Origin of the sequence: Marivita sp. S6314 (assembly GCF_023015985.1) — a bacterium.
Taxonomy (GTDB): domain Bacteria; phylum Pseudomonadota; class Alphaproteobacteria; order Rhodobacterales; family Rhodobacteraceae; genus Marivita.
The window spans coordinates 341,974-397,663 of the sequence record NZ_JALKAO010000001.1; the positions used below are offsets into that span (position 1 = coordinate 341,974).

The window sequence follows — 55,690 nt, forward strand, 5'->3', positions numbered from 1 at the left end:
TCGATCTTCACTGATGTTCCGCCTTTTGCCGTTTTTCGGGATCAAACATCCCAAGACCTGCGTGTGATAGAACAAATTTCCTTATTTCCGCAAGGGACTGGCGGAATACCAGAACAAAATTCTATTTTAGAGGCAAGAAACGCGACCCAAAGGACACCCGATGCAGACGCCCCTTCAACAGCCATCCCTTCATCCGGTTGCATTTGTCGGCTCTGGCCCCGGTGATCCCGACCTTTTGACACTCAAGGCCCTGCGCGCGCTTCAAACCGCAGACGTGGTGATCCATGACCGTTTGGTCAGCGCAGAGATCCTGTCATTGGTCGGCCCGCAGACCCGTTTGCGCAACGCCGGGAAAGAAGGGTTCGGTCCCTCGGTCACGCAAGACATGATCAACACGATGATCATCGAAGAGGCGCGGCAAGGCGCGCGCGTTGTGCGTCTCAAATCCGGGGACCCCACCGTCTTTGGCCGTCTGGACGAAGAGCTTGACGCGCTGACGGATGCGGGTCTCGATTTCACCATCGTGCCCGGCCTGACCTCGGCCTCTGCGGCCGTGGCGGCACTGGGCCAATCGCTCACCAAACGCGGGCGCAACACGGCGGTGCGGTTTGTCACCGGTCACGACATGCAGGGCTATGCAGACCACGACTGGCGCGATCTGGCCGCAGCGGGCGAAGTGGCCGCGATCTACATGGGCAAGAAAGCCGCGCGCTTCATTCAGGGCCGACTGCTGATGCACGGCGCACAGCCCGGAACACCGGTTACAATCGTCGAAAACGCGTCACGCCCGGACCAGCGCATCGTCGAAGCCACGCTGGCAACCCTGCCCCAGCGCCTTGCCGGGGCCGACATCACGGGCCCTGCGCTTTTGATGTACGGCCTTGCGCCACGTTCTGCCGAAGCCGCCCTACCCGCCGCACAGGAGATGATCTGATGCCTGCGAAATTTACCCCGAAAGTTGTGACCGCGAACGCGCTTCTTGAAGGCGATGTTGTCTACCTGACCGCTAGGGATGAATGGTCACGCCGCCTGAGCGATGCCAAAGTCCTGACCGACGAAGCCGATGCGCAAATCCGCCTGATCGACGCCAGCGCGCGCGCGTCCGAAGTGGTCGGGGTCTACTTGGCCGATGTCGCCACCACCGATGCAGGCCCCAAGCCCACGCATTTCCGCGAGGATTTCCGCACGCGCGGCCCGTCCAACTATGCCCATGGCAAACAAGTGGAGGCGCTCTGATGTACCGCTACACCGATTTCGACACGGCCTTCGTCGCCGAACGCAACGCCCAATTCCGCGCGCAGGTCGAACGCCGCATCGACGGCAGCCTGACCGAGGACGAATTCAAGCCGCTGCGCCTGATGAACGGCCTCTATCTGCAACTGCACGCCTACATGCTGCGCGTCGCGGTTCCCTATGGCACGCTCAATAGTGCCCAGATGCGTCAGCTGGCGATGATCGCGGACCGCTGGGACAAGGGTTATGGCCACTTCACCACGCGCCAGAACATCCAGTTCAACTGGCCCAAACTGCGCGACGTGCCGGATATGCTTGATGCGCTGGCCGAGGTGCAGATGCACGCGATCCAGACCTCCGGCAACACGATCCGCAACGTGACGGCAGACCATTTCGCGGGCGCCGCAGCGGATGAAATTGCCGACCCACGCCCCGTGGCCGAGTTGATCCGGCAGTGGTCCACCGACCACCCCGAATTCCAATTCCTGCCGCGCAAGTTCAAGGTGGCCGTGACAGGCTCCCCCAATGACCGCGCGGTGACCAAGGCGCATGACATCGGACTGCGCATGGTGCGCAACGATGCGGGCGACGCTGGTTTCGAAGTCATCGTTGGCGGCGGCCTTGGCCGAACGCCGATGATTGGAAAGATTATCAATAGCTTCCTGCCCGAAGCTGATCTACTGCCTTATCTTGAAGCCATCGTCAGCGTCTGGAACCTGCTGGGCCGTCGCGACAACAAATATAAGAGCCGGATCAAGATCACGGTGCATGAACATGGGCTGGACGACATCCGCGCGCGGGTGGAAGAACGCTTTGCCCTTCTCAAATCGGCCTTCACCGGGATCGACCAGCAGCTTTACGCAGGCATCAAGGCCGACTTCGCACCACCCGCATTCTCTACCCGTGACACTGGCCCGTTCGATCTGTCCTACGCCAACGATCCCGTCTTCCGCGCCTGGGTCGACAGCAACGTCAACGCACATCGCGCCCCCGGCTATGCCATCGCGCAGATCAGCCTCAAGGCGCATGGCGCGACACCGGGCGATGCCACGTCGGACCAGATGCGCCTCATGGCGGACCTTGCCGCGCAATACGGCCATGACGAACTGCGCGTCAGCCACGAACAGAACATCGTCCTGCCGCATGTGCACAAGGCCGACCTGCCCGCCGTGCATGCCGCCCTGAAGACGCTGGGCCTCGCCACCGCCAATATCGGCAAGATCAGCGACATCATCGCCTGCCCCGGCATGGATTACTGCGCGCTGGCGACCGCCCGGTCGATCCCGGTGGCACAGGAAATCGCCACGCGGTATAATGAGTTGAAACTCGAAAACGACATTGGCGATCTCAAGATCAAGATCTCGGGCTGCATCAACGCCTGCGGGCACCACCATGTCGGCCATATCGGCATCCTTGGTCTCGACCGTGCAGGCGTGGAGAACTACCAGATCACGCTGGGTGGCGACCACACAGAGACCGCACAAGTGGGCCAGCGCACCGGGCCGGGCTTTGCCTATGACGAGATTGTCCCGGCGGTGGAACGGATCGTGGACACCTATCTGTCGGAACGCACCGACGCCGACGAAACCTTCATCGACACCTTCCGCCGTGTCGGCATGACCCCGTTCAAGACCGCGCTTTATGGCGAAGCCGAAAAACGCGCCAAGGCCGCGTGATGCTACAGCTTACGTCCAAAACCACGGCCACCGCGCCATCGCTGACCAAGCAGGAAGAGGCCCGCGGCCGCGTGGCGGCGCTCAATGCGCAGTTCCGCCATTTCGGCACGTCCTACTTTCTTGAGGCGGTGCTGACGCGCGGTATCTTTGATCGCATCGCGATGGTGTCCAGTTTTGGCGCGGACTCTGCCGTTTTGCTGCACCTGATCGCCCAGATCGACCGATCCGTTCCGGTGCTTTTCATCGACACGGCGCTCTTGTTTCCCGAAACGCTCCGCTACCAGCAAGAGCTTTCGGCGCATTTGGGCTTGAGCAATGTGCAGACGATCCGCGCCGCCCCCCGTACGGTTCAAGCGTACGATCCGTACGGCGCGCTGCGGTTTTCAGACCCCGACGCCTGCTGCACCTTGCGCAAGACCACCGTGCTGAACGCCGCGCTGGTCGGCTATGACGCCTGGATCACAGGCCGCAAACGGCATCAGGCCAAAACGCGCGAAGGGCTGCATTACTTCGACCTCGACGACGGCACAGCCCGCATCAAGATCAATCCGCTGATCGACTGGAAGCCGTCGCGCATCGCGGCGCATCTCGACACGCACGACTTGCCGCGCCATCCGCTGGTCGCCCAAGGATACCCGTCCATCGGCTGCGCGCCCTGCACATCGCCTGTCACCGCAGATGAAGACAGCCGCGCAGGCCGTTGGCGCGGCATGGAAAAAATCGAATGCGGATTGCACACAACACCCGTCACGAAAGGCGCACCGACATGACCCAACTGATCAATGACACAGGCTTTCTGACCGAAGACCCGGCGCAGTGGATCCCATCGGATCACATCATCGACCTCACATCGGACACTGATCCGGCCAAACTGTCCGACCTCTTGCACGGCATGGAACTGGTCCGCGTTGATTTCCCAAGTTTTGCCGATGGTCGCGGCTTTACCCTGGCCCGGTTGATCCGCCAGCACGGCTTTCAGGGCCATTTGCGCGCCAGGGGGCATGTGATCGCCGATCAATACGCCATGGCCCGCCGGTCGGGTTTTGACGATGTGGAAATCGACGATGTCCTTGCCGCGCGCCAACCCGAGGCCCAATGGCTGGCCCGCGCCAATTGGCAGGACCACGATTACCAATCCCGCCTGCGCGGCCTTGCGGCCTGACGCAGGTACACCGCAATCACCGCTGCGACACCGGGCCACTGACCGTTTCAAAGGCCCGGCTTTCGCATGATTCAAATCAAAGATAGATGTAAGGGACCGGTTTACACCAACCGGCAACGCAACATGACAGAGTTAAGCCCCGTGACCCAAGCGACCGCCACCAAAGCGCCCTCCGCACGCAAACTTGCCGTCCCGGACGCGCAAACCGTGACATCGGTCACACATTGGACCGACCGTTTGTTCAGCTTCCGTGTGACACGCCCGGCCTCTTTGCGGTTCCGGTCCGGTGAATTTGTCATGATTGGCCTGATGCAAACGGATGAAAAGACGGGCCGCGAAAAGCCGCTCCTGCGCGCCTATTCCATCGCGTCGCCAAGCTGGGACGAGGAACTGGAGTTCTATTCGATCAAGGTCCAGGACGGCCCGCTCACGTCGCGCCTGCAACATATCCAGCCGGGGGACGAGATCATCCTGCGCCCCAAACCCGTGGGCACGCTGGTGCATGACGCGCTGCTGCCCGGCAAACGGCTCTGGCTGTTTGCAACCGGCACCGGGATTGCGCCCTTCGCATCGCTCCTGCGCGACCCGCAAACCTACGAGGATTACGAGGAGGTCATCCTGACCCACACCTGCCGCGAAGTGGGGGAACTGCAATACGGCAAAGACCTGATCGACAACATCCGCACCGACGAATTGCTTGCGGAGCTGATGGGCGACGGCTTCCACGACAAGTTGCGCTACTATCCAACAACCACCCGCGAAGACAGCCCCAAGATGGGCCGCATCACCGATCTGATGCGCAGCGGAGAATGCTTCAAGGACCTCGGCGTGCCAGAGCTTTGCCCGGAAACAGACCGCGCCATGGTCTGCGGCAACCTCGCGTTCAACCTTGAAATCAAGGACATGCTCGAAGGGTATGGCCTCAATGAAGGTGCCAACTCAGACCCGCAGCAATACGTGGTGGAAAAAGCGTTCCTGGATTAAATAACCGTTATTTCAACAAAAAAAGGCCGCGCAGAATGATCTGCGCGGCCTTTGTTGTTTTATGTGACGGGTTATTCCAACCCAAGCTGACCGCGAAGCGTTTCAAGCACACCTTGCAGCACGTCCGGATTGTCGCGCGCTTGCTCCAGTGCTGCCTTGGTTGTGGTTTTCACAAGTGTCGACAGCTCTGAATTGTCGACATACTCGATGACCTTGTCGAAATCGAAACCGTCCACTGTCAGCAAATCGGTGATGTTGGCCGCTGCATCGGAGGCCGCATCACCGGTCGCCTCGGCTGCCTCGGTTGCCGTATCAGCCGCCTCGGCCGCCTTGTCTTCGGCGGCTTCGGTTGCTGTCTCTGCGGCTTCGGTCGCCGTGTCGGCTGCCTCAGTCGCGGTGTCCTCGATCGCGTCAGTAGCTTCCGTCGCAGTTTCTTCTGCCGCTTCGGTGACGTCAGATGCAGTGTCCTCGACGACGGTTGCGGCATCGCTCGCGGTCTCTTCCACCGCCTGAGCCGTGTCAGACGCGGCGTCTTCTGCCGCCTCGACCGCGTTTTCGCCCGCAGCGCTGGCCTCGTCCGCCGCGCCAGTGACGGTATCCACGGCATCGTTGACCGCATCCACCGCGGACTCGGCCGCTTCGTTCACCGCGTTTACCGCGTCTTCCACGGCTGTTTCGGCCTCTTCCGCCAGCGTGTTCGCGGCTTCGGTGGCGTTTTCGACCGCTGTATCAGCAGCTTCTGCGGCCTCGTTGACCGCGTCTTCGACCGCTTCGGTCACGCCTTCCACGGTTTCGGTGACGGCGTCTTCCGCCGTTTCTACGGCCGTTTCCGCCTCTTCCACAGCGTCTTCGACTGGCGCGTCAGCCGCCTCAGTCGCCTCTTCAATCGGCTCTGCCGTGGGTGCGACCACCGGTTCTGCCACCTCTGGTGTCGAATTTTGCGTAAACAGCCACACACCGATACCAATGGCGGCGACAACTGCCAGAATGATCAGGTTTTTCATTGGATCAAAGACCCCCTTGTTTTTCTTTTTCCCGCCCGTCCCGTACAGAGCGGGCGTCTATGCTGCATGTGCGAACTATTCTTCCGCGCATCAAGGGGGAAACCGCCACGTATCGGCCCCTTTCCGCCGAAAAGCTGCTTGAAGTGGGACGGTATGACGTCTACTTTACACCCCTGATTTGAATTGCATTAAAGGAGCAATCCCATAGCCCGCAGACCACATAACGCGCCTCCACAGCGCGACACCGGCCCCCGCGTCAACGACCGTATCCGGTCAGCCGAAATCCGCCTTATTGGTGCAGACGGTGAAAATGTCGGCGTCGTGACGCCTGAACGCGGCATGCAGCTTGCCGAAGAGGCCGGTCTTGATCTTGTTGAGATCTCGCCAAATGCCAATCCGCCGGTCGTGAAGATCATGGATTTTGGCAAGTTCAAATACGAACAGCAGAAACGTGAATCCGAAGCGCGCAAAAAGCAGAAGATCATTGAGGTCAAAGAGGTCAAGTTCAGACCGGGCACTGACACCCATGACTACGAAGTGAAAATGCGCAACGTTTTCAAGTTCCTGGAAAACGGCGACAAGGTGAAAGTGACCCTGCGGTTCCGGGGACGCGAGATGGCGCACCAAAATCTTGGTCGCGAGCTTCTGGAGCGGATCGCCGAGGATACCAAGGACCATGGCAAGGTCGAAAACATGCCGAAAATGGAAGGCCGCCAGATGGTCATGATGATCGGCCCGCTTCCCAAATAGGCATATGCCCTATTTGATTTCGACAAACGGCCCCGGTGTGGGCCGTTTTTTGTTGGCTGGACGCAAGCGATACCGTATCCGGGCAACGCGCGGCCTTTGGCCGGCATCGAGTTTGGTAGCTCCCACTGCGGAAACCCGCATGTTCTCTCACGAGAACCGAGAAGGATTTCTCAGTCAAAGCCGGATGCGGCTTTGAAACCATTCCTATGATCAGGACAGTCACATGACCACACATGACACCTTTCCCCCATCCCGGGCGGATCTTACCGCACTGCAAGCTATCGTTGATCACACCGGGCTTTTCCCGTCGGAATATCTGCCTGAGATGATGGAACCGTTCTGGAACAATGCCGACGGCCATCTTTGGATCGCCGCGCGGTCCGGTGATCGGCTTGCTGGTTTTGCCTTTGCCACACCCGAAGATCACGCAGACCGGACCTGGAACATGCGCGCGTTGGCGGTGCATCCAGATCACCAAAGATCCGGCGTCGCACGGTGCATCGTACAGGATCTTGAAACTGCCCTTCGGAAATCAGACCAGCGCTTGCTGATTGTGGACACGTCCGGAACTGACGCATTCACAATCGCCCGCGCGTTCTATGCGGCCTGCGGATATCAAGAAGAGGCCCGCATACGGGATTTCTGGGCCAAGGGCGACGACAAGATCACGTTTCGCAAAGCGCTCTGACATGGCCCGCCGCGCGGATCACCCTTCGCGCGGCGTTGGGCGGGACGGTGGTTCTTTCAATAGACCACCGACGCCCATGCGCATCACGTCATCAGACGTGACGGGAACAGAGCACAAGATCCGCTCCAACACCCAGTCCGCGCCGTTGATTGCGGGGGATCGGGCGCATCCGGGCAGGCCGATGACAGGCACCGTCCCCAGTTGCCCCCAAAAAAGAAGGTTGCCCGGATCGACCGGCATGCCGAAATGCGCCACCTGCCCGCCCGCCGCGCGCAGCGCTTCGGGCGCGACATCGTACAGGTCCGACGTGGCAGACCCGGTCAGCACACACAGAATATCGTAAGACCCACGAGCGGCGATCAACGCGTCTTTCAGCGCGGCAATGCGGTGCGGCACGATCGTCTGCGGGCCAAGCGCCACCCCCATGCGGTCAAAACGCATCGCCATGATCCGCTGGGCCTTGGTCCCGTCATCCCGGTCGCCCACGCTGGTTTGAATCAACAGCGCGCGCCTGTGTGTCACGGGTCTGAGTGCAAGGCCCTGCGCGCCTGCGCTACAGGCCTGTGCCAGCGCGTCACTGGGCGCGGCATAGGCGATGATCTTGACGGTCGCGACCATCCCGCGCGCGGCCATGCGGTGCCATTGCGGCACCGTCGCCACGGTGATCATTGGATGCACGGCATTCACCGCGTTGATCTTGTCGGCGTCCACCTCTGCGACACCGTTTTGCGTGGCATAGATGTTGACGCGCCCGGTGCTCGCGGACGCAACCCGCAACCCCACCGCATCCGGGTCTGGCACCAGCGCCTCTGCCAGTTGCGCCGCCGCAGCGTCTTCGTGCACGTCCCCGGCCTCTAGCTGTGCAACCGTCACATCAACGATCCCATTGGCCCGCAACGTCTCAAGCGCGGCGCGGTCCAGCGTCACGCCCTTGCGCAAACGCCCCTTGGGCAAGGCAACCGAATGCGCCAGGATGGCACCTTCTGCCGCGTCAACGGGAACGGGGCCGAATTTCATACGCCCTTCCGCAAGACATGTGTCATTTCCGACAGGATGGAGACGGCAATCTCTGCCGGACCTGCCGCACCAATATCCAAGCCGATTGGACCGTGGATCCGAGTAATCTCGGTCTCGGAAAACCCCGACGCTTGCAACCGTTCGACCCGTTTGGCGTGCGTCCGCTTGGACCCCAGCGCGCCGATATAGAAACACTCTGCCCGCAAAGCCTGTTCGAGCGCCGGGTCATCCAGTTTGGGATCATGGGTCAGCAGAACAAGCGCGGTCCGGGCATCCAGCCCAAGCTTTGCGATCGCCTCGTCCGGCCAATCGTGCAGAATGGTCTCCCCGGGAAAGCGACTGTCAGAGCCGAACGTCTCGCGCGGATCAATCAGCGTTGGATCATAGCCCGCGATCCGGGCCATCGGGATCAAGGCCTGGGCAATATGAACCGCCCCCACGACGATCAGGCGCAGCGGTGGATTGTGAATGGCCACGAACGTCCGGCTGTCATTGACAAACCCGGACCGATCCATCCGAAAGGCGATGTCATGTCCCTGCTCGGTCAAGGCGCGCGAGCCGGTGACCAAATCGGCCACATAGGCCACCCGCCGTCGCGCCCGGCGATGCGCCACCAGGTCCGCCAGCAAGGGCTCGGGCAGGACGGACCCAACCGGTTCCACCAGAACGCGGATCGTGCCGCCACAGGCCAGCCCAACGGCAAAGGCGTCGTCATCGCTGACACCAAATTCCAGTTCGCGCGCGCCGCCGTCTTCCAGGGCGTCCATCGCCTCGACGATCACCGCCCCCTCGACACAGCCGCCCGATACGGAGCCCACGATTTCGCCGCTGCCTGAAATCGCCAGTTGCGATCCGACACGGCGCGGCGCGCTGCCCCAGGTTTCGATCACCGTCGCCAGCACGGCCCCTTTGCCAGCGCGGTGCCAGTCGAGGGCCGTCTCCGGGCAGGTGTCAAAGCGCTCCATTTGGGTGATCTCCTCACAACGTTGCCGCAAGCCTATCACGCCGGGTGGCGAAGTCGCCCCCTGCGTTGGTTGTATGTCCGAGGTCTTGCGCCTAACCGCGCCGTTCGCGCGTGACGTCGTATCGGTAGAGCCAGTCAAACCGTCCCAGCATCCGCCCCGGCGCATAGGTGCTGAGCAAGCCAAGCGCCGTATGGGCGGCAAACCGGACAGGCCCCGGCGACAGGTGATAATTGCGCGCATTGCGGCTGGCCGCATTGATCACACGCCGCACCCGGCCCTTGCGTCGGATCTGATACGCCTCAAGCGCAGCATCCACCGTCACCGCATGCGCCAGCGAATCCGCCAGCACCCACGCATCCTCCAGCGCCATATTGGCCCCCTGCGCCAGAAACGGCAGCGTCGGGTGCGCCGCATCCCCCAAAAGCGCAACGCCCGGTGCAAACCATCGGTCGGCGACAGGATGTCGGAACAGACCCCAGACGCCCGGTGCCTTCGCCTGCGACAGGATCTGGTGCACCTCGGCGTCAAACCCTGCAAAAGCCGCGCGCAGGGTGTTTGGATCATCCGTCTGCGACCAGCCTTCGGCAGTCCAGTCGCGCCGTTCTTCCACAGCCACCACGTTCAGGGATGCGCCGTCGCGCAACGGATACGTCACCATATGTCGCCCCGGTCCCATGTGAACCCGCGCGTGTGGCGGATGACCGGTGGTGTTCGGCACGATGGCGCGCCACGCAACCTGGCCGGTGAAAAACGGGGCTTTCGTGCGCGTGACATGAGGCCGGACCACCGAATGCAATCCGTCTGCCCCGATCACCACATCCGCATCGCGGTGATCCCCATTGGCCATGTCGATCCGTGGACGGTCTCCGGGATGAACGCCGGTTGCCTTTTGCAGCAAGCGAATGCCAATGCCGCGCGCGCGGGCGGTTTTGGACAACAGGTCAATCAGATCGGCACGATGTACAAAGAGGTAGGATTGGTTTTCGCCCAGTCGGGTCAGATCCAGTCGCGCGACCTCGGCCCCGGTTTCACCATTGCGCAGCGACACCGCCTGCCCGCGCACCGATTGTGCCGCCAGCGCATCACGTAACCCCAAGGCGTCGATGACACGCAAGCCGTTGGGCGAAATCTGAAGTCCGGCCCCGACCTCGGTGATCTCTTCGGCCTGTTCCAGCACCGTCACGTCGGCCCCGTGCTGCCCCAAGGCCAGGGCACAGGCCAACCCGCCAATGCCACCGCCGATAATCGTCACGTTCAGTGAACTCAGATCCAAGATGCCACCCCCGAATGAAAAAGCGCGCCAGAGCTTTCGCCCCGACGCGCTTGGGAAATCATCACCACCCGCATGTCAGTCGTCGCGGTGCACTTTCTCGCGGCGCTCGTGCTTTTCCTGCGCCTCAAGGCTCAGGGTTGTGGTCGGACGGGCCACAAGACGCTTGAGCGAAATCGGCTCGCCAGTTGCCTGACAATACCCGAATTCGCCTTCGTCAATCCGGCGCAACGCGGCGTCAATCTTGGCCACCAGCTTGCGCTGGCGATCCCGGATCCGCAACTCAAGCGCGCGGTCGGTTTCCTCGGACGCGCGATCTGCCACATCCGGAATATTGCGTGTGCCATCCTGCAAACCGGCAATCGTGGATTTACTGTCGCTCAAAAGCTCGCTGCGTTGCTCAAGCAGTTCACGACGAAACCACTCTACCTGGCGGTCGTTCATGAATGGCTCATCCTCTGCGGGTTTATAGTCTTCGGGCAGGAAAGTTTCTGCTTTCATCTTGGTCCCCTTGTTGAAGCCAGCATCTGCCATGGAATTTCCTTTAGATATCTGGCACCCCTACGCGCACGACTTAACGGAAGGCCCCGGGGTTGTCACTAGAGAATAGCAGCACAAATCAGTGAAAACCTTGAGCCAGAACAAACCCAGGTGAGACCAGAAAAGATGCGATTCGAAGGAACCAAAAACTACGTTGCCACGGACGATCTCACCATTGCGGTCAATGCGGCGGTGACGCTGGAACGTCCGCTTCTGGTGAAAGGCGAACCCGGCACCGGCAAGACCGAACTGGCCCGCCAGATTGCCGAAGGCCTGGGTCTGCGGATGATCGTGTGGAACATCAAATCCACCACCAAAGCCCAGCAGGGCCTGTATGAATACGATGCCGTCAGCCGCCTGCGCGACAGTCAACTGGGCGACGAACGTGTCAACGATGTGTCCAACTATATCCGCAAGGGCAAGCTCTGGCAGGCCTTCGAGGCGGATGAAAAAGTTGTCCTGCTGATTGATGAGGTCGACAAGGCGGATATCGAGTTCCCGAACGACCTGCTGCAAGAGCTCGATAAGATGGCGTTCCACGTCTACGAAACCGGCGAAACGGTGACGGCACGGCACCGGCCGATTGTGATCATCACGTCAAACAACGAAAAGGAACTGCCGGACGCCTTCCTGCGGCGGTGTTTCTTTCACTATATCCGGTTCCCCGACCCCGACACGCTGCGCCAGATCGTCGAGGTGCATCACCCCGGTATCAAGGAAGCCCTTCTGACCACCGCCCTGACCCAGTTCTACGACCTGCGCGAACAGCCGGGGCTGAAGAAAAAGCCGTCGACCTCTGAAGTGCTGGATTGGCTGAAGCTGCTTCTGGCCGAAGACATGACGCCCGAGGACCTCAAGCGCGATGGCGCAAATGCGTTGCCCAAGCTGCATGGCGCGCTTTTGAAGAACGAACAGGACGTGCATATGTTCGAACGGCTGGCCTTCATGGCACGCCGTGAACGGCGCTAGGGGGCCGATGCGTGAACGCATCGGACCGTTTGCGTCGACGCAAACGCCTTCGGATCACAGCGGTCCGGTTTGAAACAACTGTACCTTCAACCCGCCATGCGGAATCGGGGCGCTGACACTGCGGAACTTCAAACCGGTTGCCCGGGCCAGGCCTTTGTCAGAGGTGACAATTCCGACGCGCCAGCCTTTGAACCGTTCGGCCATCACGGTGCCAAAGGTTCCATACAGCGCGAACAGCAATTTACGATTTCCGATCCGCGCTCCGTATGGCGGGTTGGTCAACACAAGTCCCGGAGGGCCGTCCGGCGGCTGCAAATCGGCAACGGCCTGATGCGCAAAACGGGTGATCGCCGACACCCCTGCCCGGTCCGCATTGGCCACCGCATTTGCAATCGCCCCCGCATCACGATCGAAGCCGTAACACCGCGTCTGCGTGCTCTGCGACGGCGGCACCTGATCCCGGACATCGGTCCAGCGCGCCGCATCAAAACTCGCAAGATGTTCGAACCCAAAGTCGCGCGCCCGACCGGGGGCCAGCCCCAACGCGCGTTCCGCGGCCTCGATGACAAATGTTCCGGAACCGCACATGGGGTCTACCAAGGGCTGCGTGCCGTCATACCCACAGGCCCGCAAGAACAAGGCGGCCAACGTTTCGCGCATCGGGGCTTTGCCAACCGCTTGCTTGTGGCCGCGCCGGTGCAACGGCGCACCGGATGTGTCCAGACTGATCTCGCACAAATCGTCTTCCAGACGGACCCGCACCACCAGCATGGCTTTTTCGGTAGGCGACCGGCCCAACGCATCCTCGATTGCGGTCTGCACCCGCTGCGCGGCGGCACCCGCATGATAAATCCGAGATTTCTTGCACGTGGCCTCGACCCGGTAAGGCACATCGGGGCGCAGAAGCTTGGTCCATGCCACCTTGCGCGACCGCTTGTCCAGCTGTGCCAGATGCATCGCCCGGAATCGCGCCACGCGTGCCAGCACCCGTCCCGGCCCGCGCAACACCAGATTGGCACGCCACACCTCGGCCCAATCGCCCGCAAGCGTCACGCCACCGGGCACAACCTGCGGGTTGCGAAACCCCTGCTCTTGCGCTTCGTCGCGCAGGAGCGGCTCTAGGCCGGGCGTGCCGGACAAAAAAATCTCGATCGGGTCAGATGCTGTCATGCCAACCCTTTACCGCGAATTGAAACAAGACGCGAACAGATCGCAATGCTGGGCGGACATGCTGTTGCCGCAACCGCGCCCCGTTCCCGACTGTTGCCCCTTTGCACACCTTAAACGTCTGAAACTTAACACTTTTACCGCAGATCGCCCATCGATTCGAAAAAATGATTCGCTCTGATTCGTTCGCACTAGGTTAACGCCGCGCTTTCGCCGTAAGTTGTCCTTACAGAGGACAAAAAAACCGCGGAGCATAAAGCATCCGCATCAAGCAGGCAGGCTTCATACGTGTCCCAAACCGACCTTAACGTGCGCTTTTTGCGCGCGACCGATTACGACTCGTGGTCCGCGTTGTGGCGCGGGTATCTGACATTCTATGAATCGTCAGTGCCCGATGCCGTTTACGAAAGCACCTTTGCCCGGCTGCTTGGGGATGATCCTCAGGACTTCACCGGCCTCGTGGCTGAAAAGGATGGCAGGCTCGTTGGGCTCACGCATTACCTGTTCCATCGCCATTGCTGGAAAATCGAAAACGTCTGTTACCTGCAAGACCTGTACGCGGCCGAAGACGCCCGCGGTCTGGGGGTTGGCCGTGCGCTGATCGAAGCCGTCTATGCCAACGCAGACGCGGCCGGCGCGCCGTCGGTTTACTGGCTGACACAGGATTTCAACGCCACCGCCCGCACACTATACGATCGCATCGCTGTCCTGACGCCTTTTATCAAGTACCAGCGGGGCTGAAGCATGCGTCGGTTACTGTTGCCTATTTATCTGTTTCTTGGTGCCTGCATGCCGCTGTCGCAGTCCGAACCCGCGACTCGCGCGGCTTTCGTGGACAACTCCCTGCCCCCGATGAAGATCTTTTCGGTGCCGCGCCCGCAACCGGTTCAGGCGTCGAACATTGATCTGGCACGTGATTTCATGGATCTGGCCATGGGGTTGGAATCCGGTCGGTCGCTGGATGTGTTCACCCGTTTCGAAGGCCCGATCACGGTACGGTTGATTGGCGACGCCCAAAGCTCCGTGCCCAGCGATTTGAACCGATTGCTGCACCGCCTGCGCACCGAGGCCGGGATCGACATCACCGCAACCACGGACAAAAGCGCCAATATCACGATCAACGCAGTCAGCCGGGCGGAAATCCAGCGCTTTCTGCCGCAGGCCGCCTGCTTCGTGGTGCCAAACGTGTCGACCTTGTCCGAATACCGCAAGATGCGGCGCTCCAACCGGGTGAACTGGGGCCGGATCACCGACCGCACCCGGCTGGCGATCTTCCTGCCGAATGATTCCAGCCCGCAAGAGGCGCGCGATTGCCTGCACGAAGAACTGGCGCAGGCGCTTGGCCCGCTCAACGATCTCTACCGCCTGCCGAATTCCGTGTTTAACGATGACAACGTGCACACGGTTCTGACCGGGTACGATATGCTGGTGCTGCGCGCCTATTATCACCCCGCGTTGCAAAACGGCATGTCCCGGGCACAGGTGATGGACCGCATTCCCGGCATTCTCGCCCAGCTCAATCCGGCTGGCGAAAATCGCCCGGCCCGCCGCGCCGCCCGTACGCCACGGCCTTGGATCGAGGCGATCCAGACCGCGCTTGGGCCCGGGGCGTCGTTTTCCGGCCGGCGCGCAGCCGCCTCGGAGGCGCTGAGCATCGCCAGCGCCATGGGTTGGCAGGATCACCGCAGGGGATTTACGCATTATGCCATGGGCCGCATCCTGCAAAGCTCCGACGCGATCGCCGCGCGGGAACACTTCCTGTTGGCTGACGCCTATTTCGCGCAGTCGCCGCAGACCGACCTTCACCGGGCTTACGTGGCGTCGCAACTGGCGGCTTTTGCCCTGACAGAAGATCGGCCTGACGAAGCGTTGCGGCTTACGGGTTTGTCGATTGACCTTGCGGCCCGGCATGAAAACGCGGCGTTGTTGTCGACCCTGTTGATGTTGCGCGCAGAAGCGCTGGATCTGTCGGGGCGGTCCTCTGCCGGGGCAGATGTGCGTCTGGACAGTCTGGGATGGGCACGGTACGGGTTCGGCTCGGACTGGTCGGTGCGCGCCAAACTGCGTGAGATCGGTGCGCTCAATCCGCTCAACAGGGCCAGAGGCAGAATATGATCGTCATAGCAGGTGCGATTATCGGCGCAATTGTCGGCGCGATGACAGCCAAGAAGCGCAACGGCAATCGGGTCGATATCTGGCAATACGGTGCCGTCTACGCGATTGCGTTTTCGCTTGGCGGCCTGATCCTGACCATCGCGATCGAGAAGATTATCACCTGAGCGCCGGATGCGTCGACGCATCCGTCCGTTTCCGTTGACGGAAACGCTGGGAGGCCAGCCTCCCAGACCCTCCGAGGTATTTTCAAACAGAGACAACAACTGGTTATTTCCGCAGTGCATTGCTAGATCAGGGTCATGTTTGTGCCCTTCTTCGACAGCTTGCGCAAAACCGGGGTTCCGGTGTCTTTGCGCGAATATCTCAGCTTTCTGGCCGCGATGCGCGCCGGGCTGGCGACCTATGACCCCGAAGCGTTCTACTATCTGGCCCGCACAGCCATGGTCAAAGACGAACGTCACATCGACCGCTTTGACCGCGCCTTTGCCGAAACCTTCAAAGGGTTGGAGCATATCAGCACAGAAGGCGTTCTGGACGCGCTTGATCTTCCCCAAGACTGGCTGCGCAAGATGGCCGAAAAGCACCTGAGCGAGGAAGAAAAAGCCGAGATCGAGGCCCTGGGCGGGTTCGACAAGCTGATGGAGACGCTCAAGGAACGGCTGAAAGAGCAACAGGGCCGCCATCAGGGGGGCAACAAGTGGATCGGCACAGCCGGCACGTCGCCTTTCGGGGCTTATGGCTACAATCCCGAAGGCGTCCGGATCGGCCAAAACGAGTCCCGCCACAAGCGCGCGGTCAAGGTGTGGGACAAGCGCGAGTTTCGCAATCTGGATGACAGCGTCGAGTTGGGCACCCGCAACATCAAGGTTGCGCTCAAACGTCTGCGTCGCTGGGCGCGCGACGGGGCGACGGACGAACTGGATCTGGACGGGACGATCCGCGCCACGGCGGAGCACGGCTATCTTGACGTGCAGACCCGCCCCGAGCGCCGCAATGCGGTGAAGGTCATTCTGTTTCTGGATGTTGGCGGGTCGATGGATCCGCATGTGAAAGTTGTCGAGGAACTGTTTTCCGCTGCCCGCGCGGAGTTCAAACACCTGGAATATTTCTACTTCCACAACTGCCTCTACGAAGGCGTCTGGAAGGACAACCGCCGCCGTTGGGATGCGCAGACCGCGACGATGGACGTGCTCAACACCTATGGCCCGGACTATAAATGTATCTTCGTCGGGGATGCCAGCATGTCGCCTTATGAAATCGCTTATGTCGGCGGGGCCAACGAACACTGGAACGCCGAAGCCGGCCAGGTCTGGCTGCAGCGCGCCCGTGCACAATGGACGTCCAACCTGTGGATCAACCCGACGCCCGAGCGCTATTGGGACTACACCCAGTCCATCTCGATGATCCGCGAGATTTTCGAAGACGCGATGGTCCCGATGTCCTTGGAGGGCATCGAACGCGGCATCAAAGAGCTGGCGAAGTGATCGCAAAGCTGAAAACGGCGCTCAAACGCGCGCCGGTCTTGACGGGTTCGTTTGTGCTGGCCGTGTGTTTGACGCTTTGGTTTGGCGGGCGCACGGCGGTGCACGCGGTCTACTGGGCCGATCCGAAACATCAAAACCAGCAGATCGAGGGCTGGATGACCCTTGGCTATGTCGGCAAGTCCTGGCGGGTCCCGCGCGGGACGCTCAAGGCGTCAATCGACGAAATCTGGCCTGACGGCGAACGGGATCGCTATCCACCGGTTCACCGGATCGCGCTGGAGACCGGGCTAAGCGAAGCCGAGGTGATTGCCCGGCTGGACGCTGTGATCGCAACTTACCGCGCGCAGGCCGCTGAATGACCGACACCTTTCTGAACCTGACGTCCACCTATGGCGTCTGGGTCGTCGTGCTGTCGGCCTACCTGTCCTGTCTGGCCATCCCCATCCCAACCGCGCTTGTCATGCTGGCAGCCGGAGCATTCGCCGCGTCCGGCGACCTTGAGTTCTCGACACTTCTGCCCGCGGCGTGGCTTGCAGCGGTGCTGGGTGATCAGACCGGCTACTGGATTGGGCGGGGCGCGGGCCACCGCGTCATCGCCACGGTTGGGCGCAGTCCCAAGCGGATGGCGCTGATCGACCGCGCCCGCAGAACCGTGCTTGAGAACGGTGGGCTGGGGGTGTTTTTCTCAACCTGGCTGTTTGCGCCGCTTGGGCCCTGGGTCAATCTCACGGCGGGTGTCGCAGGTCTTGGGTGGCTGCGGTTCACGGTTTGGGATGTTGCGGGCGAAGCAATCTGGGTGACGGGCTATCTCAGCCTTGGGTTCGCATTCGGGGACCAGCTGGATGCGCTGTCATCCCTGATGAGCAACCTGTCGGGATTTCTGGTGGCCGCCCTTGCGGCGATTGGTTTTGGCTGGTTGTTGCGAAAACGTCTGGCAGCCCCCCACGTTTCGCGGGATCGCTGATCCGCGCGCCCTTGCCGGGAACGGCGATCCGCCCCATATCCAAATCATGTTGAAATTTACCCCGATCCTTCTGGCTGTGCTTTACGCGATGGCGATGTACCACTTTTCCGTGTGGCGCACGAAGCGCGAGCTGGATGAAAAATCGACGGAACTGGCCGATCCGCGACTGAAGGTGCTGATGGACCGCTTGGCCGCCGCTCTGGATATCGAGCGCATCCGCGTCAACATCTACGAGATTGATCCGGTAAACGGGCTCGCCGCCCCGGACGGGCGGATTTTCATCACCCGGGGATTCTACCGCAAATACCAAAGCGGCGAAGTGTCCGCCGAAGAATTGACCAGCGTCATCGCGCATGAACTGGGCCATGTCGCATTGGGCCACACCCGCCGCCGCATGATCGACTTTTCGGGACAGAACGCGCTCAGAACCGCGCTGGCGATGGTGTTGTCACGCTTCCTGCCCGGAATCGGCGTCATGATTGCCAACGGCATTTCGACGCTGCTTGCGGCGCGGATTTCGCGGGATGACGAATACGAGGCCGATGCCTATGCCGCCGCCCTGTTGCACAAGGCCGGGATCGGGGTTGGCCCGCAAAAAACCTTGTTTGGGAAACTTGAGACACTGACACAGGCCCGATCCGGTGTTGTACCAGCATGGTTGATGTCGCATCCAAAGACCACTGACCGTATTGCAGCGCTTGAAAAGCTTGAGGGACGTTGGACCACAACGTCCTGACGCGGCCTCGGGCTAGTCGGTGAATGTCACCGTTCCGGCGGCGCGGTCCTGGCCATTGACCTGCACCACGATGTCATGTGGCCCGGGATGCAACGTGAAGGTCGACGCGCCCGCCTTGAGCCGGTGTGCCTTTGTCACGGTCAGCGCGTGACCGGCGGTCAGCGTGGCCGATTTCAGCTTGAACACCTTTTCTCCGCTGCGCCCTCCGGGACGATGAAACCGGATGCGGTAATCCACCAGAACCGGCAGGTCTTCTTCGGCGCGCAGCGTGACGGACACCTGCAGCACATCGCCGATGCGCACCGGATCAGGCGACAGCGTCAGTTCCACCGACATCGGCTTATCCTGCGCATAGCCGAGCAGGTCGAGCGCCCCTGCCTCACCGCGTTTGACGGCGGTCCGCAAGGCATGGCGCGTCATCCAGGCCAGTTCTTTCGGGGTTTGACGCCCCTGTTCTGCCCATGTCCGCAAATGCGCGACAACCACATCCGGCAGGGGGCGGGACAGATCGTTCATGTGGTTGGCGACCGACCGCGTGACAAAGCGCGTCGGATCGGCGTGAAGCGCATCCAGAAAGCGCAGCGGCACACGCGGGTCAAGGTCGATATTCGCCGCCCATGGCAGACGTGGCCGGGTGCCCTCGCTGACCAGACGCCGGACGTGGTAATGATCGTGGCTGACCCAGACGTCCAGCCGCTTCAGCGTTTCATCCGGCCATCGGTTCAGAAAGGGCCGGATGTAGTATTCCATTGAAAACCGCTGGGTCGCGGCCTCCAGCAGATCAAGCGCGCGGTCGCGGTGGTGCTCCAACCCGTGGCGCACGGCAAGAATGCCGGGAACCGCGTGGATGAACCGCCCGAAATCATTGTCGGATTTGTCCGGACTCAAAACCGGCGGCATCGCCGCTTCCAAAGCCTCGGCCATCGCCGGAAACGCGCGGGGCAACTGGTGTTCCAGGCAATCGGCAAGCCAGTCAAGCCGTTCCATCAACCCGCGCTCGGCCAGACCGCCGACCGCCTCCCTCAGGAACCGCCCTGGGTCAAAACCGGGCAGGACCGAAAACTCGGCGGCAAGATCGCCGATGGTGTCGGCATTGAACAACTCGTCCCGCAGCGAAAAGCCCTGCGCCTGCCCCTTGCCATCCGGTCCCCGGGCCATGGATCAGATCGTCGCGTTGGTGCCGCCACCGTCGATCAGGATGTTCTGGCCGACGATAAAGCCCGCATGTTGCGAACACAGGAACGCGCAGGTCTGACCGAACTCCTGCCGCGTGCCGTAGCGCCGCGCGGGGATCGTCGCCTGCCGCTGCGCCCGCGCCTCGTCAATCGAAATGCCCTGTGCCTTGGACACGCCGCCATCGAGCGATTGCGCGCGATCGGTCGCGTGAATCCCGGGCAACAGGTTGTTCACCACGACGCCGCTCGGCGCCACCTGACGTGCGGTGCCCGCCACGTACCCTGTCAGACCCGTGCGCGCGGCATTGGACAGCCCCAGTTGCGGGATCGGGGCCTTCACGGATTGTGACGTGATGTTGACCACCCGTCCCCAGCCACGCTCCATCATGCCGGGCATCAAAGCCGTCATCAGGGCAATTGGCGTCAGCATGTTGGCATCCAGCGCCTTGAGGAAATCCTCGCGGCCCCAGTCGGACCAGAGCCCGGGGGGCGGACCACCCGCATTGGTAACCAGAATGTCGACATCGCCCGCAGCCTCCAGCACCTGCGCGCGCCCGTCTTCGCTGACAATATCCGCAGCCACGGTGACCACGGTGACGCCGTAGGTGTCGCGAATCTCTGCGGCTGTCGCCTCCAGCGCGTCGGCCCCACGGGCGTTCATGACCAGATTGACGCCGGCCTCGGCCAAAGCTTCAGCGCATCCGCGTCCCAGCCCCTTGCTCGACGCGCACACCAACGCAGTTTTGCCGCTGATCCCAAGATCCATGTACTCACTCCCTGACATGTGAATTGGTCCACGAAAGACCATAAGCCGTCCATAGGACTGACACATTTAGCCACGATCTTAAAGCCATGCCGCATTTCTGTGTTCTGCGGTTTCAGAAGATCAAAGAGTGTATTGTGTTATGAAGACCGTGTACGATACCAAAGCAACCTACCTTGCCTGTCCGGCGCAGTGCTTTTGTGTCGATTTCGGGGTCTATCGCGGTGAATCAATCGGATATCTCGATGATCTGAACCTGGGCGACATGTACCAGATGAAACGCGACGCACCATGGACCGAGGTCATGGCCTCGGACGAGGACGCAACCGGTTTTGATCTGCATCTCGCGGCAAACGCCCCCGTTCAAACGCTGACCACCCTGGCACGGTTGATCTTTATGACCACCACCGGCCGCCGCGCCGATGTGTGCGTGACCATGTCAGACGGCCATCTATTCCTGGTCAGCGAACAGCCGCTGCAATCCGGGGCAGAATATGTGCTGATCGACATCGAAAGATGCGATGCGGATTTCACCCCTTACGTCGTCCCTGCCCCCGCCGTTGTTCCACAGCCTGTGGTCCAGACAGGCTCAAACGTGATCCCGCTTCACGCCCACGGCTGATCCGGCAGCCCCGGCTCCGTCAGGCTTATGGACAAGGTGACCCGCGCCGCCTATACGCGCGCTCATGTTGGACACCGCTTCAAATCGCCCCGAATTGCCTGCCGAAATCGCCCGGCGGCGTACCTTTGCCATCATCTCGCACCCGGATGCGGGCAAGACGACGCTGACGGAAAAATTCCTGCTGTATGGTGGCGCGATCCAGATGGCCGGACAGGTCCGCGCCAAGGGCGAAGCGCGCCGCACGCGGTCGGATTTCATGAAAATGGAACAGGATCGCGGGATTTCGGTCTCGGCCTCTGCGATGTCGTTTGATTTCAAGACATTCCGCTTCAATCTTGTCGACACGCCAGGACACTCGGACTTCTCCGAAGACACCTACCGCACCCTGACGGCCGTGGATGCCGCGGTGATGGTGATTGACGGTGCGAAAGGCGTGGAAAGCCAGACGCAAAAGCTGTTTGAAGTGTGCCGCCTGCGCGACCTGCCAATCCTGACCTTCTGCAACAAGATGGACCGCGAAAGCCGCGACACCTTTGATATCATCGACGAGATTCAGGAAAATCTAGCCATCGACGTGACCCCGGCAAGCTGGCCCATTGGTGTGGGCCGCGACTTCATGGGCTGCTACGACCTGATCCGCGACCGGCTGGAACTGATGGACCGCGCGGACCGCAACAAGGTCGCGGAAAGCATCGCCATCGAAGGTCTGGACGACCCGAAACTTGCCGAACACATCCCCGACCACCTCTTGGAGCAACTGCGCGAAGAGGTGGAAATGGCGCGCGAATTGCTCCCGACGCTCGACCCGCAAGCGGTGCTTGAAGGGCACATGACACCGATCTGGTTCGGATCGGCGATCAATAGCTTTGGTGTGAAGGAATTGATGGACGGCATCGGCACCTACGGGCCGGAACCGCAGCCGCAAAGCGCCAGCCCGCGCCAGATCCTGCCCGAAGAATCCAAGGTCGCGGGCTTTGTGTTCAAGGTGCAGGCCAACATGGATCCCAAACACCGTGACCGCGTGGCGTTTCTGCGCATGGCGTCGGGTCATTTCAAACGCGGTATGAAGCTGACCCATGTGCGGTCGAAAAAACCGATGGCAATCTCGAACCCGGTGCTGTTCCTCGCCGCCGACCGCGAACTCGCGGACGAGGCCTGGGCCGGTGACATCATTGGCATCCCGAACCACGGCCAATTGCGCATCGGTGACACACTGACCGAAGGCGAAGCGCTCAAGGTCACGGGTATTCCGTCCTTTGCGCCGGAACTGCTGCAAACCGTGCGTGCGGGCGATCCTCTTAAGGCGAAACACCTGGAAAAAGCCCTGATGCAGTTTGCCGAGGAAGGCGCTGCCAAGGTCTTCAAGCCGATGATCGGCTCCGGCTTTATCGTGGGCGTCGTCGGCGCGCTGCAGTTCGAAGTACTGGGCAGCCGGATCGAGTTGGAATACGGCCTGCCCGTCCGCTTTGAGGCGTCGCAATTCACCTCGGCCCGCTGGGTGCACGGTGCAAAAGACGCGGTCGACAAACTGGTCAACGCCAACAAGCAGCACATGGCCGAAGACAACGATGGTGACGTGGTGTACCTCACCCGCCTGCAATGGGACATCGACCGAATTGATCGCGACTACCCCGATGTCACCCTGTCCGCGACCAAGGAAATGATGGTGTGATGCCTGCCCGTTCAACCGGGCGGGACCACGCGATTTCGAAATCGCGTCAAAGCGTCTTCGAAGACGCTTGATCCGCCCCGCATCACGCGGCACTCTTTGCCTATGAGCAGGGAAAACGCGCCAAATCCGGCCTACCCAGACGGGCTGGACGGTATTCTCGATCAGATGAATGCGCGCCGCGCGCCGTTGCGCTTTGCCCCGGGCGAAGCGCTGCCACCGCTGGATTGCGATCTGGAGACGCTTGCCCAAACCCGGGTGAAGCTTCCCCCGTCCAGCACCAAAGCGCGGTCAGATCATGCGCGCAAAAGCTGGGAAATCGCACAGGAGCTTGAAGGCCAAAACGCGCTTCTGCACCTGAATGGTCTGCTGATTGCTCATCTGCGCAAGCGGACGCACCCGGAACACACCGCCGCCCTGTTCCAACGCCTGTGGGCCGAACACGCGGACCTCCTGCTGCGCGACATGGACCTGCGCTGGAAAGTGTCGAGCCTGACGACCTTTGGCGATCACGGCACAACCACAGCGCAGCGCAGCGCAGGTATGGGCTTGTCCACGCTGTTCGGCATGATGAAGCTTTATGAAAGCGAACGGTTGTTCTCGGGCCGCGATCCGGACCGCCCGTTTACGCTGGATGGCCGCGCCAAAGCCCCGCTGCCGCTTGAGATGAACGCGTTTTCGCTGACCGATGGCGGGCTTGACGTCAACACGCTCGGTCGCTTGTGGGAAGAGGCGGACAAGGATGACGTGATCCGCCCGCTTGCGCATGACATGCTGCAACGGCTGATCGACGATCCCGGAACCGTGTTTCGCCGCCTGCACCGGTTGCGCGCGCGCAAACTGCGCCGCATGGAACAGAACGCAACACCGGACGCGGCCAAGGCGGGCATCACGCTGGACGTGCCCAAGGATGTTGCGGAGCCGCTGACCAAAACCATCAAATGGGGGGTGGTCTGCACCACCAATGCGCCGCTGTTGGAGGTCGCCCGGTTCGTCGCACATCACATCGATATCGGCGCGACCCATATCTACCTGTTTCTCGACACTCCGGACCCGGATGTTTCCGGCTTGCTTCAGGGCAATCCACGGGTGACGGTCACGACCTGCGACGACCAGTATTGGAGCGGTTTCGGCAAGGCGCGCCCCGAGGCGCACCAGCTTCGTCAGGCCTTCAACGCAACCCACGCGCTGCGACAGGCGAAGGGTGTTGTTGACTGGCTTGGCCATATCGACACCGATGAATTCATCCTGTCGCCCAAGAAGCTGTCAACCGCCCTGAAAACCGTGCCCGACGACAGCGCCGCAATCCGCATCTTTCCGGCAGAAGCGCTGGCCCTTCCCACCGAAGACGCCATGCCCCGGCACTTCAAGTTGAGCACCACCGGGCCGGGCATCGCCAAGACCGCGATCCACGATGTCTATCCCACGTTCGGCAGCTATGTGCGGGGCGGCTTCCTGAGCCATCTGGCGGGCAAGGTCTTTGCCCGACCCGGACTTGGCGATGTGCGTCTGGCCATTCACCGGGCGCGTGTGAAGGGGCAGGATGTGGTCAACACATCGGTTCTGGACAATGTGCATATCGGCCACCTGCACGCACCCGACTGGACCACTTTTGTGTCCAAACTGACCTTTCGGCAGACAAAAGGGTCATACCGCGTCAAGGACGGTCAGGAGGCCAAATCGGTGGGCCGCTTGCTGGCCTATCTCAACGACGAAGAAGGCGAAGAAGGTCTGCGCCTGTTTTTCGAGGAAATTTGCCTCGACACGCCGGACCTGCGGACCCGCCTGAAACGCCACAATCTGCTTTTGACGCCGCGCTTTGATCCCAACACATCCCTGCAAAAGGTCTTTGGCATCACCCTGTCGGACTGAACCCGCGGGCAGGCGTTAAAAAAGGCCTGTTTTGTTGCCTATTCATCACCAAAGCTGGGCCAGGACAGGCACATCCGCGCACCTGGGCGTCGGTGCGTTGACCGTTCGCCCGAAGATCGTTAAGTAGCGCTCAAGATCGTGACTGTGGATTAATACAGGGCCAGACGGGCCAGATCTCATCAGACGCACGGGCGCAGGTAGTCCGTGAAATACGGATACACATGACAAAATTCTCTGAGTTGAACCTCAACCCGAAAGTGCTCAAGGCCGTTGAAGAGGCCGGGTACGACACGCCCACCCCTATTCAGGCCGGCGCCATCCCCCCTGCCCTTGAAGGCCGCGACGTGCTTGGCATCGCGCAAACCGGAACCGGCAAAACCGCCAGTTTTACCCTGCCGATGATCACGCTGCTTGCGCGTGGACGCGCGCGTGCGCGCATGCCGCGCAGCCTTGTTCTGTGCCCGACACGGGAACTGGCGGCGCAGGTTGCCGAAAACTTCGACACCTATGCAAAACACGTCAAGCTGACCAAAGCCCTTCTGATCGGTGGCGTCAGCTTCAAGGAACAGGACGCGCTGATCGACAAAGGCGTCGACGTATTGATCGCCACACCCGGCCGCCTGCTGGACCATTTCGAACGCGGCAAACTTCTGCTGACCGGCGTACAGGTCATGGTCGTGGACGAGGCCGACCGTATGCTCGACATGGGGTTTATCCCCGACATCGAACGCATCTTCAGCCTGACGCCGTTTACCCGCCAGACCCTGTTTTTCTCGGCCACCATGGCGTCCGAGATTGAACGCATCACCAACACGTTCCTGTCGAACCCGGCACGCGTCGAAGTGGCCCGCCAGGCCACCGCGTCCGAGACGATTGAACAGGGCGTTGTCATGTTCAAAGCCTCCCGCCGGGACCGCGAAGGCACCGAAAAGCGCAAGCTGCTGCGCATGATGATCGAAGGCGAAGGCGACAAATGCTCGAACGCGATCATTTTCTGCAACCGCAAGACGGATGTGGATATCGTTGCCAAGTCGCTCAAGAAATACGGCTATGACGCGGCTCCGATCCACGGGGATCTGGACCAGTCACATCGGACAAAAACGCTGGATGGCTTCCGCGAAGGCGATCTGCGCTTTCTCGTGGCCTCGGACGTGGCCGCGCGCGGGCTCGATGTGCCCGCCGTCAGCCATGTGTTCAACTTCGACGTGCCCAGCCATGCCGAGGACTACGTGCACCGCATTGGCCGGACCGGCCGCGCCGGACGCGAAGGCAAGGCGATGATGATCTGCACACCGAAGGACGAAAAGAACTTCGATGCGATCGAAAAGCTGATCCAGAAAGAAATTCCACGGCTCGACAATCCGCTCGCGCAGGCCCCGGCTGAAACACCGGCCCCTGCCTCGGACGAGGACAAGGCCGCCAAGCCGCGCCGGACGCGCGGCGGACGTGGGCGCACCAAACACGCCGACGCAGCACCAACCGAAACGGTGGAAACCACACAACCGGCACAGCCAGAAGCAACGCCTGAAAAGGCCGCTGATAAACCGACGCAGTCGGACAAATCCCGGGGCGGCAATCGCAATCGGCGTAATGACCGTGGCGGGTCGCGCGACAACAACGTGGTTGGGATGGGCGATCACATGCCATCCTTCATCGCCAAAAGCTTTGACGAACGCCGCGCGGGATAACTGAACCTCAACCGTACCTGCACCATACAGGTACGGGTTCGGCCACCTACAATGGCCGTATCAGTGTCTGGCAAATATCTGGCAACTGTCGGAAATCGTCAAACATGGCGTCATGCGGGACATCATCCAACGGCGTGACGCGGATCCCCTCGCTGAATAACGCAAAGGGCACCCTGGCCGCCTGCGCCGCTCGCGCATCCACGATGCTGTCGCCCACATACACGCCTTCAGTCGCGCCAAGCAGATCGAATGCATGTCGCACAGGAGCCGGATCGGGTTTGCGCAATGCAAGCGTATCCCCGGCCACGGTCGCGCCCAAAAACTCCGTCAGCCCTACCGCATCCAACACCGCCGCCATCGGCGCGCCCGGCTTATTGGTGCAAAGCCCCAGCGCATAGCCCGCGTCCCGCAATACCTGCAGCGTTTCAAGCACATGCGGGTAGAGTTCCGTGTGATCCGTGGCCTTCACATAGAACGCCATGAACCGCGTCATCAACGCGTCATAGTCTTCGGAACGCAGCTCCGTGGCGGCGATCAGGCGCTCCATGAACACCTTGACGCCAAAGCCCACGAACCCGGCCACCTGGGGCTTCGGCAACGCGGGCTGGCCGTGCTCGGCCAGCAATGCATTCGCCGAATGCGTGATGTCCGGAAGGCTGTCAATCAGCGTTCCATCCAGATCAAAGACAATCGCCCGCGTCATGCCAGCCGTGAAATCACAACCGAGACTTCCGGCTTCTTGCCGATCTCGTTCTGGGTTGTCTGCCGCGCCACGCGCCGCAGCCCCTCTTCCAGCTTGTCATCATCGGTGATCGTCTTGGCCCCGGCGCGACCAATGAATTGCGACAGGTCTTCTTCCAGCGCATCCACCAGCGACGCATTGCTGCGCCCCATCTCGGGAAGCCCCATCACGTCGCACCACGGCTCGCCCAGCAGCTCGTCATCTTCATCCAGAATAACCGTGACGATGACATGGCCGTTCAACGCCATACGGATACGATCCCGCACAACCCCGTCCAAGGCCCCGATCTTGACCGATCCATCCAGATAGGTGCGCCCTGTTTCGACATATTCCGCGACCGTCGGGGCATTCCCGCTCAGGTCCATCATCATCCCGTTCACAGCCAGAACACCGGTCCGCCCCGCCTTGCCCGCAAGTTTCACATGCTCGCGCAAATGGCGGTGTTCTCCATGCATCGGCACCACGACCTGAGGGTTAAGGATGCGGTGCATCTCCATGATATCGGGCCGGTTCGCGTGGCCCGACACGTGGTACAGACCGGAACTGTCGTCGATCACGTCCACACCCTGTTCCGAAAACTGGTTCATGATCCGGATCACGCCGCGTTCATTGCCCGGAATGGTCTTGGACGAGAACAGGAACGTATCGCCGTCTTTCAACGTGATCCCGTTATACTTGCCCCGCGCCAGCTGCGCCGACGCCGCACGGCGTTCGCCCTGGCTGCCGGTGACAATCAGCATCACGTTTTCGCGCGGGATCTGTGTCGCTTCCTCCGGGCTGACCACGGTCGGAAAATCCGCCAACACGCCGGTTTTGATCGACGCTTCGATCATCCGCCGCATCGCGCGCCCCAATAGGCAGATCGACCGCCCTGCACGTTCCCCAGCCTCTGCCAGTGTTTTGACCCGCGCTACGTTTGACGCAAAGGTCGTTGCCACGACCATGCCGCTGGCATTGCGGACCAAATGTTCGATTTCCGGCCCGACGCTGGCCTCGGACCGACCGGCATGGTCGGAAAAGACATTGGTGGAATCGCAGACAAGTGCTTTGACACCCGGCGCGGCCAGGCTGCTCCAGAGATCGCGGTCAAACGCTTCGCCCACCACGGGCGTTTCGTCGATCTTGAAGTCGCCGGTATGCACCACGCGCCCCGCAGGCGTGTCGATGACCAGACCCGAACTTTCCGGGATTGAATGCGAGATTGGCACAAAGCCCACCGAAAACGGCCCCGCCTTCACGGTTTCCGGCCAGGCCGACACCGTGCGCACCAAGTCCGGCGAATGGCCGTGATCATCCATCTTCAACCGCGCAATATGGGCGGTGAAGGCCCGCGCGTAGATCGGCGCGCCCAGCTGTTCCCAGAAATGACCGACGGCGCCCACGTGATCCTCGTGGGCATGGGTGATAAAGATCGCCTCAAGCCGGTCCCGGCGTTCCTTCAGCCACGTGATGTCCGGCAGGATCAGATCGACCCCCGGCGTGCTGTCCATATCCGGAAACGTCACCCCCAGGTCCACAAGGATCAGCCGTTCCTGATCGGGCTTGCCGTAGCCATAGACATAAGCGTTCATGCCAATTTCGCCGGCCCCGCCAAGTGGCAGGTAGATGATGCGTTCACCGCTCATGATTTATCCGTTTTCTTTGTTATATGCATGGATGACCGTCAGCCCATGCATGGTCAGGTCATCTTCAATCGTGTCAAATAGCAGTTCACCTTGGGCAAACAAGGGGGCCAGCCCCCCGGTGCCAATGACTTTCATCGGGCGCCCGTACTCGTCCTTGATGCGCGCGGTGATCCCCTGGATCAATCCGACATAGCCCCAGAACACCCCAGACTGGATACAGGCCACCGTATTGGTGCCGATCACATGTTCGGGCTGCGAAATATCCACATGGGGCAGCGCCGCCGCCCCCTGGTGCAACGCTTCCAGCGACAGGTTCACACCCGGCGCAATCACGCCGCCCACATAGGCCCCGTCTTCCGCCACCACATCGAAATTCGTCGCGGTGCCAAAATCCACCACAACCGCATCTCCGCCATGACGGTCAAACGCCCCCGCCACATTGGCCAGACGGTCCGGACCGATCCCGGTGCCCTTGTCCACCCGTGGGGGGATCGGCAACAGGCATTCGGGTTTGCCCACCACCATCGGACGCACCCCAAAGAACCGATCCGCAAACACCCGCAGGTTCCACACAACACGCGGCACGGTGGACGAAATAATGACATCCGTGATGTCGGTCTCGATCCCGTAATGGCGGATCAGGGTGCTGTACCATGTGAAATAGGCATCCGCCGTGCGCCCGTGATGGGTCGATGTTCGCAAGGTGCATAGAAAGGTTTCTCCATCCCAGATGGAAAACACGGTGTTGGTGTTGCCACAGTCAATGCACAGAAGCATGTCGCGCGCTCCTCAAAAGAAAATATCCGCCGCCGCAATGGCCTCACGCCCACGTGCGGTGACCAGCACGATCCGGCCCTCGGGATCAATGGTCTCGAACGTCCCCTGCACCGCACGGTCCCCCATGCGGGCCGTCACCTGCTCACCCAGGCGCGCTGCGCGGGCCAGCCAGGCTTCGCGGATCGGGGCAAAGCCAAATGTCTGAAACCGGCTTTCGTGGTCGGCATAGGCCCGGGCCAGCGCCTCCAGAAACGCCTCCGGGGTCACTTCAACACCCAGAACCGACAGGACGGACACCGGCGGCACCGCATGCTCTTCAACCTGCGACGGCACCGGCGCGTCGATCAGGTTGACACCGATGCCGATGGCCAGATGATCGCCCAGGCTTTCCAACAGGATGCCCGCGACCTTGCCACCGGACAAAAGCACGTCATTGGGCCATTTCAGCGTCAGCCCTTCAACCCGGCCCGACACCGCCACCAAGGCGTCATAAAGCGCCAAAGCCGCCACAAAGCTCCGCAAAGCCCGCGTCTCAGGCCCTTCGGTCATCGGCAAAACCAGGGTTGCTGCGAAATTACCGGTCGGGTTCACCCATGCCCGCCCACGCCGACCGCGCGCGGCGGTCTGCGACAGGGCGCAAATCCATTTTGGGCCCGCCAACTCGCACGCCTGACGCGCGGCTTCCAGCATGGTGCTGTCCACGTCCGCCAGCACCTGGCGGTCATATCCCGACGGCCAGCCTGTCACACGATACCTGCACTTTCCTCTTGCTCCAAATACCTCCGCCGGAGGCACCGCGTCCCGCGCAGCGGGGCGCAAAAAACAAAGCGACGCGCCAAAGGCGCGTCACACTGTATCCAGGCTGAAGACAGCTTACTCGACAAGGGTCGCCGCAGCGGCTGCTGCCACACTCTCGATACCGAAAAGGTTCACGACACCCACCACCATGATAATCGCGCTCGCCATCAGCATGCCGTAGAGGACAGGAGACTTAACGCCATCCAGCGCATCGTCCCGCTCTTCGCCGAAATACATGTAGAACACGATCCGCAGGTAGTAGAACGCCCCGATCACCGACGCGATCACACCGGCAATGGCCAGCCACGCCAGCCCTGCCTCATAGGCGGCGCGCAATACGTAGAGCTTGCCAAAGAAGCCCACCAGCGGCGGCACACCGGCAAGGCTGAAGAGCAGCACAAGCATCGCCAGCGCCTTGCCCGGCTCGCGCTTGGAGTACATGTTCAGCGACGCAATGTTCGACACCGGCTGCCCGTCGCGTTCCATCGACAGGATAAAGGCAAAGGTGCCCACGTTCATCGTCACGTAGATCGCCATGTAAATCAGCATCGCCTGCACACCGAACGCCGTGCCCGCCGCGAGACCCATGAGCGCATACCCCATATGGGCAATGGACGAGAATGCCATCAGGCGCTTGATGTCGGTCTGCCCGATGGCCGCAACCGCACCCAAGAACATCGACAGCACAGACAGCAGGGCGATGACTTGTGACCAGTCGCTGACTGCGGCTCCAAAGGCGTCATGCATCACGCGGGCAAACAACGCCATCGCGGCCACTTTGGGGGCCGTGGCAAAGAACGCGGTCACAGGTGTGGGCGAGCCTTCATACACATCCGGCGTCCACATGTGGAACGGCACGGCCGATACCTTGAACGCAAGGCCCGAGATAAGGAAGACCAGACCAAAGAGCAGCCCCAGCGACAGATCGCCATGCACCGCCGTCTGGATGATGCCCGAAAAGAGCGTTGTGCCGGAATAGCCGTAGACCAGCGACGCGCCATACAGCAGCAGACCGGAGGACAGCGCACCCAGGACGAAATACTTGAGACCGGCTTCGGTGGATTTCAGGCTGTCCCGACGCAATGACGCCACGACATACAAAGCCAGCGATTGCAGTTCCAACCCCATGTAAAGCGCCATCAGGTCGCCGGCGGAGACCATCATCATCATCCCCACTGTCGCCAGCGCGATCAGAAGCGGGTATTCAAACCGCAACAGACCTTTGCGCGTCATGTACCCTTCGGACATGAGCAGCACGGCAGCGGCGGACACGAGGATCACGACCTTGGCAAAGCGGGCAAATCCGTCATCCACGAACATGCCGTTGAAGGCCACGTTGGTCCCGGACCCGTTCAGGCCGATCCACACCGCCAGCGCAAGCAGCAGCGCCGATGTGACCCAGACCAAAAGCGACGCCGCCCCGTCTTTCACAGTGTAAACCGCGCCCAGAAGCGCCAGCATTGCGTAAACGGCCAGAACGATCTCTGGCAGGATGACCATCAGATCTGCGGACAGCATATCTGCGCCCCCTTAGTGGTTCACAGCAACTTGCGTGACGGCCGATGGGGCCTCCGCAAGGGCTGTCTGGTAGTTGGAAACAAGCGCCTCGACCGACGGCCCGATCGTATCAAGGATCGGGGCCGGATAAACGCCAAAGAGGATCGTCGCGATCACCAGCGGCGCAAAGATCGCACGCTCGCGGCGGGACATGTCGGTGATGGTCTTCAGGCTTTCCTTGATCAGGTCGCCCATGACCACCCGACGGTAGAGCCAGAGCGCATAAGCAGCCGACAGAATGACACCGGACGTGGCGAACAGGGCCACCCATGTGTTGACCTGGAAGATACCGACCAGCGTCAGGAATTCACCGATGAACCCCGAGGTGCCCGGAAGGCCCACATTCGCCATGGTGAACAGCATGAAGATCAGCGCATAGGCCGGCATCCGGTTCACCAGACCGCCATAGGCGTCGATGTCCCGCGTGTGCATCCGGTCGTAGATCACCCCGACGCAGAGGAAGAGCGCACCCGAGATGAAGCCGTGGCTGATCATCTGGAAGATCGCGCCGTCGATCCCCTGCTGGTTGCCCGCGAAGATCCCCATAGTGACGTAACCCATATGCGCGACGGATGAATAAGCGATCAGCTTTTTCATGTCTTCCTGCACCAGCGCCACCAGCGAGGTGTAGACAATCGCAATGACCGACATCCACAGGATCAGCGGCGTGAGAACATCCGCCCCCACCGGGAACATCGGCAGGCTGAAGCGCAGGAATCCGTAGCCGCCCATCTTCAACAGGATCGCCGCCAGAACCACGGACCCGGCTGTTGGGGCCTGAACGTGGGCATCGGGCAACCAGGTGTGCACCGGCCACATCGGCATCTTCACGGCAAAAGACGCAAAGAAGGCGATGAAGAGCAGTGTCTGCAAGCCACCGACAATCTGCACGCCAAGGATGCTGAACGTCTCGGACCCGAACTGGTGAGTCATCAACTGTTCGATATCTGTTGTGCCCGCGTCGGCAAACATACCGACCATCGCCACCAGCATCAGCACCGACCCAAGGAAGGTGTAGAGGAAGAACTTGAACGATGCGTAAATGCGGTTCGCGCCACCCCAGATGCCGATGATCAGGAACATTGGAATAAGGCCCGCTTCGAAGAACAGGTAGAACAGCACCAGATCCAGCGCCATGAACACGCCAAGCATCAGCGTTTCCAGAAGCAGGAAGGCAATCATGTATTCCTTCACGCGGTGCTTCACGTCCCAGGACGCCGCGATCACCAGAGGCATCATAAACGTGGTGAGCATCACAAACAGCACTGAGATGCCGTCAACACCCATCTTGTACTGCAGGCCCAGCAGCCATTCCACTTCTTCCACCATCTGGAAGCCGGTGTTCTGCGGGTCGAACTGGAACAGGATGAAGAGCGAGATCAGGAACGTCGCGCTTGTCGCGATCAGCGACAGCCATTTGGCATTCTTGTTCGCCGCCTCGTCGTCGCCCCGAAGGAAGACCAGCAGAATAACGGCTGCCAGCATCGGCAGGAACGTAACAATGGAAAGCAAGTTATCCATCAGTGGGCTCCTCCGCTCAGCGTCATCCAAGTGATCAGGGCTGCAATGCCGATCACCATGAAGAAGGCGTATGTAAAGATGTAACCGGACTGGGCCTTGCCAGCGAGGCGCGTGAGCATCGGGATGAAGCCCATGGCGACGCCGTTCAGCGACCCGTCAATGACATTGCCATCCCCGCGTTTCCATAGAAGACGACCCACAGCGGACGCTGGCTTGACGAAGATGAAATCGTAGATCTCGTCAAAGTACCACTTGTTCAAAAGGAACTGGTACAGCGGGCGCTGGTTCTCGGCCAGACGCTTCGGGATCGACGGGTCACGGATGTAGAACACATAGGCGGTGCCCAGACCGATCAGCATCGCAATGAACGGGCTGAGTTTGACCCATGTCGGCACGTAATGCGCCTCGTGCAGGATGGTGTTTTCCGGAGCGATATAGATCGCGGCCTCACCCGGTGCGTTTTCCATCACGTAGTGCAGTTCCGACGCCTTCGGGCTGCGCTCTGCCACTTGTTCGACAAGCTCTGCCGTGGGTTCGCCGTAGGTGCCGCCGAAGAATTTGACGACCTCGTTCACCTTGCCAAAGAAGCTGCCGTACCAGATCGCGCCAGCAAAGACCGCACCCAGCGCCAGCACACCCAGCGGGATCAGCATGACCTTGGGGCTTTCATGCGCGTGCTCATGCGTATGCTTGTCGCCGCGCGGTTTGCCGTAGAAGGTCATGAACATCAGCCGCCAGCTGTAGAAGCTGGTGAACAGCGCCGCGATAACCAGCATCCAGAACGCGTAGCCCATCGGGCCAGCCGCGTAGGCGCTCTCGATCACCGCATCCTTGGACGCAAACCCGGCAAATCCGATCCAGCCGGTCAGCGGGATACCCACGCCGGTGATCGCCAGCGTGCCGATCATCATTGCCCAGAAGGTGTAGGGGATTTTCTTCCGCAGACCGCCGTAATTCCGCATGTCCTGCTCGTGGTGCATCGCGTGGATCACGGACCCTGCCCCAAGGAACAACATCGCCTTGAAGAACGCGTGTGTGAACAGGTGGAACATCGCGACCGAGTAGACGCCAACGCCCGCGGCGACGAACATGTAGCCCAGTTGTGAACACGTCGAATAGGCGATCACGCGTTTGATGTCGTTTTGCACAAGGCCAACTGTGGCCGCGAAGAACGCGGTCGATGCGCCGACGAAGGTGACAAAGGCCATCGCTTCGGGGGCGTATTCCATGATTGGTGACATACGGCACACAAGGAACACACCCGCCGTCACCATTGTGGCCGCGTGGATCAGAGCCGACACAGGCGTCGGTCCTTCCATCGCGTCGGGCAGCCATGTGTGCAGGAACAATTGCGCAGATTTGCCCATTGCCCCGATGAAGAGCAGGAAGGCAATCAGGTTCGCCGCGTTCCAGTCCGTCCAGAGGAAGGTCAACTGCGTTTCCGCCAGCGTGGGCGCGTAGGCGAAGATGTCGTCAAAGCGGACCGAGTCCACGATGAAGTAGATCGCGAAGATGCCCAGCAGGAAGCCGAAATCGCCCACACGGTTGACGACAAACGCCTTGATCGCGGCGGCATTGGCGCTTGGCTTGCGGTAGTAGAACCCGATCAGAAGGTAAGACGCGACGCCCACGCCTTCCCAGCCGAAGAACATCTGAATCAGGTTATCGGACGTCACGAGCATCAGCATCGCGAAGGTGAAGAACGACAGGTAGGCAAAGAAGCGCGGCTTGTAGCTTTCGCCTTCTTTCCACTGGGGATCGCCCTCCATGTAGCCGAAGCTGTAGAGGTGCACCAAAGCCGAGACCGTGGTGATCACGATCAGCATGATCGCCGTCAGACGGTCCAGCCGGATCGCCCATTCGGTGCTCAGCGTACCGGATTCGATCCAGCGCAGGATGTTGATGGTTTCCGTGACGCCGTCATGGGTCAGGAACACGATCCAGGACAAGGCAGCGGCCAGGAACAGGAAGCCCGTCGCGACCCACTGCGCGGCGGTCTCTCCGATGAATTTCCAGCCGAACCCGCAAAGCAGAGCGCCGACAAGCGGGGAAAACAGAATTAGCGTTTCCATCGGATCAGCCCTTCATCACGTTGACATCTTCAACCGCGATGGAGCCACGGTTGCGGAAGAAACAGACAAGGATCGCAAGGCCAATCGCGGCTTCAGCCGCGGCAACCGTCAGGACGAACAGGGTAAACACCTGCCCCACCAGATCACCCAGAAAGCTGGAGAACGCGACAAGGTTGATGTTCACCGCCAACAGCATCAATTCGATGCTCATCAGCAGGATGATCACGTTCTTGCGGTTCAGGAACAGCCCGAAAATCCCGATCACGAACAGCACTGCTGCCACTGTCAGGTAATGCTCTAGTCCTATCATCACGTCCCTCCGGGGTGTGCCCCGTCGTTATCTTTGTTCGTCATGCGCCCCGGTTTGATCCGGGACTTCTTGGATTGGCCGGACGGCCGAGTTGCTCAGAGCCCCTGCCCCGGTTTCACGTCTTTCAGTTCCATCGCCTTGGCCGGATCACGGTACATCTGCGCCAGCACGTTCTGGCGCTTCACATCCGACCGGTGGCGCAGCGTCAGAACAATCGCGCCGATCATGGCAACCAACAGGATCAGGCCCGCAAGCTGGAACAGCAGGAAGTACTGGTCATAGAGGATCAGCCCCAGTGCTTCGGTGTTGTGCCGATCCACCGGCACCACCTGCGCCCGCAGCCCTTCAGCCGCCGCGTTGCTTTCCCATGCGCCAAACGCCAGCGCAAACTGCATCAGGATGACAACGCCGATGAGCAAGGCAAGCGGCACATAGCGCGCCATCTCGGCCTTCAGCTCGGCGAAATCCACGTCGAGCATCATCACCACAAACAGGAACAATACAGCGACCGCGCCGACATAGACGATGACCAGAAGCATCGCCACAAACTCGGCCCCCAGAAGGACGAACAGCCCCGCAGAGGACAGGAATGCCAGGATCAACCACAGCACCGAATGCACCGGGTTGCGGCTGATCACCGTGAACAGCCCGCCTGCGATTGTCGACAGGGCAAAGAGGTAGAAGGCAAAGACACTCATGTCTCGTCGTCCTTTTTGTCGTCTTCCATGACCTCGCGGGCCAATTCCATGGCGCGGGTCATGGCGGGGATGCCAGCAAACATCGACATCTGGGCGATGGTTTCGGCAATTTCGTCTTTCGTGGCGCCGGCGGCCAAGGCATGGCGCACCGTCATGCGCACCTGCGTGTCCGCCTGTGCACCCTGCATCGTCAGCCCGGCAAGCGTCAGCAACAGGCGTGTCTTGGCGTCCAGCCCGTCTTTGCTGATGCCCTTGCCAAACCACATTTCCATGGCGTCTTTGCCCATGGTTGGCCACATCTTTTCAAACCCCTTGGGGTCAAACGATGTCAGCGCCGGATTGAAAGCTTTCGCCATCTCCTGCGCCTGCGCCATCATCAGCTCAAAAGGGGTTTTCGCGTCGCTCATCGGTAGGGCGCATCCAGTTCGAGGTTGCGGGCAATCTCGGCTTCCCAGCGTTCACCGTTGTCCAGCAACTTTTGCTTGTCGTAGAACAGCTCTTCGCGGGTCTCGGTCGCGAATTCGAAATTCGGACCTTCGACAATCGCGTCCACCGGACAAGCTTCCTGGCAGAAGCCACAGTAGATGCACTTCGTCATGTCGATGTCATAGCGCGTGGTCCGACGGCTGCCGTCGTCGCGCGGTTCGGCATCGATGGTGATCGCCTGCGCCGGGCAGATTGCCTCGCACAGCTTGCAGGCAATGCAACGTTCCTCGCCGTTCGGATAGCGGCGCAGCGCATGTTCACCGCGGAAACGAGGGCTCAGCGGCCCCTTTTCATGCGGGTAGTTCAGCGTTGCTTTTGGCCCAAAGAAGTACTTCAGACCAAGCTTCATGCCCTGGTAGAAGTCCTGCAGCAGGAAGTATTTTGCCGCGCGGCCGTAGTCGATCTGCGTCATCCCTACTCTCCTTATACCCAGCGCGCGAATGCGCCCCAGAACCAGTCAAACTTGGCCGCGAAGGCCACGAACACGACCCAGACAAGGCTGAATGGCAGGAACACTTTCCAACCCAGACGCATCAACTGGTCGTAGCGGTAGCGTGGTGTGATCGCCTTCACCATCGCGAAGATGAAGAAGAAGAAGGCCATTTTGGCCACCATCCAAAGCGCGCCGTCCGGCAGTCCTGGAATGGGCGACAGCCAGCCACCGAAGAACAGCAGCGATGTCAGCGCACACATCAGGAAGATGGCGATGTATTCCCCGGCCATGAACAGCAGGAACGGCGTGGACGAGTATTCCACCTGATAACCCGCCACAAGTTCGGATTCCGCTTCGGGAAGGTCAAACGGCGGGCGATTGGTTTCCGCCAAGGCGCTGATAAAGAACAGGAACACCATCGGGAAATGCGGCAGCCAGTACCAAGAGAAGAACCCGTAAGCGCCGTCCTGCGCACGGACGATATCGCCGAAATTCAAAGACCCGGTCGAAATGATCACACCAATGATGATCAGACCGATGGAGACTTCGTACGAAATCATCTGCGCGGCAGAGCGCAGCGATCCAAGGAACGGGTATTTGGAGTTCGATGCCCAACCGCCCATGATCACGCCGTAAACCTCAAGCGAGGAGACGGCAAAGACGTACAGGATGGCGACGTTGATGTCCGACAATACCCAGGTGTCATTGAACGGGATCACCGCCCATGCGATCATCGCCAGAACAAAGGATGTCATCGGCGCCAGCATGAAGACCGGCTTGTCGGCGCCGGCGGGCACAACGACTTCCTTGACGACGTATTTCAGCGCATCCGCCACCGTTTGTAGCAGGCCATACGCCCCCACAACGTTCGGACCGCGCCGCATCTGGACCGCGGCCCAGATTTTGCGGTCGCCATAGACGAGGAAGAGAAGGCTGACCATGACGAAACCCAGTACCGCAAGGCACTGTGCAACGATGATCACGCCGATCCCTAGGGGGGTGGTAAAGAAGTCAGCCATCACGTCCTCAAACCATCGGTATTCCGTTTTCTACGCAAGAGGCGGAGACGACTTCAGCATCAATCTTCCGCACTCCACGGGGTAGCGCCGGCGAGATGGTGTAAACCGCATCTCCTCGCCACAGACCACCCTCTTCGTAAACATTTGTGCGCAAATGCCGCGCAAAGCCGTAGCCCCGGATCAGGGCATACTGGGCCGCTGCACAGCGCGCATAGTCTTCCACGTCCTCGCTGCTGCGGGCACCGCGCATCGCGACATCGAACTTGACCAGATCGCCATCCAGAAGCGTCGTGTCGACGCCTTCGTATGCTGGGGCAAATGGCAGATTGGCAGGCGGCGGCACGTCACAGGCCGACAACCCACCCAGCATCATCAAAGCCACCGGAGATATGCTCGCCATTCGGCGCATCCCGCCTACTCCGCCGCGATCTTTGTGTCCTTGCGGGCTTTCACACCCGCCGACAATTCCGCCATCAGGCTACTGGCCCGGGCAATCGGATTGGTCAGGTAGAAATCGCGGATCGCATTGCGGAAATCCGCATCCCCGAGTGTGCCCACCGGTTCGGCCTGCCAGTGATTTTCCGGCACCGTGTCGATCTTGGCCAGATGCGGTGCGTCCGCAACCAGCGCCTGCCGCAGCTGTGCCAGACTGTCGAAGGGCAGTGTGGCCCCCAATTCCGCAGACAGCGCCCGCAGGATCGCCCAGTTTTCCTTGGCCTCACCCGGCGCAAAGCTCGCGCGCAAAGCCAGTTGCGGGCGTCCCTCGGTGTTTACGAACAGCCCCTGTTCTTCGGTATAAGCAGCGCCCGGAAGAATGATGTCGGCGCGGTGTGCGCCCCGGTCGCCATGCGACCCCTGGTAAATCACAAACGGCCCGTCCGCGATCTCCACCTCGTCCGCGCCAAGGTTGTAGATCACCTCGGCTCCGTCGATGGCCGCATCCATACCGCCGTCTGTGGTGCACCCTGCATCCATCGCGCCAACGCGGCCTGCGGCTGTATGCAGGACCATGAATTTCGACCCCGAACGCTCTGCCATCTGTTGCGCAGCCGCCAGAACCGCCGCGCCATCGGCTTCGCGCAGCGCGCCTTGGCCGACAATCACGATGGTGTTCTTGTCGTCGCGCGTCTCATCCGACACACCTTTGTCGATCATCGCCTGCAACGCGGCGCGGTCGGTTCCGGCATGATGATACTCATAAGTCAGATCAACCGCTTCGCCGATCAAAGCAACATCTGCCCCCGCCGCCCACGCTTTGCGAATGCGCGCGTTCAAAACGGGCGCTTCCTCACGGGGGTTGGTGCCGATCAGCAGAATCATGTCTGCCGTGTCGATGTCTTCGATGGCGGCAGTGCCGACATAGCCAGACCGGTTACCCGCAGGCAATTTTGCCCCATCGGTGCGGCATTCGACGTTTCCGCCCTGCCCCTCGATCAACTGCTTGAGCGCAAATGCGGCCTCGGTCGGGACCAGATCACCCACGAGACCGGCAAGTTTCTTGCCCTTCATCGCAGCGGCGGCTTTGGTCAGCGCTTCGTCCCATCCGGCCGGGCGCAGTTTGCCATTTTCGCGCACATAGGGGCGATCAAGGCGCTGCTTGCGCAGACCGTCCCAGACAAAGCGGGTTTTGTCGGAAATCCACTCTTCGTTCACGCCATCATGGTTGCGCGGCAGGAACCGCATCACTTCGCGGCCCTTGGTGTCAACGCGGATGTTCGATCCCAGCGCATCCATCACGTCGATAGATTCGGTTTTGGTCAGCTCCCACGGACGCGCGGTAAAGGCATACGGTTTGGACACCAAAGCCCCTACCGGGCACAAATCAATGATATTGCCCTGCAGGTTGGAATTGAGTGTCTCGCCCAGATAGCTGGTGATTTCACTGTCTTCGCCACGACCGGTCTGCCCCATCTGGGTGATACCGGCCACCTCGGTCGTAAACCGGACGCAGCGGGTGCAGGAAATGCAGCGCGTCATGTGGGTCTCAACCAGCGGGCCAAGATCAAGATCGTCCACCGCGCGCTTGGGTTCGCGGAAGCGGCTGAAATCCACCCCGTAGGCCATCGCCTGATCCTGAAGATCGCATTCGCCACCCTGATCACAGATCGGGCAATCCAGCGGGTGGTTGATGAGCAGAAACTCCATCACGCCTTCACGGGCTTTTTTGACCATCGGCGAATTGGTTTTCACAACCGGAGGCTGGCCTTCCGGACCGGGGCGCAGATCCCTGACCTGCATCGCGCAGGACGCCGCAGGCTTGGGCGGACCTCCCACCACTTCGACCAGACACATCCGGCAATTGCCCGCGATGCTGAGACGTTCATGGTAGCAGAAGCGCGGCACTTCGATCCCGGCCTGTTCACAGGCCTGGATGAGCGTCATCGCACCATCCACCTCTACCTCGGTCTCATCAATGATGATCTTGCGCAAGTCAGACATGCCCGAGCCCTTTGTTCCCTTTTGGCTGGCGTAGTCGATGCCGCGGCAAATCGGCGATCGGCTGACGTCGCCCGCGTTTTAGCGCGGGTCAAACGAATAGGCCAGACGCTGGACGCAAAAGAAAACAGGAAATATCGACGCGGGGGCGGACACTTGGCCAAAGGACCAAATGCCGCAACACCGAATTGTCATGTGGTTTACCGCAAAAGGCGGCCAATCTCGGTCTGAGACTGAATCTGCACCTTTCCGAACCGGCACAGTGCGGCGTCGTCATCCGCGCGCACGCCATTGTCCAACAGGAAACTCTCGGCCTTGGCACGCATGCGCTTTTTCTCGGATTTGGAGGTTACGTAATCCTCGACCTCTTCATCCGAATAGCCTTTCTTGCGCGCCAGCGATTTGAGCGCGTTCAGGGCGGAATAGGCCCGGATCAGACGCGGATTGATGTCATCACAGGTTTTGCGGATCGCGTCGGCAATCGCCACGGCCATCACACCGTTGTCAATCTCCGGAACATCCCGAAGCGGCGGTTTGGCCAAAGCGGCCGATCCCAGCATCAGCGAGGCAATGAGAGTTACTGAAAAAATGCGCATTCTTTGTCCATACGTCGTCTTGCCTTCAATATGGGGAAGACATCGCTGGTTATTCAATATCAACGATCAAACCACAGGGCTTATCAGCAGTTTATGGCTCAATACACCGCCCGGTCAGCACCACTTCATTGTCCGTGATGACCAGTTCGGTGTCCGCGACATCCGGACCATTGACCCAGACCACGTCCGAACTGCCCAGATACGCGATGCAATGCTGGACCACCTGATAGGCAGCCGCCTGTTTTGCGCCCTCAAGGCTGACCGAGGCCGGACCACCGGTGGCCACAAAGGCCGCGCGGTCGCTGCGTTCGGATTTAAGATCGCCGCCGAACACCGCCCCGTCATAGGTGACGGTGTCAAGCTGACCCCGTCCGCACGCGGCCAATGTCAAAAGAACTGCGCCTGTGACCCATGTTGCTTTCATGGTGTTGCCCTTTTTGCATCCGTTGCCGCACCATGCGCGCAGTCCCGTGCCTGATGCAAGCCGTCGAAACAAGAAAGGCGCTTTCAAGCGCCTTCCGGGATGGCTGTTCGAACAGCCATCCAATCTCTTTTCAAAGAGATTGCCGCCCTATTCCGCAGCAACCGCGCTGACGCGTCCTGTCTTCTGCGCCTTGATCCGATCCTCGATCTCATCGCGGAAATTCTTGATCAGACCCTGAATCGGCCAGGCCGCCGCATCGCCAAGCGCACAGATGGTGTGGCCCTCGACCTGCTTGGTCACGTCGAACAGCATGTCGATCTCTTCAACCTCGGCCTCGCCGCGCACCAGACGATCCATCACCCGCATCATCCAGCCGGTGCCTTCGCGGCAGGGCGTACACTGGCCACAGCTTTCGTGCTTGTAGAACGCCGACAACCGCCAGATCGCTTTGATGATGTCGGTGGAATTGTCCATCACGATCACCGCCGCCGTCCCAAGGCCAGAGCCCAGTTCCCCGCGCAGGTAATCGAAATCCATGATCGCGTCTTTCATGTGCTCTCCGCGCACACAAGGCACCGACGACCCGCCCGGAATCACCGCCTTGAGGTTGTCCCAGCCACCGCGAATCCCGCCACAGTGCTTTTCGATCAATTCTTCGAACGAGATGCTCATCTCTTCTTCGACCACGCAGGGGTTGTTCACATGACCCGAGATCGCGAACAACTTTGTCCCGGCATTGTTCTGACGGCCAAAGCCCGCAAACCAATCGCCACCCCGACGCAGGATCGTCGGGACAACAGCAATCGATTCCACGTTGTTCACCGTGGTCGGGCAGCCATACAGGCCCGCGCCTGCCGGGAAGGGCGGCTTCATGCGCGGCATGCCCTTTTTGCCTTCAAGGCTTTCCAGCAGCGCGGTTTCCTCACCGCAGATATAAGCACCCGCTCCGTGATGCAGGTAGATGTCAAAATCCCAATCGGACCCGGCGGCGTTCTTGCCCACGAGCCCCGCATCATAGGCTTCGTCAATCGCGCGCTGCAGAGCTTCTTTTTCGCGGATATATTCGCCGCGAATGTAGATGTAACACGCATGCGCCTGCATCGCGAACGACGCGATCAGGCATCCTTCGACCAGCGTGTGCGGGTCGTGGCGCATGATTTCCCGGTCTTTGCAAGTGCCCGGCTCGGATTCGTCTGCGTTCACAACAAGATAGCTGGGACGCCCGTCGCTTTCCTTGGGCATGAACGACCATTTCAGACCGGTCGGGAATCCCGCACCGCCGCGGCCACGCAGGCCCGAGGCTTTCATCTCGTCGATGATCCAGTCACGCCCCTTTTGAAGGATCGCAGCCGTGCCATCCCAATGGCCCCGCGCCTGCGCACCTTTCAACGTGCGGTCATGCATCCCGTAGATGTTGGTAAAGATCCGGTCCTGATCGCTCAGCATCGCTTTAATCCTTGTCAGTCTGGCGCGCACGCCAGAGTTGGTATGTCATCCAGATCCCTGCCCCGAACCCTGCCAGCGCGGCAAGGTCGAACAAGGCCCGGGTCCGTTGGCTCCAGCCATACTCGGCCCCGATGGCAGTCACCAGGATCCAGAGAAGGCCGACGGCCGCGATGAACAACGCGATGCGCCGTCCTTTGCGCGCCTCTTCTGAATCCCGGCTCATTTAGTCGTCTCGACCCCTGTTAGTACACGTCACCTTTGTCGACGCGCTTTGAAAACTCGGTGTCGCCTCCGGCGGCCAGGATCTTTGCCTGTTCCACCCAATTGTCCCGGCTCACGCGGCCTTTGAACCCTTCAAGGTTCGCATTGACCCACGCAACTTCGTCATCTGTCCAGTTTGCGATCTGGTCAAAATGGTAAAAGCCCATAGAATGCAAAAGCTGTTCAAGCTTCGGACCAACACCTTTGATTTCCTTCAGGTTATCCGGCCCACCTTCGCGTGCTGCAGTCAGTGTCTGCGGCTTGGCCCCTTCGCCGGTGCCTTCCTTCACGCCGTCACCATCGTAATCCGGCGTCGCGCTTTCGGGGGCGGCTTCGGGGGCCGCCGCTTTGGCGGCTGGTGCATTCGATGCATCCGCATCGGGTGTCTTGGCGGCCTTGTCGGTGCCACCCTCGTATTTCCATTCTCCCTTGCGCGCGGCCAGCTCGTCCTGCCCCGGCAAAGACGCAGACGCCGTGACCGTTGGTGCGACCTTACCCGACGACGCGGGAGAGGTTTCTTCCGATGCAGTTGGCGCAGGGTCAACAGCGGGCGGCGGTGCCGTTGGCGACGGCGCACTTGGTGCCGCGGCTTTGGGGGCAGGTGCGGATGTGGCCGACGCTGTGCTGTCGTCAATATTTCCCGGACCGCGCGGGGCCGGAAGATCCCGGCAGAATATCCAGTTGAACAACAGCCCAAGGATCACGAAGACCACACCAGCCGCGAACACCGCACCGATAAAGCTCCAGTCTCCAAGAACAAGAAGCAAGACAAACAGCAGAAGTCCCACCCCTGCGGCCAATGCCCAAGAGCCCAATGGGCAGCTCATACCGGAATTCTGTTGTTGCATTCGTACTCTCCCTGTCCGTGTTCAGACGTCGCTATTCGTAGACATCACCTTTTTTCACACGTGAAGAAAACTCGGTCTCGCCGCCTGAGGCAAGTGTCTTGGCCTGTTCGACCCAATTATCGCGCGAAACCCGGCCCTTGAAGCCTTTGAGGTTCTGGTCCACCCACGCCACCTCATCGGCGGTCCAGCTTGCGATCTGGTCGAAATGATAGAACCCAAGGTCGTTGCACAGCTGTTCCAGCTTGGGGCCAACCCCCTTGATCTGCTTGAGGTCGTCCGCACCGCCCTCGCGCGCCTCGGACAGTGTCGCGGGTTTGACACCCGGGGCTGCATAGTCTGACGACGCGTCGGGGGCTGCGGGAGCTGTGGCCGTATCGCTTGTGGCTGGCTTTGCCTTGGCTTTCACATCCGGTGCTTCGCCCGGCACCTCAGAATGCTTGTCCGACGCCTCGCCCACGTCGCGCGGCGCGGGCGTGTCGCCCTTGGCGCGCCCGCCCTGCGATCCGTCCGGGCCATCGGGCGGCATCATCGCGTCCGGACCCGGTTTTGGCGGCGTGGGTGCATTGGCGGCCTTGCCCTGCCACGGCGTGATCAGCGGCACCTCTGTGCCGTCAATCCGTTTGACCGTGTCACCGATATCCGTCGCAAGCTGCACCGACGCGTTGTACTGGTGACGACCGGATTCGAAATCCGTCAGCGATGTCAGCCCCGATTTGGGCTCCGACGCGTAGCGCCCGTTTTGCGGACCCGGCACAGGCACCTTACCGGCAACCAGTTCGTCCAGAATTTCGCCAAACCGCGCGGCTGTCAGGTCTTCGTAGTAATCCTTGCCGATCTGCGCCATCGGCGCGTTGGCACAAGCCCCAAGGCATTCCACCTCTTCCCAGCTCAGCTTGCCATCTGCAGACAGCATATGCGGCTTGGGCGCGATTTTTTCCTTGCAAACCGCCACCAGATCCTCGGCCCCGCAAATCATGCAGGATGTCGTGCCGCAAATCTGGATATTGGCAACGGACCCAACCGGTTGCAGTTGAAACATGAAGTAGAACGACGCCACTTCGAGCACGCGCATATAAGCCATGTCCAGCATATCCGCGACCGACTCGATCGCGGGGCGGGTCAGCCAGCCTTCCTGTTCCTGCGCGCGCCACAACAGCGGGATAACCGCGCTGGCCTGACGGCCTTCGGGATATTTGGTGATCTGCGCTTCAGCCCAGGCCTGATTGTCAGGTGTAAAGGCAAAGCTGTCGGGTTGCTCAGGATGCAGGCGTCTTAGCATATCAGGTCCTATTGCGTCATTACGCAGACAACGGGAATGTTCGGGATCGCGCGGTCGGACGATCCGCCGCTCAGTTCGGATAACAGCGCCGTCTGGCGCTTGGTTTGATCGTTGGGGGTATCCAGTAGGAAACACAGGTAGATATCGGTGCCATTTGTCATTCCGAAGACCGTGTTTCCCGCACCACCCGTGCCAAAGGTTTCAAACCCTTCAGCGGTCAGGTCGGATACGAACTTGTAGTCGGACATGCCAACGTCGACAGCCATTGCCATGGGTGCCGCGCATGCCAAAAGGCCAGATATCAGCCCGACACGGATCATGCCGGCGCGCACGGCCCCGTCACAAGGCGGATGCCGCCGTTTTCCAGCTGAACCGCGTCTTCCGTCGCCAGCCGGTATTGCGCCGTCTGAACAACCTGCTCACGGGTCATCCCGGTCTGAAGCTCGACCGGCAGGTAATCGCTTTCGCCAACCAGATCACAGCCAATCGACGCGACCGCATCATCAAAGCGGGCCACATCTTCCGGCGACACGCCTTGCGGCGGGATCGCACAGGCCGCAACGCTGCACAGCGCTGCGACCGCTGTCAGAACTCGGGTCGTCATCTGTCGATCTCTCCGAACACAACATCCATGGTCCCGATGATCGCGGCAACGTCGGCCAACTGGTGGCCGCTCGCGATGTGATCCATCGCCTGCAAATGCAGGAAGCCCGGCGCGCGCAGCTTGGCGCGGTAGGGTTTATTGGTGCCATCCGCCACCATGTAGACGCCAAATTCCCCTTTTGGCGCTTCGACGCAGGCATAGATTTCGCCCGCAGGAACGTGGAAACCCTCGGTATACAGTTTGAAGTGATGGATCAGCGCTTCCATCGAGGTTTTCATCTCGCTGCGCTTGGGCGGTGTGACCTTGCCACGGGCCAGAATATCGCCCTGCCCTTCGGGTGCGCGCAGCTTCTCAATCGCCTGTTTGATGATCCGCAGCGACTGGCGCATCTCTTCCATACGCACAAGGTAGCGGTCAAAACAGTCGCCGTTCTTGCCGACAGGAATGTCAAACTCGAACTCATTGTAGCACTCATAGGGCTGCGCACGGCGCAAATCCCACGCCAGCCCCGATCCGCGCACCATCACACCCGAGAAACCCCAATCAAGGATTTCTTCTTCGGTCACGACACCGATATCGGCGTTGCGCTGCTTGAAGATGCGGTTTTCAGTCAGAAGCCCGTCGATATCATCAATCACCGCCGGGAATTCATCCGCCCACGTGTCGATATCGTCGATCAGGTCCTCCGGCAGATCCTGATGCACCCCACCGGGGCGGAAATAGGCCGCGTGCAGGCGCGCACCGCAGGCCCGTTCGTAAAACACCATCAGCTTTTCGCGCTCTTCAAAGCCCCAAAGCGGCGGCGTCAGCGCGCCCACGTCCATCGCCTGTGTCGTCACGTTCAGGATGTGGTTCAGAATGCGCCCGATCTCGCAATACAGCACCCGGATCAGCGACGCGCGACGTGGCACTTCCACGCCGGTCAGCTTTTCAATCGCCAGACACCAGGCATGTTCCTGGTTCATCGGTGCCACGTAATCCAGCCGGTCCAGATAGGGCAGGTTCTGCAGATACGTGCGACTTTCCATCAGCTTTTCAGTGCCACGGTGCAGCAGACCGATATGCGGATCGCACCGTTCAACCAATTCGCCGTCCAGTTCCAGAACCAGACGCAACACCCCGTGCGCCGCAGGGTGCTGCGGGCCGAAATTGATGTTGAAGTTGCGAATTTTCTGTTCGCCCTGCAGCACATCAATGCTGCCGTCGTCAAACTTGGAGCCGTCCATCATTGTTTGCCCTCTCTATGGGACCGCGCAGGTACACGCGCCGCGCTGAGTTTGCGCATCAGAAACGGAAGCACCAGCAAGGGCCCGAACATCGCGAGCCACACTCCGTTCACAAGCGCGCTCATCCCTTGGCCTCTTCCTGTTTCTCATCCCCCGGCAGCACGTATTGCGCGCCTTCCCACGGGGACATGAAATCAAACTGGCGGTATTCCTGAACCAGCTTCACCGGCTCATAGACCACGCGTTTCTTCTCTTCGTCGTAACGCACTTCGGTATAACCGGTTGTCGGAAAATCCTTGCGCAGCGGATAGCCACGGAACCCGTAATCGGTAAGGATGCGCCGCAGGTCCGGATGGCCCGAAAACAGGATACCAAACATGTCGAACACTTCACGTTCGAACCAGTTGGCGCTTGGGTGCACATCGGTGATCGACTGCACCATTTCGTCTTCCCGAATGCTGATCCGCAGACGGATGCGGTGGTTCTGATACATCGACAGGAAATGGTACACGACATCGAACCGCTTCGGCCGATCCGGATGATCCACCGCCGTGATATCAATCAAGGTCGAGAACTTGCACGACTGGTCCGATTTCAGGAATTCCACAAACCCGGCAAGGTTTGACGGGGCCACGTCAACGGTCAACTCGTCCCGCGCAACATCCCACGACAGCACGCAATCGGGACGTTTCAACTCGATATGCTGACCAAGTTCATTCAGGGCTTCACTCATGTGTCTGTCCTCGTCCGCGCCTTAACGCACAATCGTCCCGGTGCGGCGGATCTTCCGCTGCAACGCCATGATCCCGTACATCAGGGCCTCTGCCGTCGGCGGGCAGCCCGGCACATAGACGTCAACCGGAACGATCCGGTCACAGCCGCGCACCACGGAATAGCTGTAGTGATAATAGCCGCCACCATTGGCGCAGGATCCCATCGAGATCACGTAGCGCGGCTCTGGCATCTGGTCGTAAACCTTGCGCAGCGCCGGGGCCATCTTGTTGGTCAGCGTGCCTGCCACGATCATCAGGTCTGACTGCCGCGGGCTTGCACGCGGCGCTGTACCGAAACGCTCAAGGTCATAGCGCGGCATCGCCGTGTGCATCATTTCAACCGCACAGCACGCCAGACCAAAGGTCATCCAATGCAACGATCCGGTGCGCGCCCAGTTGATGATGTCCTCGGTCGAGGTCAGCAAGAACCCTTTGTCCGCCAGTTCGGCGTTCAGGGCTTGCGTGGCGACTTCCTTGTCAGCACCGGCGGTGTTGACCCCTGTCATCACTCCCATTCCAGCGCTCCTTTTTTCCACTCATAGGCAAAGCCGATGGTCAGAACGGCCAGAAAGATCATCATTGACCAGAACCCTGCCATGCTGATGTCCTGGAACGCGACCGCCCAGGGAAACAGGAAGGCGATTTCCAGATCGAAAATGATGAACAGGATCGCAACCAGGTAAAAGCGCACATCGAATTTCATGCGCGCATCGTCAAACGCGTTGAACCCGCATTCATAGGCTGACACCTTTTCAGGGTCCGGATTGCGCACGGCAAGGATCACCGCGGCGAGGATCAGAACAAGTCCCAACGCAATCGCAATGCCCAAAAAAACGAGGATCGGCAGGTATTCCCGCAACATGTCTTCCAAGACGAAGCTCCTTTTCCTTCGCGCACCAATGCGCGCGCCCTTAAGTGGCGAGCTTAAGACGCACCTGACTTACTCCTGCTGCGAGACGGGGTCAACCATCCCCCATATGGCCGAGCTGCGGAAAAAATCATGTCTTATCAGATGGCTAAGTTAATATTCGGGTGATTTTGAATTTAGATGCGGCAATCCGTCGAACCTTGTTTGGCCGCAAGTTGGGGATCAGATCAGCGAACCGATCCCTACAGGCCCGTTTTTCGACAACTCTGTCCGGCACCTGCCTGAAGGGAAGTTCGGGAATACCCCTTAGGTTACCGCACCTGCCGCGATGATCGCCGCCCGTGCGTGCGGCGGTCTATTCCCGGTAGCGCGCATGGCAGTCCTTACAGGCCGCGCCCAGCTGCGTCATGACAGTCTGGAGATCGTCTTCGCCCGCCAGAGACTGCGCCGAGACTGTCGCCAGAGACTGCAACGCGTCAGACTTTTCGACGAAATCCTCAAACGCCTCCCAGATCACAGGAAGCGCCTCTGACTTCGGATCCATCTCGCGCGCGGTGAAAAGATCCGGCGTTTCGGCCGCGTGTTGCGCAATGTCATGCAACGCCTCTCGTGCGGCCTCTGCGTCAAAGGCCACCGTGCCCTTGAGCATAGCGCCCAGCATCTTGGTGCTGTCCTGCATGCCTTTCATGGACTCCATCCGCGCCATGACCGCCGGATTCGTCACACCGGAATGCGCCATGGCAAGCGTTGCGGTGCCAAGCAGACACACCGTCCCTATCGCGGTCAGTCGGCTCATCGGCGCCCTACCCTGTCCATTCGATCACGCATCGACATAGCTTGAGAACACATCCGCTGTCCCATCCCGACGCATCAGGAAGACGTCATAGGCCTCTCGCTGCGATTCCGGCCCCATGCCCGGCGATCCGAATGGCATCCCCGGCACCGCCAACCCGATCGCGTCCGGCTGTTCCTCAAGGAGGCGCAAAATATCACGGACAGGCACATGGCCCTCAATGGCATACCCGTCGATATCTGCCGTGTGGCAAGACGCCATCTGCGCCGGAATCCCACGTTTGATCTTTTCCTGCACCAACGTGCTGTTCGTGCGCAGTGTCACGGTCACGTCGAACTGTGCCTGCTTCAGGATGTCCACCCAAGCACCGCAACACCCGCAATTGGGGTCTTTGAACACCTGAATGCGGCGGGCAGTCTCCGCACGCGCATGGGTCGCGGTGATCGTGGCCGCAAGGGCCGCGCTTACGAACGCGCGCCGGGACAGCGATTGTTGTGACATGTATCAGCGTCTCCTTCGGATCTTGTTAAGATCCCGGATAGCGCTTCCAGTTACAAGAAGGTCAAGACGTTTCTGTGATCAAGGACGCGTGAGGCGATCACGCTGTCATCACGACCAATGCCATCGCAAACAGGACCAGCGTCACCGGTCCCCAGACCGCCCGTTCCGGTTTCGACGGCGTGATCCAGTTCGCCACCGCCGACAACCCCTGCACCCCCAAGGCGACCCAGCCGGTCCATACAGGCCAGCCTAGCCCGGGGAATCCCGCTTTGGACAAGATCGCCAACCCCATGAACAGCAGGATCGGAATGGACACAGCCGCGATGATCCGCCCGGAGGTGGGCAACGCCCCCGCGTGCTGCCCGCCCTGCGTGTACCGGCCCAAAGGCGCACCGGCGATCAGGGCCACCTGAAAAAACATGATGGCCACACAGCCCGTCGCATAAAGATGTGCAATCTGGACCGTCACTGCCAGCTTGGCGCGCGCTTGTCGAAAAACGCGCCGACCCCTTCCCGGGCCTCGTCGGATTGCCACCGCGCCGCCAGCGCATCAATCGCCATGTCGACCTGCGCCTCGGTCACCGGGCCGGACAGCGCGCGCATCAACGCCTTGGCCTCGGCCACCGCCCCTGGCGCACAGGACAGGTACGGCTTGACCTCGGCCTCAACTGCGTCGTCCAACGCCTCTGCCGCAACCGTACGGGACAGCAGGTTCAACCGTACAGCTTCGTCCGCCCCGAACACCCGCGCCGACATAAACACCTCGGACGCCCGCGTCCCGCCCATACGGGCCAGCACATACGGCCCGATATTCGCAGGCAACAACCCCAACCGCGTTTCGGTCAGCCCAAGGCTGACGGTTTCGACCCCGATGGCCACATCACAGACCGAAATCAACCCAACGCCGCCGCCAAACGCGTTGCCATGAATGCGGCCAATCAACGGTTGCGGCAAATCATACAGCGCGCCCAACATCGTCGCGATCCGGCGGCTTTCGATGCGCCGCGTGTCGGGGTCCATGTCGAATTGCTCCCGCATCCACGCAAGATCGCCCCCTGCGCAGAACGAAGCCCCCTCAGCGGCCAGAACAACCACCCGAACCGACCCATCCTGCGCCAGATTGCGAGCCACGTCTTCCAGCTCCGCCATCATCGCCGCCGACAAGGCATTGTGTTTGTCCGCCCGCGCCAGCGACAGCACGGCCACGCCGCGCGCATCTGTCTTTACCGAAATCAGGCTCATACCCGTTCCTCCCGCATCGCCCGCGCCATCGCTGCGGCCTGTGTCACAACCGTCATATCCAGCCCGTGCCCGTAGCCCAATGTCTCCACCCGCGCGGCCACCGCTTCGGTGGCCACATTGCCCGCCGCGCCGGGGGCATAGGGACATCCGCCCAACCCGCCGACCGCCGCATCAAACACGCGCAACCCCATCTCAAGCGAGGCTTCGACATTGTCACAGGCCCGCCCGCTGGTGTCATGGTAGTGCCCGGCTAAGCGGTTTGCGGGCATCTCGTCCATCACCGCGCGCAACATGGCGGTGATGCCCTCGGGCGTCGCCCGGCCGATCGTGTCGCCCAAAGACACTTCGTAACAGCCCATGTCGCGCAACGCCGCCACAACCCGCGCCACCGCATCGGGCGCAATCGCGCCGTCATAGGGGCATTCCACCACACAGGACACATAGCCCCGCACCGGCACACCCCGCGCCTGCGCAGCTTCGGCCACCGGTTTGAACCGCTCAAGGCTTTCGGCAATCGACGCGTTGATATTGGCCTTGGAAAACCCTTCGGACGCAGACCCGAAGATCGCCACCTCATCGGCCTGCGCCACCATCGCAGCCTCGAACCCGCGCATATTGGGGGTCAACGCGGCATAGGACACGCCGTCGTCCCGCGTGATCCCGGCCAACACATCCGCGGAATCCGCCATCTGCGGCACCCATTTCGGCGACACGAAACTCGCGCATTCAATTCGCCGGAACCCGGCCTGCGACAGGCAATCGACCAATGCCACCTTCTCCGCCAAAGGGATCAGCCGCGCTTCGTTCTGCAGCCCGTCGCGGGGTCCGACTTCAAAGATTTCGACGCGCTCCATGGTCACGCCTCCGGAACCGGATAAAAGTCCTGCGCATAGAACCGCTGCCGGCCTTCACGATCAACCGCGCGCCGATGCGCCGGGCGCTCTGCAATCCGCGCCGCATAGGCACGCAGCTTGGGGAAATCCTCCATCGGCACGTAATACGGCAGCGCAAAGAGGTTGAACCCCATCATCACATCCGCCGCCGAAAACCCCGACGGCAACAGCCATGGCTGATCGCCCAACTGCGCCTCCATCCCCCGCATCGTCTGTTTCAACCGCGCCACCGTCAGCTTGACCACCACCGGGGAAGGCTTGGCCGGGGGCCGCAGGAACACCAATTGCAGGTTCAGGTTCTCCACCAGGCTGGCCTGGGTTTCAGCAAAGCCTATCCATTGCAGATACGCCGCACGATCCGGATGATCCGCCGGGCGATCCAGCTCGGGCGCATAGCGTTCGGCCAGAAGCTGAACAATGGCCCCGGATTCGCTCATCTCCAGCCCGTCCACTTCAATCGCGGGAATGCGGATCGCAGGTGAAATTCGCGCCAGATCGCTTTGCGCCATCTCGCGCGTGCCGATCTGATGTTCGACAATCTCAAGCGGGCCGATCTTGTCCAACCCGATCTCTTCCAGCAGCCACAACACACGGAACGACCGTCCGTATTGGACGTGATGCAACCGGATCATGCCGCCGTCTCCGCGTCGCTTTCCAGCCGGATCAGAGCCGCGCCCGCCTCAACCTGCGCGCCCGGTGCCGCCAACACTTCGGCCACAACCCCGTCGCGCGCCGCCAGCAAGGCGTGCTCCATCTTCATCGCCTCCAGAATGGCCAGCCGATCCCCACGCTGCACGCTGTCGCCTTCGGCCACGAAGACCGACCGCACCAGCCCCGGCATGGGCGCTTCGATCACATCACCACCCGCACCGGCCCCGGCCTCCACGTCAAGCGCGTCAACACGTGTGATCACAAGGGTCTGCGCCCCAAAAATAGTCGCCACAGAGCCGTCCACAAACACCGCCCGCGCCGCCTGCCCGTCAAACCGCCAGCCGTTCACGCCGTGACGCGCATGCACAACCGTGTCGCCCACCGTCACATCAATGGCCCCGCGCCCAAGCGCCCTGAGCCGGACAGACGCCCGCGTGTCAGCGATGTCGATCTGCACATCCTGTTCCAGCGGTGCCCAAAGCGAAAACCCGTCCAAAGGCGCAGGCGACCGATCAAGCCCGGTCAGCGCCAGCACCCCCTGCGCAATCGCCGCAGGCGCAGGATCTGCAACCGCCGTCAGATCATCCAGATCCCGTGCAATCAGCCCGGTATCCACCTCTCCGGCAGAAAACCCGGCATGATTGGCCAGCGCGCTCAGAAACGCGAGGTTCGTCACCGTACCAGCGACCTGCGTCTCCGCCAAAGCGCGGCGCAGCTTGCGCAATGCGACGTTGCGCGATGCGCCGTGCACAATGACCTTGGCGATCATCGGGTCATAAAACGGGCTGATCATATCGCCTGTCCGCACCCCGGTATCGGCGCGCGCGTCCTCGGGGAAGGCCAGATGCGCCAGCCGCCCGGTGGCGGGCAGGAACCCGGCAGGCACATCCTCGGCATAAAGCCGCGCCTCGAACGCGTGACCTGACAGGGACAAGTCCTCTTGCGCACATGGCAGGGGCGACCCGGCGGCAACCCGCAATTGCCATTCCACCAGATCCACCCCGGTGACCGCTTCGGTCACCGGATGTTCCACCTGCAGACGGGTGTTCATCTCCATGAACCAGAATCCGTCCGGGCGCAGCCCGTCGGACCCGTCCACGATGAACTCGACCGTGCCTGCCCCTTTGTACCCGATGGCTTCGGCAGCCCGTACCGCAGCCGATCCCATCGCCGCGCGCATCTCGTCGGTCATGCCCGGAGCGGGGGCTTCCTCGATCACCTTCTGATGGCGGCGCTGCAACGAACAATCGCGTTCGAACAGATGCACCGCGCGGTCACCGTCGCCAAAAACCTGCACCTCGATGTGGCGCGGAGAGGTGATGAACTTCTCAATCAGCACATGCGCATTGCCAAACGCCGCCTGCGCTTCGGATTGCGCCGCCGTCAGCGCATCGGCAAAGGCCTCGGGTGCCTCCACCAGACGCATGCCCTTGCCGCCGCCGCCTGCGACCGCTTTGATCAGAACCGGATAGCCGATCTTGGCGGCTTCCGCCGCCAGATGATCCACACCCTGTTCGGCCCCCTGGTAGCCCGGCACAACTGGCACACCGGCCTTTGACATCAGCGCCTTGGCCGCGTCCTTCAACCCCATCGCGCGGATCGCTTTGGCAGATGGCCCGATAAAGACCAGCCTGGCCGCCTCCACCGCGTCGACGAACTCCGGGTTTTCGGACAAGAACCCGTATCCCGGATGGATCGCCTGCGCGCCGGTTTCAAGTGCCGCGGCGACGATGGCGTCCCCGCGCAGATAGCTCTCTGCGGGGGTGGCGCCGCCCAGCGACACCGCCACATCCGCCATCGCGACATGGCGCGCCGAGGCATCCACATCGGAATGCATCGCAACCGTGCGCACCCCCAGACGTTTGCATGTGTCGATCACGCGGCACGCGATCTCACCCCGGTTGGCGATCAGGATCGTGTCAAACATATCGTTCTGCCTTTTTCGCTTCCTCTTGCCCGAAATACCTCGGGGGTTTGGGGGCTGGCCCCCAAGTTACATCCGGAACACACCAAAGCGCGTCTCCTCGATGGGCGCGTTCATCGCGGCTTGCAGCGACAGCGACAACACGGACCGCGTTTTGCGTGGATCAACGATCCCGTCATCCCAAAGCCGCGCCGACGCGTAAAGCGGGTGGGCCTGTTCCTCGAACATGTCGATGGTTGGCTGTTTGAACGCGGCTTCTTCCTCGGCGGACCAAGTTCCGCCCTTGGCTTCGATCCCGTCGCGTTTGACCGTGGCCAGAACCCCCGCCGCCTGTTCGCCGCCCATGACGCTGATCCGGCTGTTGGGCCACGTCC

The 55,690-nt window shown here is 60.9% G+C and carries 63 protein-coding genes (2 of these 63 running past the window's edge); 20 read left to right on the top strand and 43 right to left on the bottom strand.

The features are described from left to right. Positions 1–11, bottom strand: partial view of an Lrp/AsnC family transcriptional regulator gene (locus tag MWU54_RS01670; RefSeq protein WP_247080337.1) — the start only. 445 nt of this gene lie to the left of the window's left edge; 11 of the gene's 456 nt are visible here — the first part of the coding sequence; the start codon lies at positions 9–11; its stop codon lies beyond the left edge, outside the window. 149 nt (positions 12–160) lie between these two features. Between MWU54_RS01670 and cobA the strand changes: the two genes are divergently transcribed. The 6 genes from cobA (at position 161) to MWU54_RS01700 (ending at position 5,055) form a co-directional block, all read left to right on the top strand. Next, complete coding sequence (gene cobA, locus MWU54_RS01675; protein ID WP_247080339.1) at positions 161–934, top strand: uroporphyrinogen-III C-methyltransferase; 774 nt, start codon at positions 161–163, stop codon at positions 932–934. Beyond that, the gene (locus tag MWU54_RS01680; protein ID WP_247080340.1) at positions 934–1,236 is read left to right on the top strand and encodes a DUF2849 domain-containing protein; all 303 of its coding nucleotides are present in this window, start codon (positions 934–936) and stop codon (positions 1,234–1,236) included. Before cobA ends, MWU54_RS01680 begins: the two co-directional genes overlap by 1 nt. Beyond that, a complete protein-coding gene (locus MWU54_RS01685; protein ID WP_247080341.1) occupies positions 1,236–2,909 on the top strand; it encodes a nitrite/sulfite reductase in 1,674 nt (557 codons plus the stop codon). Before MWU54_RS01680 ends, MWU54_RS01685 begins: the two co-directional genes overlap by 1 nt. Next, positions 2,909–3,679, top strand: a complete 771-nt coding sequence (locus tag MWU54_RS01690; RefSeq protein WP_247080342.1) for a phosphoadenylyl-sulfate reductase — start codon at positions 2,909–2,911, stop codon at positions 3,677–3,679. Before MWU54_RS01685 ends, MWU54_RS01690 begins: the two co-directional genes overlap by 1 nt. Continuing rightward, entirely contained in the window at positions 3,676–4,071 is a 396-nt protein-coding gene (locus tag MWU54_RS01695; protein WP_247080343.1) for a DUF934 domain-containing protein, read from the top strand. The genes MWU54_RS01690 and MWU54_RS01695 overlap by 4 nt, the downstream gene beginning before the upstream one ends. Positions 4,072–4,194: 123 nt before the next feature. Further along, positions 4,195–5,055 carry a ferredoxin--NADP reductase gene (locus MWU54_RS01700; protein WP_247080344.1) on the top strand — a complete coding sequence of 287 codons (861 nt, stop codon included), beginning with the start codon at positions 4,195–4,197 and terminating at the stop codon, positions 5,053–5,055. Between the two features lie 71 nt (positions 5,056–5,126). Here MWU54_RS01700 and MWU54_RS01705 read toward each other — a convergent pair whose 3' ends face one another. Next, complete coding sequence (locus MWU54_RS01705) at positions 5,127–6,059, bottom strand: translation initiation factor 3 (protein ID WP_247080345.1); 933 nt, start codon at positions 6,057–6,059, stop codon at positions 5,127–5,129. A 204-nt stretch (positions 6,060–6,263) separates the two neighbouring features. Here MWU54_RS01705 and infC point away from each other — a divergent pair, with 204 nt between their 5' ends. Then, positions 6,264–6,809, top strand: a complete 546-nt coding sequence (infC, locus tag MWU54_RS01710) for a translation initiation factor IF-3 (RefSeq protein ID WP_348647600.1) — start codon at positions 6,264–6,266, stop codon at positions 6,807–6,809. Positions 6,810–7,032: 223 nt separating this feature from the next. After that, on the top strand, positions 7,033–7,497 hold the full coding sequence (locus MWU54_RS01715; protein WP_247080346.1) for a GNAT family N-acetyltransferase: 465 nt from the start codon (positions 7,033–7,035) through the stop codon (positions 7,495–7,497). 18 nt (positions 7,498–7,515) lie between these two features. Here the strand turns inward: MWU54_RS01715 and MWU54_RS01720 are convergent, their stop codons facing one another. The 4 genes from MWU54_RS01720 to dksA form a co-directional block, all read right to left on the bottom strand. Further along, complete coding sequence (locus MWU54_RS01720) at positions 7,516–8,514, bottom strand: molybdopterin-binding protein (RefSeq protein ID WP_247080347.1); 999 nt, start codon at positions 8,512–8,514, stop codon at positions 7,516–7,518. Continuing rightward, positions 8,511–9,479, bottom strand: a complete 969-nt coding sequence (locus MWU54_RS01725) for an XdhC family protein (RefSeq protein WP_247080348.1) — start codon at positions 9,477–9,479, stop codon at positions 8,511–8,513. The genes MWU54_RS01720 and MWU54_RS01725 overlap by 4 nt, the downstream gene beginning before the upstream one ends. A gap of 91 nt (positions 9,480–9,570) precedes the next feature. Next, positions 9,571–10,752 (bottom strand): FAD-dependent monooxygenase, encoded by a 1,182-nt coding sequence (locus tag MWU54_RS01730; RefSeq protein WP_247080350.1) that lies wholly within the window; start codon positions 10,750–10,752, stop codon positions 9,571–9,573. Positions 10,753–10,827: 75 nt separating this feature from the next. Next, positions 10,828–11,250: an RNA polymerase-binding protein DksA gene (gene dksA, locus MWU54_RS01735; protein WP_247080351.1), complete on the bottom strand. Its 423-nt coding sequence runs from the start codon at positions 11,248–11,250 to the stop codon at positions 10,828–10,830. Positions 11,251–11,415: 165 nt separating this feature from the next. Between dksA and MWU54_RS01740 the strand changes: the two genes are divergently transcribed. Beyond that, positions 11,416–12,258 (top strand): MoxR family ATPase, encoded by an 843-nt coding sequence (locus MWU54_RS01740; RefSeq protein ID WP_247080352.1) that lies wholly within the window; start codon positions 11,416–11,418, stop codon positions 12,256–12,258. 54 nt (positions 12,259–12,312) lie between these two features. Here the strand turns inward: MWU54_RS01740 and MWU54_RS01745 are convergent, their stop codons facing one another. Beyond that, on the bottom strand, positions 12,313–13,428 hold the full coding sequence (locus MWU54_RS01745; protein ID WP_247080353.1) for a class I SAM-dependent RNA methyltransferase: 1,116 nt from the start codon (positions 13,426–13,428) through the stop codon (positions 12,313–12,315). Positions 13,429–13,713: 285 nt separating this feature from the next. On the opposite strand from MWU54_RS01745, the gene MWU54_RS01750 reads away from it, so the two are divergent. The 7 genes from MWU54_RS01750 (at position 13,714) to MWU54_RS01780 (ending at position 18,724) form a co-directional block, all read left to right on the top strand. Then, the gene (locus MWU54_RS01750; RefSeq protein WP_247080354.1) at positions 13,714–14,166 is read left to right on the top strand and encodes a GNAT family N-acetyltransferase; all 453 of its coding nucleotides are present in this window, start codon (positions 13,714–13,716) and stop codon (positions 14,164–14,166) included. 3 nt (positions 14,167–14,169) lie between these two features. Next, entirely contained in the window at positions 14,170–15,540 is a 1,371-nt protein-coding gene (locus tag MWU54_RS01755) for a DUF2927 domain-containing protein (protein ID WP_247080356.1), read from the top strand. Continuing rightward, positions 15,537–15,704, top strand: coding sequence for an apolipoprotein acyltransferase (locus MWU54_RS01760; RefSeq protein ID WP_247080357.1), 168 nt, complete (start codon positions 15,537–15,539; stop codon positions 15,702–15,704). Before MWU54_RS01755 ends, MWU54_RS01760 begins: the two co-directional genes overlap by 4 nt. A gap of 135 nt (positions 15,705–15,839) precedes the next feature. Beyond that, a complete protein-coding gene (locus MWU54_RS01765; RefSeq protein WP_247080358.1) occupies positions 15,840–17,024 on the top strand; it encodes a VWA domain-containing protein in 1,185 nt (394 codons plus the stop codon). A 38-nt stretch (positions 17,025–17,062) separates the two neighbouring features. Further along, positions 17,063–17,383: a hypothetical protein gene (locus MWU54_RS01770; RefSeq protein WP_247080359.1), complete on the top strand. Its 321-nt coding sequence runs from the start codon at positions 17,063–17,065 to the stop codon at positions 17,381–17,383. Further along, positions 17,380–17,988 carry a DedA family protein gene (locus tag MWU54_RS01775; protein WP_247080360.1) on the top strand — a complete coding sequence of 203 codons (609 nt, stop codon included), beginning with the start codon at positions 17,380–17,382 and terminating at the stop codon, positions 17,986–17,988. The genes MWU54_RS01770 and MWU54_RS01775 overlap by 4 nt, the downstream gene beginning before the upstream one ends. 46 nt (positions 17,989–18,034) lie before the next feature. Next, a complete protein-coding gene (locus MWU54_RS01780) occupies positions 18,035–18,724 on the top strand; it encodes a M48 family metalloprotease (protein WP_247080361.1) in 690 nt (229 codons plus the stop codon). Between the two features lie 12 nt (positions 18,725–18,736). Here the strand turns inward: MWU54_RS01780 and MWU54_RS01785 are convergent, their stop codons facing one another. Together MWU54_RS01785 and MWU54_RS01790 are read right to left on the bottom strand one after the other, a co-directional pair. Further along, the gene (locus tag MWU54_RS01785; protein ID WP_247080362.1) at positions 18,737–19,882 is read right to left on the bottom strand and encodes a hypothetical protein; all 1,146 of its coding nucleotides are present in this window, start codon (positions 19,880–19,882) and stop codon (positions 18,737–18,739) included. Between the two features lie 3 nt (positions 19,883–19,885). Continuing rightward, positions 19,886–20,665, bottom strand: coding sequence for an SDR family oxidoreductase (locus MWU54_RS01790; protein WP_247080364.1), 780 nt, complete (start codon positions 20,663–20,665; stop codon positions 19,886–19,888). A gap of 148 nt (positions 20,666–20,813) precedes the next feature. On the opposite strand from MWU54_RS01790, the gene MWU54_RS01795 reads away from it, so the two are divergent. From MWU54_RS01795 to MWU54_RS01810, 4 genes are all read left to right on the top strand, one after another. Continuing rightward, positions 20,814–21,284 carry a hypothetical protein gene (locus MWU54_RS01795; RefSeq protein ID WP_247080366.1) on the top strand — a complete coding sequence of 157 codons (471 nt, stop codon included), beginning with the start codon at positions 20,814–20,816 and terminating at the stop codon, positions 21,282–21,284. A gap of 64 nt (positions 21,285–21,348) precedes the next feature. Further along, complete coding sequence (locus MWU54_RS01800) at positions 21,349–22,956, top strand: peptide chain release factor 3 (protein ID WP_247080368.1); 1,608 nt, start codon at positions 21,349–21,351, stop codon at positions 22,954–22,956. Between the two features lie 102 nt (positions 22,957–23,058). Continuing rightward, positions 23,059–24,825, top strand: coding sequence for a glycosyltransferase family 2 protein (locus MWU54_RS01805; RefSeq protein ID WP_247080370.1), 1,767 nt, complete (start codon positions 23,059–23,061; stop codon positions 24,823–24,825). 221 nt (positions 24,826–25,046) lie between these two features. Beyond that, positions 25,047–26,513 (top strand): DEAD/DEAH box helicase, encoded by a 1,467-nt coding sequence (locus MWU54_RS01810; protein ID WP_247080372.1) that lies wholly within the window; start codon positions 25,047–25,049, stop codon positions 26,511–26,513. A gap of 46 nt (positions 26,514–26,559) precedes the next feature. Here the strand turns inward: MWU54_RS01810 and gph are convergent, their stop codons facing one another. The 34 genes from gph to MWU54_RS01980 form a co-directional block, all read right to left on the bottom strand. Next, on the bottom strand, positions 26,560–27,216 hold the full coding sequence (gene gph, locus MWU54_RS01815; protein ID WP_247080373.1) for a phosphoglycolate phosphatase: 657 nt from the start codon (positions 27,214–27,216) through the stop codon (positions 26,560–26,562). Next, complete coding sequence (locus MWU54_RS01820; RefSeq protein WP_247080374.1) at positions 27,213–28,880, bottom strand: ribonuclease J; 1,668 nt, start codon at positions 28,878–28,880, stop codon at positions 27,213–27,215. The genes gph and MWU54_RS01820 overlap by 4 nt, the downstream gene beginning before the upstream one ends. Positions 28,881–28,883: 3 nt before the next feature. Beyond that, on the bottom strand, positions 28,884–29,657 hold the full coding sequence (locus MWU54_RS01825; RefSeq protein ID WP_247080375.1) for a type III pantothenate kinase: 774 nt from the start codon (positions 29,655–29,657) through the stop codon (positions 28,884–28,886). A gap of 12 nt (positions 29,658–29,669) precedes the next feature. Then, entirely contained in the window at positions 29,670–30,404 is a 735-nt protein-coding gene (locus MWU54_RS01830) for a biotin--[acetyl-CoA-carboxylase] ligase (RefSeq protein WP_247080376.1), read from the bottom strand. Between the two features lie 126 nt (positions 30,405–30,530). Next, positions 30,531–31,973, bottom strand: coding sequence for an NADH-quinone oxidoreductase subunit NuoN (gene nuoN, locus MWU54_RS01835; RefSeq protein ID WP_247080377.1), 1,443 nt, complete (start codon positions 31,971–31,973; stop codon positions 30,531–30,533). A 12-nt stretch (positions 31,974–31,985) separates the two neighbouring features. Next, complete coding sequence (locus MWU54_RS01840) at positions 31,986–33,533, bottom strand: NADH-quinone oxidoreductase subunit M (RefSeq protein ID WP_247080378.1); 1,548 nt, start codon at positions 33,531–33,533, stop codon at positions 31,986–31,988. Next, the gene (gene nuoL, locus MWU54_RS01845) at positions 33,533–35,605 is read right to left on the bottom strand and encodes an NADH-quinone oxidoreductase subunit L (RefSeq protein WP_247080379.1); all 2,073 of its coding nucleotides are present in this window, start codon (positions 35,603–35,605) and stop codon (positions 33,533–33,535) included. Before nuoL ends, MWU54_RS01840 begins: the two co-directional genes overlap by 1 nt. Positions 35,606–35,609: 4 nt before the next feature. Continuing rightward, entirely contained in the window at positions 35,610–35,915 is a 306-nt protein-coding gene (gene nuoK, locus MWU54_RS01850) for an NADH-quinone oxidoreductase subunit NuoK (RefSeq protein ID WP_072777106.1), read from the bottom strand. A gap of 95 nt (positions 35,916–36,010) precedes the next feature. Further along, entirely contained in the window at positions 36,011–36,613 is a 603-nt protein-coding gene (locus MWU54_RS01855; protein ID WP_247080381.1) for an NADH-quinone oxidoreductase subunit J, read from the bottom strand. Further along, the gene (locus tag MWU54_RS01860) at positions 36,610–37,020 is read right to left on the bottom strand and encodes a carboxymuconolactone decarboxylase family protein (protein WP_247080382.1); all 411 of its coding nucleotides are present in this window, start codon (positions 37,018–37,020) and stop codon (positions 36,610–36,612) included. The genes MWU54_RS01855 and MWU54_RS01860 overlap by 4 nt, the downstream gene beginning before the upstream one ends. Further along, positions 37,017–37,511 (bottom strand): NADH-quinone oxidoreductase subunit NuoI, encoded by a 495-nt coding sequence (gene nuoI, locus MWU54_RS01865; protein ID WP_247080383.1) that lies wholly within the window; start codon positions 37,509–37,511, stop codon positions 37,017–37,019. Before nuoI ends, MWU54_RS01860 begins: the two co-directional genes overlap by 4 nt. Positions 37,512–37,522: 11 nt before the next feature. Beyond that, a complete protein-coding gene (gene nuoH / locus MWU54_RS01870; protein ID WP_247080384.1) occupies positions 37,523–38,551 on the bottom strand; it encodes an NADH-quinone oxidoreductase subunit NuoH in 1,029 nt (342 codons plus the stop codon). 7 nt (positions 38,552–38,558) lie between these two features. Continuing rightward, positions 38,559–38,960, bottom strand: a complete 402-nt coding sequence (locus tag MWU54_RS01875) for a hypothetical protein (RefSeq protein WP_247080385.1) — start codon at positions 38,958–38,960, stop codon at positions 38,559–38,561. Between the two features lie 5 nt (positions 38,961–38,965). Continuing rightward, positions 38,966–40,990: an NADH-quinone oxidoreductase subunit NuoG gene (gene nuoG / locus MWU54_RS01880; RefSeq protein WP_247080386.1), complete on the bottom strand. Its 2,025-nt coding sequence runs from the start codon at positions 40,988–40,990 to the stop codon at positions 38,966–38,968. Positions 40,991–41,187: 197 nt separating this feature from the next. Further along, on the bottom strand, positions 41,188–41,583 hold the full coding sequence (locus MWU54_RS01885) for a DUF5333 domain-containing protein (protein ID WP_247080387.1): 396 nt from the start codon (positions 41,581–41,583) through the stop codon (positions 41,188–41,190). Between the two features lie 91 nt (positions 41,584–41,674). Further along, a complete protein-coding gene (locus MWU54_RS01890) occupies positions 41,675–42,007 on the bottom strand; it encodes a hypothetical protein (protein ID WP_247080389.1) in 333 nt (110 codons plus the stop codon). Between the two features lie 147 nt (positions 42,008–42,154). Further along, a complete protein-coding gene (gene nuoF, locus MWU54_RS01895) occupies positions 42,155–43,453 on the bottom strand; it encodes an NADH-quinone oxidoreductase subunit NuoF (protein WP_247080390.1) in 1,299 nt (432 codons plus the stop codon). A 4-nt stretch (positions 43,454–43,457) separates the two neighbouring features. Next, positions 43,458–43,676 (bottom strand): DUF5337 domain-containing protein, encoded by a 219-nt coding sequence (locus MWU54_RS01900; RefSeq protein ID WP_247080391.1) that lies wholly within the window; start codon positions 43,674–43,676, stop codon positions 43,458–43,460. Between the two features lie 19 nt (positions 43,677–43,695). Next, entirely contained in the window at positions 43,696–44,562 is an 867-nt protein-coding gene (locus MWU54_RS01905) for an endonuclease (protein WP_247080392.1), read from the bottom strand. Between the two features lie 31 nt (positions 44,563–44,593). Next, a complete protein-coding gene (locus MWU54_RS01910) occupies positions 44,594–45,841 on the bottom strand; it encodes an NADH-quinone oxidoreductase subunit E (RefSeq protein ID WP_247080393.1) in 1,248 nt (415 codons plus the stop codon). Between the two features lie 8 nt (positions 45,842–45,849). Continuing rightward, positions 45,850–46,113 carry a hypothetical protein gene (locus MWU54_RS01915; protein ID WP_247080394.1) on the bottom strand — a complete coding sequence of 88 codons (264 nt, stop codon included), beginning with the start codon at positions 46,111–46,113 and terminating at the stop codon, positions 45,850–45,852. A gap of 44 nt (positions 46,114–46,157) precedes the next feature. Continuing rightward, positions 46,158–46,445, bottom strand: coding sequence for a hypothetical protein (locus MWU54_RS01920; RefSeq protein ID WP_247080395.1), 288 nt, complete (start codon positions 46,443–46,445; stop codon positions 46,158–46,160). Then, on the bottom strand, positions 46,442–47,671 hold the full coding sequence (locus tag MWU54_RS01925) for an NADH-quinone oxidoreductase subunit D (protein WP_247080397.1): 1,230 nt from the start codon (positions 47,669–47,671) through the stop codon (positions 46,442–46,444). Before MWU54_RS01925 ends, MWU54_RS01920 begins: the two co-directional genes overlap by 4 nt. A gap of 121 nt (positions 47,672–47,792) precedes the next feature. After that, positions 47,793–48,404, bottom strand: coding sequence for an NADH-quinone oxidoreductase subunit C (locus tag MWU54_RS01930; RefSeq protein WP_247080398.1), 612 nt, complete (start codon positions 48,402–48,404; stop codon positions 47,793–47,795). 21 nt (positions 48,405–48,425) lie between these two features. Beyond that, a complete protein-coding gene (locus MWU54_RS01935) occupies positions 48,426–48,950 on the bottom strand; it encodes an NADH-quinone oxidoreductase subunit B (protein WP_247081020.1) in 525 nt (174 codons plus the stop codon). Continuing rightward, a complete protein-coding gene (locus MWU54_RS01940) occupies positions 48,950–49,315 on the bottom strand; it encodes an NADH-quinone oxidoreductase subunit A (protein ID WP_247080399.1) in 366 nt (121 codons plus the stop codon). The genes MWU54_RS01935 and MWU54_RS01940 overlap by 1 nt, the downstream gene beginning before the upstream one ends. 352 nt (positions 49,316–49,667) lie before the next feature. Further along, positions 49,668–50,108, bottom strand: coding sequence for a cytochrome c (locus MWU54_RS01945; protein ID WP_247080400.1), 441 nt, complete (start codon positions 50,106–50,108; stop codon positions 49,668–49,670). Between the two features lie 24 nt (positions 50,109–50,132). Next, entirely contained in the window at positions 50,133–50,606 is a 474-nt protein-coding gene (locus MWU54_RS01950; protein ID WP_247080401.1) for a DUF411 domain-containing protein, read from the bottom strand. A 97-nt stretch (positions 50,607–50,703) separates the two neighbouring features. After that, positions 50,704–51,027, bottom strand: a complete 324-nt coding sequence (locus MWU54_RS01955) for a hypothetical protein (RefSeq protein ID WP_247080402.1) — start codon at positions 51,025–51,027, stop codon at positions 50,704–50,706. Positions 51,028–51,071: 44 nt separating this feature from the next. Next, positions 51,072–51,848, bottom strand: coding sequence for a crotonase/enoyl-CoA hydratase family protein (locus MWU54_RS01960; RefSeq protein ID WP_247080403.1), 777 nt, complete (start codon positions 51,846–51,848; stop codon positions 51,072–51,074). Further along, on the bottom strand, positions 51,845–52,702 hold the full coding sequence (locus MWU54_RS01965) for a hydroxymethylglutaryl-CoA lyase (RefSeq protein ID WP_247080405.1): 858 nt from the start codon (positions 52,700–52,702) through the stop codon (positions 51,845–51,847). Before MWU54_RS01965 ends, MWU54_RS01960 begins: the two co-directional genes overlap by 4 nt. A gap of 2 nt (positions 52,703–52,704) precedes the next feature. Then, positions 52,705–53,373: a glutathione S-transferase family protein gene (locus MWU54_RS01970; protein WP_247080407.1), complete on the bottom strand. Its 669-nt coding sequence runs from the start codon at positions 53,371–53,373 to the stop codon at positions 52,705–52,707. Further along, positions 53,370–55,319 carry an acetyl/propionyl/methylcrotonyl-CoA carboxylase subunit alpha gene (locus MWU54_RS01975; protein ID WP_247080409.1) on the bottom strand — a complete coding sequence of 650 codons (1,950 nt, stop codon included), beginning with the start codon at positions 55,317–55,319 and terminating at the stop codon, positions 53,370–53,372. The genes MWU54_RS01970 and MWU54_RS01975 overlap by 4 nt, the downstream gene beginning before the upstream one ends. Positions 55,320–55,385: 66 nt before the next feature. Then, positions 55,386–55,690, bottom strand: the end of a protein-coding gene (locus MWU54_RS01980) for a carboxyl transferase domain-containing protein (protein ID WP_247080411.1). Its footprint extends 1,300 nt past the window's final position; the window shows 305 of its 1,605 coding nt (coding positions 1,301–1,605); its start codon lies beyond the right edge, outside the window — the gene reads right to left on this strand; the stop codon is at positions 55,386–55,388.

Excerpts from the sequence above, each read along its gene's own strand:
- cobA (WP_247080339.1), top strand. The coding sequence starts at position 161 with ATGCAGACGCCCCTTCAACAGCCATCCCTTCATCCGGTTGCATTTGTC.
- MWU54_RS01680 (WP_247080340.1), top strand. The coding sequence starts at position 934 with ATGCCTGCGAAATTTACCCCGAAAGTTGTGACCGCGAACGCGCTTCTT.
- MWU54_RS01685 (WP_247080341.1), top strand. The coding sequence starts at position 1,236 with ATGTACCGCTACACCGATTTCGACACGGCCTTCGTCGCCGAACGCAAC.
- MWU54_RS01690 (WP_247080342.1), top strand. The coding sequence starts at position 2,909 with ATGCTACAGCTTACGTCCAAAACCACGGCCACCGCGCCATCGCTGACC.
- MWU54_RS01695 (WP_247080343.1), top strand. The coding sequence starts at position 3,676 with ATGACCCAACTGATCAATGACACAGGCTTTCTGACCGAAGACCCGGCG.
- MWU54_RS01700 (WP_247080344.1), top strand. The coding sequence starts at position 4,195 with ATGACAGAGTTAAGCCCCGTGACCCAAGCGACCGCCACCAAAGCGCCC.
- MWU54_RS01705 (WP_247080345.1), bottom strand. The coding sequence starts at position 6,059 with ATGAAAAACCTGATCATTCTGGCAGTTGTCGCCGCCATTGGTATCGGT.
- MWU54_RS01715 (WP_247080346.1), top strand. The coding sequence starts at position 7,033 with ATGACCACACATGACACCTTTCCCCCATCCCGGGCGGATCTTACCGCA.
- MWU54_RS01720 (WP_247080347.1), bottom strand. The coding sequence starts at position 8,514 with ATGAAATTCGGCCCCGTTCCCGTTGACGCGGCAGAAGGTGCCATCCTG.
- MWU54_RS01725 (WP_247080348.1), bottom strand. The coding sequence starts at position 9,479 with ATGGAGCGCTTTGACACCTGCCCGGAGACGGCCCTCGACTGGCACCGC.
- dksA (WP_247080351.1), bottom strand. The coding sequence starts at position 11,250 with ATGAAAGCAGAAACTTTCCTGCCCGAAGACTATAAACCCGCAGAGGAT.
- MWU54_RS01740 (WP_247080352.1), top strand. The coding sequence starts at position 11,416 with ATGCGATTCGAAGGAACCAAAAACTACGTTGCCACGGACGATCTCACC.
- MWU54_RS01745 (WP_247080353.1), bottom strand. The coding sequence starts at position 13,428 with ATGACAGCATCTGACCCGATCGAGATTTTTTTGTCCGGCACGCCCGGC.
- MWU54_RS01755 (WP_247080356.1), top strand. The coding sequence starts at position 14,170 with ATGCGTCGGTTACTGTTGCCTATTTATCTGTTTCTTGGTGCCTGCATG.
- MWU54_RS01760 (WP_247080357.1), top strand. The coding sequence starts at position 15,537 with ATGATCGTCATAGCAGGTGCGATTATCGGCGCAATTGTCGGCGCGATG.
- MWU54_RS01765 (WP_247080358.1), top strand. The coding sequence starts at position 15,840 with ATGTTTGTGCCCTTCTTCGACAGCTTGCGCAAAACCGGGGTTCCGGTG.
- MWU54_RS01775 (WP_247080360.1), top strand. The coding sequence starts at position 17,380 with ATGACCGACACCTTTCTGAACCTGACGTCCACCTATGGCGTCTGGGTC.
- MWU54_RS01780 (WP_247080361.1), top strand. The coding sequence starts at position 18,035 with ATGTTGAAATTTACCCCGATCCTTCTGGCTGTGCTTTACGCGATGGCG.
- MWU54_RS01785 (WP_247080362.1), bottom strand. The coding sequence starts at position 19,882 with ATGGCCCGGGGACCGGATGGCAAGGGGCAGGCGCAGGGCTTTTCGCTG.
- MWU54_RS01790 (WP_247080364.1), bottom strand. The coding sequence starts at position 20,665 with ATGGATCTTGGGATCAGCGGCAAAACTGCGTTGGTGTGCGCGTCGAGC.
- MWU54_RS01800 (WP_247080368.1), top strand. The coding sequence starts at position 21,349 with ATGTTGGACACCGCTTCAAATCGCCCCGAATTGCCTGCCGAAATCGCC.
- MWU54_RS01805 (WP_247080370.1), top strand. The coding sequence starts at position 23,059 with ATGAGCAGGGAAAACGCGCCAAATCCGGCCTACCCAGACGGGCTGGAC.
- MWU54_RS01810 (WP_247080372.1), top strand. The coding sequence starts at position 25,047 with ATGACAAAATTCTCTGAGTTGAACCTCAACCCGAAAGTGCTCAAGGCC.
- gph (WP_247080373.1), bottom strand. The coding sequence starts at position 27,216 with ATGACGCGGGCGATTGTCTTTGATCTGGATGGAACGCTGATTGACAGC.
- MWU54_RS01820 (WP_247080374.1), bottom strand. The coding sequence starts at position 28,880 with ATGAGCGGTGAACGCATCATCTACCTGCCACTTGGCGGGGCCGGCGAA.
- MWU54_RS01825 (WP_247080375.1), bottom strand. The coding sequence starts at position 29,657 with ATGCTTCTGTGCATTGACTGTGGCAACACCAACACCGTGTTTTCCATC.
- nuoN (WP_247080377.1), bottom strand. The coding sequence starts at position 31,973 with ATGCTGTCCGCAGATCTGATGGTCATCCTGCCAGAGATCGTTCTGGCC.
- MWU54_RS01840 (WP_247080378.1), bottom strand. The coding sequence starts at position 33,533 with ATGGATAACTTGCTTTCCATTGTTACGTTCCTGCCGATGCTGGCAGCC.
- nuoL (WP_247080379.1), bottom strand. The coding sequence starts at position 35,605 with ATGGAAACGCTAATTCTGTTTTCCCCGCTTGTCGGCGCTCTGCTTTGC.
- nuoK (WP_072777106.1), bottom strand. The coding sequence starts at position 35,915 with ATGATAGGACTAGAGCATTACCTGACAGTGGCAGCAGTGCTGTTCGTG.
- MWU54_RS01855 (WP_247080381.1), bottom strand. The coding sequence starts at position 36,613 with ATGAGTGTCTTTGCCTTCTACCTCTTTGCCCTGTCGACAATCGCAGGC.
- MWU54_RS01860 (WP_247080382.1), bottom strand. The coding sequence starts at position 37,020 with ATGAGCGACGCGAAAACCCCTTTTGAGCTGATGATGGCGCAGGCGCAG.
- nuoI (WP_247080383.1), bottom strand. The coding sequence starts at position 37,511 with ATGACGCAGATCGACTACGGCCGCGCGGCAAAATACTTCCTGCTGCAG.
- nuoH (WP_247080384.1), bottom strand. The coding sequence starts at position 38,551 with ATGGCTGACTTCTTTACCACCCCCCTAGGGATCGGCGTGATCATCGTT.
- MWU54_RS01875 (WP_247080385.1), bottom strand. The coding sequence starts at position 38,960 with ATGCGCCGAATGGCGAGCATATCTCCGGTGGCTTTGATGATGCTGGGT.
- nuoG (WP_247080386.1), bottom strand. The coding sequence starts at position 40,990 with ATGTCTGACTTGCGCAAGATCATCATTGATGAGACCGAGGTAGAGGTG.
- MWU54_RS01885 (WP_247080387.1), bottom strand. The coding sequence starts at position 41,583 with ATGCGCATTTTTTCAGTAACTCTCATTGCCTCGCTGATGCTGGGATCG.
- MWU54_RS01890 (WP_247080389.1), bottom strand. The coding sequence starts at position 42,007 with ATGAAAGCAACATGGGTCACAGGCGCAGTTCTTTTGACATTGGCCGCG.
- nuoF (WP_247080390.1), bottom strand. The coding sequence starts at position 43,453 with ATGCTGAGCGATCAGGACCGGATCTTTACCAACATCTACGGGATGCAT.
- MWU54_RS01900 (WP_247080391.1), bottom strand. The coding sequence starts at position 43,676 with ATGAGCCGGGATTCAGAAGAGGCGCGCAAAGGACGGCGCATCGCGTTG.
- MWU54_RS01905 (WP_247080392.1), bottom strand. The coding sequence starts at position 44,562 with ATGCAACAACAGAATTCCGGTATGAGCTGCCCATTGGGCTCTTGGGCA.
- MWU54_RS01910 (WP_247080393.1), bottom strand. The coding sequence starts at position 45,841 with ATGCTAAGACGCCTGCATCCTGAGCAACCCGACAGCTTTGCCTTTACA.
- MWU54_RS01915 (WP_247080394.1), bottom strand. The coding sequence starts at position 46,113 with ATGGCAATGGCTGTCGACGTTGGCATGTCCGACTACAAGTTCGTATCC.
- MWU54_RS01920 (WP_247080395.1), bottom strand. The coding sequence starts at position 46,445 with ATGACGACCCGAGTTCTGACAGCGGTCGCAGCGCTGTGCAGCGTTGCG.
- MWU54_RS01925 (WP_247080397.1), bottom strand. The coding sequence starts at position 47,671 with ATGGACGGCTCCAAGTTTGACGACGGCAGCATTGATGTGCTGCAGGGC.
- MWU54_RS01930 (WP_247080398.1), bottom strand. The coding sequence starts at position 48,404 with ATGAGTGAAGCCCTGAATGAACTTGGTCAGCATATCGAGTTGAAACGT.
- MWU54_RS01935 (WP_247081020.1), bottom strand. The coding sequence starts at position 48,950 with ATGACAGGGGTCAACACCGCCGGTGCTGACAAGGAAGTCGCCACGCAA.
- MWU54_RS01945 (WP_247080400.1), bottom strand. The coding sequence starts at position 50,108 with ATGAGCCGACTGACCGCGATAGGGACGGTGTGTCTGCTTGGCACCGCA.
- MWU54_RS01950 (WP_247080401.1), bottom strand. The coding sequence starts at position 50,606 with ATGTCACAACAATCGCTGTCCCGGCGCGCGTTCGTAAGCGCGGCCCTT.
- MWU54_RS01955 (WP_247080402.1), bottom strand. The coding sequence starts at position 51,027 with ATGTTTTTTCAGGTGGCCCTGATCGCCGGTGCGCCTTTGGGCCGGTAC.
- MWU54_RS01960 (WP_247080403.1), bottom strand. The coding sequence starts at position 51,848 with ATGAGCCTGATTTCGGTAAAGACAGATGCGCGCGGCGTGGCCGTGCTG.
- MWU54_RS01965 (WP_247080405.1), bottom strand. The coding sequence starts at position 52,702 with ATGGAGCGCGTCGAAATCTTTGAAGTCGGACCCCGCGACGGGCTGCAG.
- MWU54_RS01970 (WP_247080407.1), bottom strand. The coding sequence starts at position 53,373 with ATGATCCGGTTGCATCACGTCCAATACGGACGGTCGTTCCGTGTGTTG.
- MWU54_RS01975 (WP_247080409.1), bottom strand. The coding sequence starts at position 55,319 with ATGTTTGACACGATCCTGATCGCCAACCGGGGTGAGATCGCGTGCCGC.